The organism is Nitrosopumilus sp. S4 (assembly GCF_054515835.1).
In genome coordinates this window covers 401190-458142 of sequence record NZ_CM137258.1, presented here as the reverse complement: position 1 = coordinate 458142, position 56953 = coordinate 401190, and the positions used below count along the sequence as shown (strand labels likewise).

Here is a 56953-nt window from a genome sequence, read left to right as displayed (position 1 = left end):
GTGAAACATGCTAGTTTTTCCATAAAACATATGTCGAAGATCTGGTTCGCCATCAGAAGTTGAAAAAATTATTCCAGCTTCTTTTTCATTTAGAATTAAAATGGTTCCAATATCGCTAATCTCTTTGCGTTCAATTTTATTTTTCTTAATTAAATCATAGTATCCAAGCTTTTGCAAGTCTTCTTCTCTTCCTTCATGCTCCTTGAGATCCTTTGTTAAAATATGGCGATACTTTACATCGTTTTTTATTCTTTTTAGCAATACATCATCCATTCCAGGAGGGGATTCGTTTACAATATCACATATGAACTCTTTTGAGTTTTTGTAAATTTTCTTCCATTTATCCAGTACCAAAGTCACACCTTTGATATGTTCACAGTTTTCAAGAACACCTAATCTTCGAGTAAATTTTACAGGTAATTGTCCTATATCATGAGATAAGAAATATTTTTGATTAGTGGAAACAAACAACATCAAAGGCATTTGACTGAGCATCAATTGCCCAATAATAGTAATGTGAAAATGCTCATCTGTACCTTTTTTGACAAATCCAGAATTTGAGAGACGTTCAAGATTTCGATGGATTTCCTGCGATGTGACATTTAGTTTTTTAGCCATCTGAGAGACTCTATGAGGTTTAATGTTCAGATTTGAGAGAATTCGGAGTCTTTGTTCGCTTGCCAACTCCAAAAAATTTGAAGATACGATTTCGAATTTGTCCATAACAAAAAATATTATATGATTCCTCTTAAAATCTTTGCAATAATTTTGATAAATTTATTTTTTAGTATTTTTAAATCGCTTAGAGTACTCTTGAGCCAAGAGTACAGGAAAAGTAGTGAATTCGATCATTTCATAATATGATTTTATTTGTGCATCAGATAACCTTTGAAGATATTTTTTAACATTTTCTTCAGTCTTTAAATAATCATGGTTTGGATCTAGTAGATTTTTCATAATTTAACAACACGAATCATTAGTTTGGCCACATCTCCTTCCATGTTTTATAAAATGCTTTAAGGGTCACATGATAAGCATCTAACTTTGAAATGGAATCTTTTTGTAATTTTTCTTGTATTTTAAATCCCAAATCTTGAAGAGATTTTTCAGTAGGATCAGATAGTATTTTTTCATAATCTTCCTTAATAACAGGCATCAAATCAACATAATCAGTATCAATTTTTTTAATCCAAGAGTGGATAAATTGTTTCATTGTTTCTGGAGAGCTAGTTTTTGACTTTCTAATTACTTCAGAATAAAGTCTGGTCAATTCAATAGATGAATTATGAACTACAGTAATTGCAGTTTGTAAGGTCTTCAAATTATGAAAATAGTGGCTTTTAAGATCAGACCAGCTATCAGTAGAATTTTTTAACATGTTAATGATTAGTAACAGTATTACTTAGATTGTTGTAAGCTAATTTTTCTAATTTAAGCAAGGTATATGAAAAATGAATACACAATAGAAAACACATAGCTGAAAATAAAAATACTAGCTTAGAATAGCCTATTTGCAATAAATTTTTAGTTCTAACAATGCCAAATTTCACTCAAAGAAATGGGTAATGAAATAATAAAATCTGAAAAGTGGAATTCTGGATTTGGTTTCGTACTTGCTTGTGTAGGATCTGCAGTGGGAATAGGAAACATTTGGAGATTTCCATACATAGTTGGAGAAAATGGAGGAGGTGCTTTTTTGATTCCATTTTTAATTATTGTTGCAAGTTTTGGTTTTCTTTTAATGCTTTTAGAATTTGGAATTGGGCGTAGATACAAACTATCAATTGTATCAGCATTGGGAAATATTTCAAAAAAATTCAGATGGGGAGGGGTAGCGATCACACTAGTCTCATTTTCAATGCTAAGTTACTATCTTGTAATATTAGGTTGGATTCTTTCATTTTTTATTGCAAATTTAGGTCAATCTTTTCTAGAATTTGAAGAATTTACACAATCATACTATCCAATATTGTCATTTATTGCAATTTCACTAGTGGTATACATAATTGTTAATCGTGGAATTACATCAGGGATTGAAATTTTCAACAAAGTAGGGATTTTGTGCCTAATTGGAATAATCATACCATTAATGCTCTATGCCATTTCACTTCCTGGTGCAGACCAAGGAATAGCATATTTTTTGGAACCAGATCTGACTAAGATTAATGAGCCAGAGATTTGGTCAATAGCTCTTGGCCAAGCATTTTTCTCATTATCTCTAGGTTCTGGATCACTTTTGACATATGGAAGTTATTTACGTGGAAATCATTCTTTGATCAGATCATCGTCAATAATAATAGGTGCAAATACGGCAGTTTCCATAATTTCAGGATTGTTAATCTTTGCATTAGTGTTTTCTTTTGGAATGAATCCTCAGGGAGGAATTCCTTTAATCTTTGATGTACTACCAAATATTTTTTCAAATATTGATTTTGGTTTTTTGATTGGCGCAATTTTTTTCTTTTTGTTATTGATTGCAGGTTTAACATCTGCGGTTGGATTATTTCAAGTACCTAATGCATCTTTACAAGATGTATTTCAAATATCAAATAAAAAATCAAGTAAAATTATAATTATCGGTATAATCATAGTAGGACTACCATCGGCATTAAGCTATAGCAGTGTCAATTTGGAAATTTTTGATACAAAATTCTTAGATAGTATGGATTATATTTTCGGAACATATGGAATTACATTAGCTGAGTTAATTTTTGTTGTAATAGTTACATGGTTTGTAGACAAGAAAAAAATTCTTGAAAACATCAATGCGTCATCAAGATTCAGCATTCCACATCATGCAATTTCATTTATAAAATATGCCACACCAGTAGTAGTAATTTTAATTTTAATTACAACCACAATTTCAAATTAAATTTTTGTTAAAATGTTGATTTTTTAATTAAGGCCTGCTCTTTTTTTCATAACGGACAAGGGAATTCCACTTCCGTGTCTTCCCGATTTCTTTGAGGGGTTTGATTTTGGTAATTTTTTATCAATTTTTGTGTCTAATTGTTTTGAAGTCTCTTTCACTATCATAACAGGAATTCGTGAGTTTTGTAATACATAGTTAGAGATACTACCAAAAACTAATTCTTTTAAAACACCTTTGCCAGATGAGCCCATAATTATTAGATCGTGATGATATTTTTTTGCAGTCTTGATTATTTCTTCAGCCTCATCACCTTTAGCAATGATTTGTTTTGCAATGACATTTTTATTTTCACAGTATGTTTTAGCATAATTAATAGAGGATTCAGCAGTATCTTGCAATTCTTTGAAAATATCCTTAATCAAAAGAGATCTTCCAAAATTTATTTCAGGAATGACCTGCATTACGGTAACAGAGGAACCCAGGTGTTTAGCAAAATATATTGCGGCATCTAGGGCTCTAGTCGATTTTTTAGTCAGATCTACAGGCACAAGAATGCTAGATATGCCACTTCTCATGATTCGTTTTTCTTTTTTTGTACATACGCCGCATAAGGGAAAGATAAGACTAGAGCCGACATCTAATTCACCAATAAATTTTCCACAGATAGAACAGTCTATCTGTTCTTTATCATAAATATTCATTTTCTCACCATTGTCTTCATCATGAATGTAATATGAGACAAGGAAAGATAATTTTTTGTAAGCTTGATAATGAAAAATAAGCTATCGATATAGATTATTGCAATAATTCATCTAGTTTTCCTTTTTTTATCATGGTTAAAATGAACATTTCTATTTTTGTCATGTTACATCTAGGAAAATGTTTTTCCATTCCATTTTGATTTTTGACAACTATTGCATCATCAAAAACATGAATGGAAAGATGACTGTTATCGTACATGAGGGTTAGATATTACTGGTGGCGAGGAATAGAGGGGAAGCACGCTAATAATATCATCAAGCGGACGTATACTTGATACTACAAGTTGCATCACATCATCAGAAGTCATTTTATCAGTTTTTACGATGCAGTCAAACGATCCAAACACAGGAATTGCTTCATTCACTCCATCTAAATGGCGAAGTTTTTCTGCTACAACCTTATTTTTGTGAATCGTACAAGAAAGAAGCAGAAACGAATGGTCCATAATATAATATAACAAAAAATAGTTTTTATTATTTTGTAAGCTTGGTACTTTAAAATAAATAAATTATTTTATAATATTTTATATGATTTTTTAACTAATTTATCACATGGTAAAAAATAGAGATCTTGAAGATTATGAAAGAAAAAGATTGGAGAAATGGCGTTTTGGCAGGAAAAATTTTTCATGAACAAATATTACAACTGAAATTTTAACATGGTTGTTATTTTTTTATTAGTAATTTAGATTAATAATTACGAGTCTTAAATCAGAATTAAAAATTGTTCGTTATAGTATTATCATTACCATCACATCTACAATAACATGGATAGGAATTGAAGAAATTCTAGATAATTATAATATTGAAAAATTTTTTTATAATTAGTTTAAATTAATGAAAACTGCTATAAAGGATAACTACATTATCATTTGCCATGATGAATGCACCTTCCAGACAATCATCTGGAGATGAAAATTGTCCAATGTGTAAAAGACCCAAAAGCAAGCATACCAATGAAGAGCTTCTTGCATGTTCAAGGAAATTACAAGAATTCAATAAAAATACCACAGGTGGAGCAGGAATAGAGTAAAGAAAATTTATGAGATAAGTAACATAATGGAAAAAAATCTAATCATTACAATTTTAGGAAGTATAACAATAGGAATTGTGATGACATTGGTAATTAGATATTTTTCACTATCAAACTAATGTTTTGGAAAAACTAACACCATCTCTTCACTGAATTTATGATTAGGGATAATCATCTTAGTTCCATCTTCAGTTACTGCAATTGTTTTTGTCAAATGCAATCCAGTAATTTTTGCCTTTACATAATCAAACTCAATAGTGTCACCGACATTGATTTGAGAATTTAGAAATATACTAATTCCAGAAATTGTATTTTTTAATTGATTTTGAAGTGCTATTCCAAGTACCACTGCTGCAGCACCTATTGATGCAATTACCTCTAATGCAAAATTAAACAGTCCAAAGGAGGTACCCAAGTAAATTAACTCTCCAACAATGATTCCAATAGACACCATACCTAGAAGCTTATCAGATCCCTGGAGATCTTGCAGTTTTTTATTAATTATTTGTCGAGATATAAAATAAAAAACAACAGTGACTATTACAGATAGAACACCATAAAACAATTCCGACATGGACAGTTACAATAAATCCTGATTATAGAATTGGATTAAATCTCCTTTTATGAAAACGTCTGCACCTTTTTTAAAAGAGAGAGTTTCAGTTAAACCTCCCTGCAAAGTTAATGTTATCGAAGAACCATTTTCTTCTGACCTAAAATCTTGATTTTTGTCTTTTTGTTTCCAACGACCTTTCAGTTTGCAGGTGCTGAATACTTTATCTTGTTTAACACGAATATTCATTTGTTGTTTAATCATTAGAAATTCATCTCACATAGTATGATGGGGTTAAACTTAGAACATGAAATTTTAAAAAATATTTTATTTGTCATTATAGAATTATTTCGTTAAAAGTACTAATTAATTCACTTAATCAAGATAGCTTAATTTTATTATTTTAGCTTAATGTTTTAAGTGACAATAAAAATAGATTATTCCAAATCCTTAATGAGGTTTTGATTCAGTTTTGTGAACTTGAAATCTAATTTCTTAGCTTTTCGCATATACAGAATATCAATTACAACCGTGTTTGATAATGCGTGGTGAATCAAAACTTCGAACATTTTTCACATAATACAGGTTTGTTTACAACGTAAACTAATTTTGTATCTTTTTCAGATATGCCACACTTAAAACATTCAGCTACTCTTACCACATTAGTTTTTCAATTTAATCATTAAAAAATGCTCTGACAATTTAGTCCAATTTTTTGTATGTTTAATAACATAATTGATTTTTACTGGTTTTCATATTCTAATAATATAATGAATTTTTCTTTGTGTCTTTTAATTGCGGAGTAAAGAAGAAAGAAGACAGTTGAAACAAGAGTTATTTAAGGAAAACAGAAAATCACGATAAAATAAACACCACAATTAGATAGGAATTAGTATGCTTTCAAGTCCTTTATTATTGTGACTGAAGAGTTTGTGTTCAATGTTCTGGTATTGTTAGTAACTGCAGTTGCATTAGGAGAAATTTTTAAACGTATAAAATTGCCTGCAATGGTAGGTCATCTTTTAGCTGGAGTTATAATTGGACCGACTTTGCTTGGAATTGTCCATATAGATGATTCATTTTTAGTATTCATTGATCTTGCTGTTTTCTTTTTGATGTTTCTAGCTGGTTTAGAATTACATCCAGAAGAAATCAAAAAAGCAGGAAAACGAGGTATTGTTTTGTCATTACTTGCTTTCAGTATTCCTTTTCTATCCACATTTGCTTTGATGGATGCATTAGGTCAATCCACCATATCATCATTATTTGTTGCGTTGACTTTGGCAATTACTGCAGTGCCAGTAAGTGCGGTAGTATTGATGGAGTTCAAATTGTTGAATAGTAAACTCGGCACTACCGTAATGACTGCAGGCATCATTAACGATATTTTGTCATTAGTAATTCTTGCAATAATTTTGCAAATGGCAGTTAATGGAGTTGATGGTAACAATGAGGGGGAATTTTTAAACTGGGTAGAAGTCATTATGTCTACTGCCAAAATAGCTGCGTTTGTAGGGGGTATATTTTTTGTCGATTATCTTCTTAACAAATTCAGTCGTCAGGTACCTAGAAAACTCATTCCAGTTTTTTCAAAGTTGAAGACAAGAGAATCAGGTTTTGCCATATTATTAATTGTAACATTAACAATTTCTCTCTTGGCAGAAATAGCAGGACTTCATTTTATTATTGGAACATTCTTTGCAGGTCTGATAATATACAGAAAAATCATAGGAAAAGAACATTTTGAAACTATTAATGATGTATATGGTAAGATCACTTTTGGATTCTTTTCGCCAATATTTTTTGCGTTCATAGGAACTGAATTACATGCTCAATCTTTGTCTGATTCTGTTCCGTTATTTTTGATGTTACTGGCAGTGGCAATTGCTGGAAAGATAGGAGGGGGATTTCTAGGAGCAAAGATTGTTGGTTTTTCAACTCAAAAAAGCAAGGTAATCGGGTATCTTATGAATAGTAGAGGAATGGTGGAGCTTGTAATTGCAGTAGTAGGGTTAGAAGCAGGAATTATTGATGAGACGATCTTTTCAATAATTGTAGCTGTAGGATTTATCACTACGATTCTTGCACCAATCATGTCACGAATATCTATAAAACATTCAAAGGAAAAATTCACATGAAGTAAATGTAGCATTATTAAAAACAAATCTATTTTTTCAAATACATTTAGTTTCTTTTATAATGTAAAATTATTTTTTCATAGATTTAATTATCTAATAATCAATATTGAATATTTTGCATGCTCTATAACTCCATTAGTAGTACTTTCAACATGCATTTTTTCTGCATTATTGCCAACTTGAGATTTACTTATTATTATCAAATTCATTTTATGTTTTTTTGCAAATTCAATAATACAAGAGGATACTTGTATTCTAAAATAAAATCATGAGAGCATGTGAAAAGACTAACATGTTTATCTTCTTGTGCATAAGTAGGTAAATAATCACATATTATCAAAATTTTATTTCTTTGTCATGATTTCTTTTACTTTGTTATTGATAAGAGACATTGCAATTTTTGCACCATGTGGTTGTCCTTTAGCAAGGGATTTTACAATATTTTGTAGATAATTAAGATGAATATCTGGAGGTAATGGAGGCTCATAAGGGTCTACAAAAACATCAACAATTACAGGTCCTGGAAATTTCAGAGCTTGTACAATAGTCTTTTTCATTTCTTTGTATTTTTTTATTGTAAATCCTTTTCCACCACAAGCTTCTGCAAATTTTGCATAGTCTATTGGGGAAAAGTCAATTCCAAACTCCGGATTACCCGAAAATGCAATTTGTTCCCATCTGATCATTCCAAGTATGCTATTTTTTATCACAAAAACTTTGATTGGAAGTTTGTATTTTACTGCAGTAGAAAAGTCACCTGGCATCATTCCCAATCCCCCATCACCCACAAATGCAATTGATTGTCTATCTGGAAAAGCAATTTTTGCTGCAATAGAATAAGGTAATGCACATGCCATAGAGGATAATGTTCCTGACGCAGAAAATTCCATATTCTCTTGCATATCCAAATATCGTGCAGCCCAACTGGTATTGGTACCACTGTCTACTGAAATAATTGCATCAGAATCCAGATGTTCTGATAACATAGCAGTAAATGCCTGTGGTTTTATAGGATTGGATTTACTTGAGCTTCTTTTTTTAAGAACAGTTTTCCAATCATTCATTTCTTTTTGTAATTTAGACAAAAAGTCACTGTTTGATTTTTCTTTAATTTGTTTTAAAATCAAATTTATGATAGATTTGGAATCTCCAACCAATCCTATTTTAACAGGATATCTAAGCCCAATCTTTTCAGGATTAATATCAATCTGAATACCTATTGTTTTTTTTGGATCTGGTAAATATTCATGATATGGAAAAGAAGTTCCTATTAACAATATTAAGTCTGCATCATTCATAGCTTTACTAGCAGGCTCAGTTCCCAACATTCCTAACCCACCAAGACTAAACTCAGAATCATCAGGAAGAACTGCTTTTCCCAACAAGGCTTTTACAACAGGAGCCTGAAGTGTTTCTGCCAATCTCTTTATTTCTTTACGGGCATGTAATGTTCCTTGTCCTACAAGAATTACAATCTTATTTTTTGAATTTAACAGATCACATGCTTTAGAAATTTCTTGTATGGATGGAACAGATATAGATGTTTTGTAATCAGACGTATGATTTTTTGTTTTATGAGGACTAAAATTATTTTTGGTTTTAGTGTATTGCACATCAATTGGAATGGATATGTGGCTTACTCCTTTACGTGAAATTGCAGTTCTGCATGCAATATCTGTAACCATCTCTGCATGTTCTGGTTTATTGATTCTGTTGTTGTATTCAGATACATCTGAAAATAATTCTAAAACATTTACATCTTGTTGATAACTTGAACCTATTAAATCAGAATAAGTACTACCCGTAATTGCCAATACTGGAGTGTTGTCTGCTTTTGCATCGTAAAGACCAGTTAGCAAATTAGTAGCCCCAGGACCAGTAGTAGCAAGACAAACACCCAACTGTTTTGAATATTTTGAATAAGCACATGCCATAAAAGCTGCTGCTTGCTCATGCCTTGTTAAAATAAATCTCATATCATCATGTGTTCTAATTGCTTCCATAACTCCATTAATTCCATCACCAGGAATTCCAAAAATAACTTTGACACCCCAGTCACTTAATGAATCAATTAGTATTTCAGCCGTTGTTTTTGATATTTTATCTTCCCCCATATTTGATATTACGTGATTTTCTTACAAATAAAACAACTGCAGTTATGCCTATGATTGGTCCAATTATCACATACAAGTAATTCAAATCTAACAAGTCTTTTTTCTCCATCTGGAATTCCCCTATTGCTGAGCAATCTAAGGATTGTTCTTGAAAGAATGAGGTATTCTCAGAATAAGATAATACCATTCCTGTTTTCACCAAGTAGATGTCAAGATATTGTTCATTCATAGAATTTACAGTTATAGAGATCAAATTTGTTTGTCCACAAGGAATTAGCAGCACTTTACTTCCTACTTCTTCTACAGTATGTGTGATATAATCTCCATCATGTATTTCAGCAGTCCATTCAGCATCAGTATATACTAACAATTTTATTCTGTCGTCTAATTCTTTTGATTTTTCAAGTTCCTCGGCCAAACTTCCAATCAAAGATTCTGTTTGAGAAAAAGCACTTGGAATCATAAATAAAATTGGAATTAGCAACATTACAAATAATTTGATTTTCACATGTCTTAATGTTCCTCTGTAGGGTTTAGTCTTCTTATGAAATGAAGCTGAAAATAACATTAAAAGCTTAATGTCATTAATTAGTAATCATATCCAAATATTTGTAATTTCTCAGAAAATAATTTCATCTCTTTGTGCATTTTATCAAGTAATGGTAAATCCAAATTTATTGGGATTTAATAACTTGTTACATGCAATATTTGTATGAAAAGAATTCTGGTCCCTCATGACCAATCAACTGCATCTGATTTCGCCTTTGAAAAAGCAGTAGATCTTAGTGCAAAATTGCAATCGAATCTCTTTCTTTTAACAATCATCGGAGCTCAAAACAGTACTTCTGGAATGTCTTCAAACATGGCTCGAGTAAAGTTAGATGAGTTGGATACCAAAGCAAGATCATATCTAGAAAAATATGAGAAAAATCAAATTGCAATATTTAATTCTGAACATGTTAAAATTATAATTATAACAAATGATGATGGATATGATTATGTGAGCCCTATGATTAATCCCGATGATCAAATAAACTACATTGTTGAGACTGACGAAAATGGAAATATAGATATAAAAAAATCTCTACAAAGCTTAAGAACAGATTTTAACATATCTAGAATGCTTAATGACGGCGGTAGGCAAATGTCAAATGGCATGAAACAGTTAGGTTTGTTAGGAGGGGAAAGAATTTCATATGAACCTAGTCCGGGAGATAACTATGTCCCAAAAATTATTACCGATGATATGATTCTTGGCAGAGATGGGATGGGGATTGATGGTTCTGCTGTCAAAGATTCCATTACTGTGTTTTCCCAAAAGATCAACACATCAAGAAAAGAATCACTCAATCTTCACTTGTATCCGATGTGTAATTCTTGAACAATATCAATCAATTTTGCATTGTCGCATCCATCAAAGTAAGTGTAGAACGTACATTATCCATTTTTCGAATGTTCCAATTAATAACATTACGTAGATCATCTTTATTGTCATTTTCTACAGTTACGACTATATCATATGCACCAAATGTACCTTGAGCATCTTTAACTGAGTCAATACGAGTTAGATTTTCAATTACATCGCTTTTTTTACCTAATTTACTATTGATCAAAACATACGCAGTTACCATGATACTAGTTATGCTGTAGTTCATATAACTTATGATAAACAATCTAGCTTATTTTCTGATATTAAGCTTGCAAATACAACATGGTTTTGAGAATCTATATTTACAATCCCATTTCGGATTTTATCTGAGTACACCACTGCTTGACTCGTTCTTCAGTGCTTTCAGACTCGCTGTCTTCATCAACAGGTAATCCACAAAACTTTCCATCAATTACACTTTTTGAACCAGTGAAGGTGTATCCATCCGTACTTACATACCCAACCATTTTTGCACCAGCTTTTTGAAAATACCTGTGCAATTCCTCTATAGCATCAACAAAATTATCAGCATATCCCGTTGCATCGCCTAATCCACATATTGCAACTGGTTTGCCCTTAAGATCTAATTGACCGATTTTTTCTAATATTTCATCCCATGCAGTACCAGATCTGTTTTTTTCTTCACCAGTATTCCAAGTTGGAATAGCACAAACAATGCCATCTACCTTTAGAAATGGAGTTAGATCTCCGCCAAGTTCTGAAACGTCCTTAGGATCTGCAGCTGTATCTCCTAATTCGCTTTTTATTTGAGCACAAACTGACTCAGTTTTGCCAGTTTGTGTGCCAAAATAAATTCCAACTACCATACAATCTATTAGTTGTCATGATATTTAACTAAAATTCTTTTCAAGTTTTGAAAAAATATTTCTGAGATTGTAAATTTTTTATCATTGTAATTTAAAAATAAATAAATTTTAACAACATATTCTCATTCTAAGAAATAAGAATAAAATCCACCAAACCAATAACCGTAAAAAGACACATTTATTTTAGAAAATTCAATTGAGATATCAATATATTTTATTTATTGGTAGTATAGATAGAACTAACTTTACTTGGGTTTAAAAGGTAAAAATACGTATTAAATCATATGATGCAAAAATGTCAATTTAATTATTGCAATAAAAGTAATTTGATCACAGATACATTTAATGGAGAAATTTTTTGTGCAGATTGCGGTACAATTATTGAAGATAAATTAGCTAATCATAATGAAATCCCGCTTCATAGTCTAGAGGATTTTATGAGTAAGAGTCAAGTTGGCCCAAAACAATCACTTTCAATGCATGACAAAGGAATGTCATCTATTATTGGAAAAGATAAAGACTCTACGGGCAAATCATTAAGCTCATCTAATAAATCCAGATTCAATAGACTAAGAAGACTAGATAATCGAAGTAAAACAAAAAAATCATCACAAAGATCACTTGTAAAATCTTTGACTTTTCTAAACGGATTAAAAGAAAAGCTAGGCATTTCTGAGAACACGGTAGAAATTACATGTTCATTATTCAGAAAGGCACAAAAACATCAATTGACCAGGGGCAGGAGTTCTAACCATTTAATGGCGGCATCTTTGTATGTATCGTGCAGGCAAACTATGACCCCAAGGAGTCTGGAGGATATTTCCAAGACAGGCGACATTACAAAAAAATATCTGCAAAAATCAGTCAGGGTTTTAATTAATGAATTTAACCTGAAACTGCCTCAATACAGCATATCTTCATTTCTAACTAAATTATCCAATGAACTTGGAATTTCTGAAAAAACAAAACGTTATGCTTTGAAAATATTATCAGATAGTGAAAAATGCGGCTCTGCTACTGGAAAAAATCCAATAGGACAGGCTGCTGCATCACTATACCTTGCATCTGCATTAAATAATGAAAATCTCAACCAAAAAGAAATTGCTGAGATGTCTGGAATATCTTCTGTTACAATACGTCACAGAATAAAGAGCATTAGAAAAGGATTGAATCTATAACTAAGATAACTAAATAAAACTATGAAATCAACTAATCTACAAGAGCAAACATCAATAAAAAACCCCAACATAGTTGACATACTTTTAGGCAGAAAAGAATCCAATGACGCAGTTGATTCTGCTACACTAATAAGAAATGTTCAAGAAAGAATAAACAAATCATTAGAAACTGGATATGAATACACACGAATAGTTGACTCATCAGACAAGTATCTAAGAAAAAGGACATTCCAGCAGTTGAACATGGCAGTATTATATGTAGACCTTGTTGGTTCTACAAAAATGAGCATGGAGTTATCCCCAGAAAAACTATCTACTTTGATAAGTTCCTTTTCACAAGAAATGGCATATGTAATTAATATCCATAATGGGTATGTTCTCAAATTTGTAGGGGATGCTGTGATAGGGTATTTTGTTGAAGATAAGTCAAATTCGTTTAAAATCGTAGATAATGCTGTAGGATGTGCAGAATCCATGATAAAAGTAGTAAAACAAGGCATCAATCCAATACTAATGGAAAAAGGTGGTTTGTCTGAGATTAATGTAAAAATTGGGATAGATTTTGGCAAGACAGTTGTAGTTAGATATGGTGCAGATGAAAAAAGATCACATGTTGACTTGTTAGGGCCAACAATGAATATAGCATCAAAAATTCAAAATCTAGCAGAGCCAAATCAAATTCTTGTTGGTCATGAAATATACAAGAAACTACATCCCAAAATACAGAAATTTTTTATAAACATGACAAAAGCATTTACCGACACCTGGAAACATAAATCAAAAAATTCAGAAGAGACATACCAGATATATCGATACAAATATTGACATACATATTGCAAATTTTTGTCTTTTATAGAATGGGTGTGTAGTTAATACATGTCTTTTAGAAAATGTATTCATTGTGGGAGAGAGTATGAGAGTATACGTAATGACTCAACATGTTCATCTTCATGTGCACGAGAAATAGGCAAATAATCAGTTTATTAAACACAGATAAAGAATAATACAGTTACAATAACACCCTTATGATTATTTTAAAATCTATAAGCTTTGTTAATTAGAATATAATATTTAGCTTACAACACCATATAATTAACAAAATATGAAATAAGATATGTATTTTAAGAATATTTTAGTACCCTTTGATGGTTCAAAATTTTCAAAAAAAGCAATAAATGTTGCAACAGATCTTGCAAAAAAATACAAAAGTAAGCTTACAATTATAAATTGCATAGAGGAATTTTATGTAGGGCGATGGTATAGGGATAACAGAATTGAAGAAGAGTTATTTGCCAAAGAGTACAATACAATAAAAAATGAATTAAAAAAAATAAAACAAAATGCTCAAGAACAAGGAGTTCCAGTAAAAATTAAAATTATAAAAGCACTAGATGTCACGAAAAAAATTACTGATTATTCAAAAAAAAATAGAATAGATTTGATTTTAATGGGTTCACATGGACGCACAGGATGGAATAGATTATTTTTAGGCAGTAAATCCGAGAATATATTAAAAAGTGCCAGTTGTCCAGTTTTAATAATAAAATAATATATTATAATTTTTTTATGAAATAATCATAAGTACAAAACATTTTGATCACATGTAGATATAATGAGAGTTAAGCTGAACATAATAAATTCAGCTAGAATATTAACATAAAATAATATGCCATGATCAAACAAATTACATTATGACCACACAAAAACAAATTAGCGCATCACAAAAAAATATCAAAAGGGCGCAAAAAGTTTGGCAAAATATGACTACTAGGCAGAGAGCACAAAGACAACCTGAAGGGAATTCTAGAAAAGAACCAGGAATGGGAAGTAATGCAGAATATTATCACGTGTTAATTAGACCAAAATCAGAATTTATTACATTTCGTACTCATGATGTAGGGCGATCAGGACATACACAAAGAATTGCGGGAAAGCGTGCTAATGGAAAGTGGGCAACACATGCATGGCTGATAAGTAAAAAAGATGCGTATATTAAAAACAAAATTTTGAAATCAGATTTAACAAAAATAAATAAAATTTTAAAAGAGCTAAGAGGGCCAATTAAAAAAATAAGAGGAGATATTTTTAAGGCAAAACCAAGAAAAAATGTTCCTGAGAAAGACAAACCCACTAAAAAGCAACAAATAGCCAGAAAGAAAAATATCAAAAAGGCGCAAAAGGCTAAAAAAGAAAAACATCTATAAAATCAACAACACATGTGAAAAATATCATTAATGAACAGATTTTTCAAGCTTGATGAGAAAATTCAATTAAAGAGCTTAACTCATTTAATATACCATTGTCTTTCATCATATAATCATGAATCAAATTGATCAAGATATTGTAAAATGCGGCAATTGCGGAGAGGCAATGGGCGAGATAGATATGGGTTCAGATGTCAGTACACCAAGATGCAAAAAATGTGTTGCTAAAAATACAATAGAAGAAAAATCAACTATATAAAACAAAAAAAGATTAGCATTAATGAAATTAATCAAGTACTGTTTCAATCAATAGTTTTTTCACACCCTTATTTTGAAAAATCAGATGGTTATTCTTAATAGATATTTGGGAATTTTTTTTAAAAACATATTCATAGATATTTTTTCTTTCAGAATTATATAATTTAATTTTAGCTTTAGATATTGCAAGAAATGTCTTTAGATTTTCACTTGAGATTTTGCCTAATGATTGCCAATTTTCATCCATTTCATATCGATTGAATTTCTTTATAATTTGTTTTTTATAGAGAATAGGGATTTTAGATTTATTCATGTCTTTAATGTTAATTGGAAAGACAGTAATCAATACTAATTTTCTGATAATCTGTAAAATACCCAGTAAAGAATCCAAATGCAATGAATATTCCAGAAATCATCTTTGATGTACCTGTTAGTGAGGCAAGATCCGCGGTAATCATCTGCTCAGTTTCAGTCATATTTGTAACTAGTTGAGCAAAGCCCGATGGATCGGCTACCTTTTCACATCTCCCCATCAAAAATAATACCTCCCAAATCTTAAAAAAATACCAAAATCATTTAATTTAGATTTTGATGATGCAGATAAATAATTTGGAATGATGTTTGATTGGATATTAGGCATTAATGAAAAGGATCCGTTAGCACAAATAATAGATTCTAAGCTTTAAGTTAGAAAATAAGCTAGGTACATTAGTTTAGGTTATGTATTTTTTTTATTATCATTAGTTATGACATATCAAATAGGAAGAGAGAACCCTAAAAGAGCTAATAAAAAAATTAATTTAATTAATTATTTTAAATCAACAAAAAAATCAGTAATTGAGCCACTTATAAAAAAAACATCAACGTTTAACTCGGAAGGAACCATATCTGAAATATTATCCAAATTAAACGACAACAGAACTGAATGTTTTACTATAAAAAATAATTCATGTTATTTTATCAATAACAGAATGGCATTAAGCAAGAAGAAAAATAACAGATCTATGAAAATCCATCCTCTGATGCAACCAATTCCGTATTTAAGAAAAACAGATACAATTGCAAAAGCAGTAAAGATTTTTTTAAATTATAAAGTTAATTCAATACCTGTTTTAAATAATAAAAAAATATCCGGAGAGGTTAGAATTTTATCAATTTTAGAGAAAATGCTTGAGAATAATTTAACATCAATACCAGCAGATTATTTAAAGCACAGATATACAAAAATTGCATCAAATAAATCAATTAATTCAGTAAGAAGAATGTTAAAAGAAGAGCAGATGGATGTTTTGCCAGTTGAAAAAAAGGGCAAAATAAATCAAATTATTACATCCAACGATATTGTTTCAATTCTCAATACACCGCAAAGAATAGGGACATTAGGAACATTAGGAAAAACAAAAATCAGATCACTTGGAATGCAAATTGCAAATATAGGAACAAAAGAATTTCCAAAATGCGGTACAACCGAATCTCTAGAAGAAATAGTAAAAAAGATACTGGAAAAGGAACAAAATTATTGCGTGTTAACATCCCAATCAAATGAAGATTCTTGGATTACATCTCATGACATCATTGAATTATGTAATAGAAATACAAAAGAACAGATTCCAATATATTTTATAAAAGACAAAAATGAGAAAAACTTAAGGCCATTACTAACCAAACTTAACAAACCACTAGAAAGATTTTCAAAATCAATTGAAAAAATTATCGAGGCACGAATTTCTATAAACAATCAAAAAACAACAGGACTTGAAACACAGTATGAGCAAACATTATTGTTAATCACAAGTAGGAAGCATTATTCTTTTTCCATTAATACATGGTCTATTGAAGAGGGAATTTCAAAGTTTGCAGAAATGATTTTAGAAAAAATTTCTTCTAAAAAATCAAAATCAAGTAAATCAATTAGAAAAACATCAAAATATGAAATTTTAGCAAAAAAAGGAAGCAGAAGTTAATCATAGAAAACAGTTAAGCAAGTAAAGATCGAACATGGTTTTAAAAATAATAATTTTTAATTTTGATGACACATTAATTTCTTCAAATAAACATCACATAGAATCCTTTAAAAAAGCAACAAACAAGCATGGTTTGAACATAGACGAGGAAAAAATAACCAAGCTATTTGGTAAACCAGTAATTGAAATATTGAAACAAACTTTTCCAGACATACCAAAATTAAAATTAGAAAAAATCAAAGAAGAAAAAGAAAGAATTTATAGAAAAATAATCAGAGACAAGAATCCAAATATGTTAAAAGGGGCCAAAAATCTTTTGGGTTTTCTGAAAAAATCCAATTTTAAGACAGGAGTTTTATCTTCAGATTCCAAAAAAAACATAGAATTAGTACTTGAGAAAAATAGAATTTCAAACTGTTTTAACAAAATAATGGGATCAGAGGATGTCAAAAGTCACAAACCCCAACCAGACGGATTGTTAAAAATTGCAAAACAGTTGAAGAGTCAGACAAAAGAGTGTCTCTATGTAGGGGATTCAAAATATGACATGATAGCAGCATCTAAAGCAAACATGATAGGGATTGGTGTTGCTTCAGGACATTATACCAAAGGACAATTAAAATCACATGGTGCAGATATGGTTTTTAATGACTTAGATGAGATGCTTGCAAATATAAAATCAGGTAAAATCCCAAATCAATAAATTCTCAATTATAAACAACAAACAAAAAGAAATCAATAACATAAGAAAACACAATACAAATCAATATTGAATCATATCAAAAAACTTCTATAACATTACAGATTATTGGATATGTGTATCAATCAGGGAATGTATAGAAAGGGACAAGGTGTTTTTGTAAAAACAGCATCCACGGTACTATCATAATACATTCTTTCAGCATGAGTTAACTTCTTGGATCTACACATCACAATAAGATCAACCTTTTCATCTTTTGCATATTTAATAATAGTTTGTGATTCTAAATCACTTTTAATGATTTTAGACATTATGGTAATTCCAAGTTTTGTTGCTTCGTTAATTATTTGTGCATGATGTTTTTTAACGTTATTTTTTTCTTTTTCAATCTCTCGTTTGTCAAATTTTGTTTTAAAAAAACCAAATGTTGCTTTATCTCTAATACAGGTTAACAACAAAATTTTAGAATGATATCCTTCAATTAATGAAAAAACTTTTTTGATAACTTTCTCATTGTTTGGAGTAATATCATAAGGTACTAAAATTTTTTTTAATTGCATAGTTAATAATTAATTTAATTCTATTTAATGATTAAAACATACAAATAGACGGTAAATTTTTCACAAGAACACTAAAGTTATGAAAGCTAACAAATTTTCTTAATGGCTACAAAAAGAAAAATGCTAGATTTCATTATCAGAACTTCATAATGATTAATAAACAATTTGGATTATTTTCTTTGTTTCTATTTTTAAAATGATGAAAAACAAAGTTGAGAATCAGATTATTTTTGAATCATATAAAATAGAAAAATATGAAGAAGATACTCAGATAATACTAAGCTCTTCTTTTTCTAACAGTTCGTCTTGCTGCTCTACCATATGCTGCTTTTGTAACGGCTTGACCTTTTTTGGCAGGTTTCTTTGATAATTTTCTTGGACCTTTACCACTTAGGGTAACTGTTCGTCTTGCTGCTCTACCATATGCTGCTTTTGTAACGGCTTTACCTTTTTTGGCAGGTTTCTTTGATAATTTTCTTGGCTTTGGTTTATTTTTTGATGTTTTGACAGTTCTTGCAGCGGCACGCTTCCATGCAGGTTTTGCGCTAGTTGTTTTCTTTGCAGTTCTAGTTGCTTTCTTTGCAGTTCTAGTTGCTTTCTTTGCAGTTCTAGTTGCTTTCTTTGCAGTTCTAGTTGCTTTCTTTGCAGTTCTAGTTACAGCTTTCTTGACTTTTTTCTTTATTTTTTTAATTGCCAATAAAAGGTGTTATTTCAGATATGTTTTAAGTTAGGACTAATAAATAAAATTGATGATTTGTAAATAAAATGAACCCAGATCAATTCCGTTTTGTAATGTTTTTGAAATGTAATTAATTTTATAGAATCTCAACATGTATTAAAAATTAGTTGGCAATTTTTTATCAATAGTTTGGAATATTTAGTAGAAGAGAAATGTTTAAAATTTTAAATTTTTTTGATTGTTTGTCAATTGTAGATAAATAATACTTTAACACAGCAAAGGGTTCAATTCCACGCAAATTCAGTCACTATTTTAGGGATAGAAATGGAAACAGATTCTATCTTTTATACCGTTGGTAAAGATGAAAATTATGCTCCTGTAATACTGCATCTGTTTGGACCAAGTTCTAAATCAGGAATGTCTGCCAGAGTCAATGGAATTGTTCCCTTGTTTATCTGTATTATTCTCTGATAGTTCATTGGTCTTGGAACCGTAATACTAACTACATGTTTTACAAATTCATCTTTTGATAGTTGCAATACATCATGTTGTTTTGCCTTCTCTATTGTAGTTGAATATACTCCATTTTCAGGCTTTACAGTCACCCCATGATGGGTTGGAAATACCAGAGTTTCAGGCAATAAAGTCAATATCTTGTTGTGCAATGAATCGTAAAGATGATTTGCAAACTCTTCTGCCTGGTCTCGAAGATCTGGCCTTCCTATACTTTCAATAAACAAAATATCACCAGTAAAAACATATTTTTGATTAACCAGATAACAAAGACTTCCAGGAGTATGGCCTGGAGTATGAATTATTTTAATTTTTGAATCTCCAAATAATATTTCGTCTCCATCTTTTAGAAGATTTGTATCTCTATCCCATGTTTCATGTCCACTTTCAAACATTGTAGCACCTGTAATATCTGAGAGTTGTTGAGCTGATGAGATATGGTCAGCATGTTGATGTGTATCTAGTATCTTGACTATCTTTGCGTTTTGTTGCTGTGCAATCTCTTGATATTTTTTTGGTGGAAACAAAGGATCAATTACAACTGCTTCACCTTTTGATATGATCATGTGTGAAAGACAACCTTTTCCGACTTTTTCAATTTGAATTACATCTGGGTTTTGTGTTGCTTTTTTTGAATTAAGAACTTGACTCCATCCAGCAAGACCACCTTCAAGTACATGTGATTGTATGCCATTTCTTGCCAACGCAAATGTTGCAATCATAGCTCTGTTCCCATGAGGACAGATAGTTATGATTTCTTTGTCTTGGGGAATCTTTGAAATTTTTTCAGAAATAAATACATCTGGAAGTGGAATGTTCACACTACCAGGTATTTGAAAATCAGAAAACTCATCCTTGTCTCTGACATCTAGTAAGAATACATTATCATTAGATAGTTTATTCCATAATGTATCAGGTTTGATAGTACCTGGTGGATGACCTTTGACAAGTTCTTTATCCCATCCTTTCATCCCATCTTTTAGAAAATATGCATCTAATCCAAATGAACGCATCATTGAAGAAGTCTCTGATGACATTGCTCCATCTTCATCAATAAGAATAATTTTCACATTTTTTGGAATCTTCGGCATTATGGTTTCTTTTGACTTTGTATCACATACTGCATGAACTGAACCCTCAATATGTCCAGAACTATATGTTTCCAATAATCTTAGATCAAACAATAAGAAAGGTTCTTTTTTCTGAAGAGATGAATACAGTTCATCGGATGTAATGGAGTATTGCTTATCTAATTTCATATTCTATTTTACAGGATTCAACATATCTATTTTATTGGTATTTCTCAAATTATGGATTTGATGATTGAATGTGTTTTTCAATTTTTTCTAATAATTGTTGTTTTAATTCTGGATCATCAATAGCATGTTCAAGCAAGTCTTTCATTAGTAAATGATGTCTATTCATCTCGTCAATTACTTGTTGTTCCATTATAGGATCACTTATTCCTGACATCATCATATCATGCATTGATTGGTGTTGAGTCATACCTGTAGCATTGCCCATCATCATTCCAGAACCCATCATGGTATTTCCCATCATCATTCCAGAACCCATCATGTTCATCATATCTTGATTGTTCATCATTGAACTCATCATACCTTGATTGCCCATCATGTGATTCATCATCTGTTGTTGCATTTGAGGATCATTCATCATAGTATTCATCATAGGACCCATCATCTGATTCATGTGCTGAGGATTTGACATCATCATATCATGCATTTGTTGCATTAATTGAGGGTCATTCATCATAGTATTCATCCATTGGTTCATTTGTTGAGGATCATTCATCATAGTATTCATCCATTGGTTCATTTGTTGAGGATCATTCATCATTTGTTGCATTTGTTGGGAATTCATCATCATAGGGGTTGTTGGAATAGATGATTGTAAAGCAGCATATCCTATTCCTAATCCTGCAAAAAATACACCAACTGCGACACCAATCAAGATTCCCTGACTGACCATGTTATTCAGTAGAATGAATGATAAATAAACTGTCAATGGATTTTCATTATTGATTTTTAAGATATAGAAGGTAATTAGTTCAAACCCAAAAAGATTTGAACCGTTTTTGGGCATCAGAATAGGTTGGCATCAAACGAATTTCACAAAACTCACCCCCAGCACACACTAAAATTTCTTAATCAAATGCAATATTAGGCTCGTAACTAAGCAGACTAGGTAGTTTTTTTCATAAAACATGCTAATTTGGAGTATTAATCACAAAAGACATTAGGATATCGCTGTGAAAAATTTAGAAACCCATGGTTTTAAAGTCACAACAATAAATGAGGTAAATAGGATAAAATGGCAAAAATATTCAAAAATATAGCGGTTGCAATTATTACTCCAGCACACACAAAAAAATCATTTAACATAGGATTAGAGATGGCAAAGAAATTTGATTCAGAATTAACTGTAATTGAATGCATGCACAAGATCCAACCAAAATTGTATTTTTTTGAGACAAAATCTGACAAAAAAATAGCTCAAGCTCAAATTTCAAAACTAAAAAAAGAGTTAGAAATTTGGAAAAAAATTGCAACTGAGAAAGGGGTTAAAATTAAAACAAAGTTTGGATTAACTGATTCTGTTTCACATTGGGTAATTGATTATGTTAAAGAAAATAAAATTGATCTTCTAATTGTAGATTATCCTAAACTATCAATGGTGGAAATGTCGCTTTATGATGATATAATTAATACCATACATCACGAATCCCATTGCCATCTGTTAACTACAAAACAATAACAAACTTTGTATTGTCCAATACTTTGTTTAGACTACCAGTGAATAATTATAGAAATTTTTAAAATTGTGGCTTTAGTGATAAGAATCCCAGCAATATACTCAGCCCAATGAAAATTGTAATTGTAATAATCATGTGTCGTTGAGCTTTTTCTTTTTCGTAAAACTTTCTGGGTGTGACACCACCAATAAAAAATACAACCATCATTCCCAATACCAAACCAATAATGTTAGCTCCAGTAAGAGTCAATGCACTTGAAAAGATTTCAAAATCCCATAAAGCAATTCCTATTCCTGAGACAGCTGCAGGAGGTACTAATGCTGCTGCAATTGCAACACCAACTAATATTCCAGGAATATTTGAGGACATTGCTATTCCTCCAGCAAATCCAAGTGCAATTGCCACTGCTAGAAATACAGGAGAAACAACAGTTCTAGATAGTATTTCATCAGTTAATGGCAAATCTACGAATTGTATAGTAATTCCAGTTACTATTGCACCAGTTGCAATGACTGAAATAAGTAAGATTGATCCTGAAGCCAAGGCCTTGAGCATTTTATCAGTCTTGCCTACTGCAGTGTTAAATGAGAAAGCAGAGATTGGTCCAAGTAAAGGAGAGATAAGCATTGCACCAATAACCAAAGATGCATTGTTAGCAAATACTCCAGCAGTTGCAACTCCAGCTGCTATAACAATCATGAAAAGAAGATTTTTGTTAAACTTTACATTTGGCTCAATTAATGACTCGTATTCTTCTATGAGTTTTTTCTTTTTTACTTTGACTTGTTTTGTATCAAGTTCTTTGATATAATTTGAAAGGTAATCAGATAAGGTGGCTTCAATTGCAAGACTAGTCACGTATAATTCCTTTCGTCTAGTATCGATAATTTTGTTTAATTCATTTGTTAATGCATTGGCCAAAGAATCAGGACATATTCCAGTATAGCGAAGAAGCTTTTCATCTTCTGCCATGGTTAATTCAACGTGAAACGGAATTTTGTATTTTTTAAAAGTAAATACTACACTTTGGCTCTGTTGCTCATAGCAAATAATTTCAATTTTCCTCAATTCTAATCTTGATTAATGGTTTACTTTATGAGTATGATAAACATTTTCAAATATGAAATTCATCTAGTATCTTTATCAACAATGATTGAACATAATAGGCATGAAAGAAACAGTTGATTCGCTAGTCAATGACGTAAAACGCTATTCAGAAGGATTAGTAACTGCTCTAGAAAATAACCGTCATTCAGAGGCTTTTGGCTATGTTCAAGATATGAAAAATTATCTAAAAACTGTTGAAGAATATCTGGAAATGAAAAAAGATATCAAATCATAAACAGTGTGTTCATAATATTAAAACCAAAAATGATAATTACACATCATAATAATATACTTGAATACGAATTATATTCATGAAAAATATAATCTATTTTTTATTCATTATTTTGATATCATTTCCTGCTATGAATATAGCTTTAGCAGACGTATGGGAGATTCAAATTCCAACTGATGCATCCAAAATAGATTCAAAAGCACATTTCATCCCTCTAGAGATTTCCATTAGACCAAATGACATGGTAGTATGGGGAAATGGAGATGGTGCAATCCACACAATTACATCAGGTTCTTTGGAGACAGGTAGTGATGGTAAATTCGATAGTGGTTTTTTAAATCCTGGAAGACAATTTCTCAAAGGATTTGGTGAAGAATATGGAGAATACAAGTATTTTTGTACAATTCATCCGTGGATGACTGGAATTATCAATGTAGTTGATCTTCCTGAAGGTTTTCACGTATTTCATAATGTAGGCTCCAAAGTTGCAGATACATCATTTGATATCCAGTACAAAGTACAGAGAAATTTATCTGAAATCATAGTAGATCCAACAAGAAAAATGCTTGTTTTTAACTTTGTAGGAAAAATCGATAATGATGTATTTATTATTCATCTACCTCAAGAATTGATAAAAAATCCTCAAACAGTATGGGTAGGAAATGAACAAATAATGAATTTTATTTCAGAATCAACAAATGAAATTACAAAGATGTCTATTCCACTTGAGGGACATACATCTCAAGTTAAAATTGTTGGAAGTAGTGTAATTGGAGAAACTCCAAAAAAACCATATTTGTTAATTAATCAGGTTTTTACAACTACCGATAAGAAAGCATACAATCCTGGAGACACCATTACAATATCAGGAGAAATAAAAAATATCAATCAGCTAAACACCATAACTGCAAATATTATTTCACCAGCAGGAGTAACCATTTACTCTAAAGATATTGCGTTGATGGGATCAAGGTTCACTGTGGAGGTAAATACCGAGATTCTGAGGAATTTTGGAGAATATAAAATAGAGTATCAAGGAAAGGATATGAACGCAGCATCAATTCATTTCAATTATGAATTACAAAAAGAAAAGAATCTTTCACCTAAAAAACAAATGCACATGGTTGAGCATGCAAGTGATGTAGTATGTAATGAAGGATTAGAGTTGTTAAAGAAAAAATCTAACGGAAATGCTGTTTGTTTGAGTAAGGACACTGCAAAAATCCTTGTACAGAGGGGATGGGCAGGTTACTTTTAGAATTTTTAACTGAAAATCATTCAATATAATTCCAATGTACTTTAAATTATCAATCGACATACTTGAGCCATGGCAAAATTCAAAAAGATCCTAGTTCCACTTGATGGATCAGCAAATTCAATTAGAGGATTACATAGTGCAGTAGAAATTGCATCAGGATTAGATTCGGAAATTATCGGCTTTCATGTATTTCAGTTACCTCTTGTAAAAGGAGTAAAAATTACAAAAAAAATGAAAGAAGATATGAAGGAAAAAGCTCTTAGGTCAATCAGCCCTGCAATAGAGATTGCAAAAAAAGAAGGAGTTCAATTTACACATCATACAGGATGCGGTCATGTTGGTTCTGAAATTATAAAATTTGCACAAAAAGGTAAATTTGATATGATAATTATAGGTGCAAGAGGAAATGGTTTGTCAAAAGAATCTTTTCTTGGAAGTACTACCAATTACATATTAAATAAATCAACGATCCCAGTTCTCATTGTAAAATGAATGGCATCTAAATGGGAATTAAAATTAGCAAAAAATTGAAAAATGAGAAAATAAAACGATGAAATTTAATCTAAGAAAATTGGGCATGGGTTTAGGACCTTTACTTTTTTTCCTAATCTTATTTATGCCAACACCAGATGGAATGTCAGATTCTGCAAAGGCAGTTTTGGCAATTTCAGTATGGATGATTGTATGGTGGATTACAGAGGCAATTCCAGTATATGCAACAGCATTGTTACCAATTGGATTAATTCCATTACTTGGAGTAATTCCAGTAAAAGAAATTGCAGCAGAGTACATGCATCCAATAATTGTACTGTTACTGGGAATGTTCATGATAGCGCTTGCTATTGAAAAATCAGGATTACACAAAAAAATTGCATTTGAATTAATTTCATTATTTGGATATTCTCCAAAAAGAATAGTATGGGGATTTATGATTACAACAGCATTACTTTCAACAGTAGTGATGAGTACTACGGTAGTTTTGATATTACTGCCAATTGCAGGCATAATTTTAACTGCATTATCTAAAACAAATTTTTCAACAACAAAATTCAAAGTTATTTTCATGTTATCAATAGCATACTCATCATCGATTGGAAGCGTAGCAACTTTAATTGGAGCTCCGCCAAACCTACTTTACGCAGCAACAGTAATGGAAATGTTTTCACACAAAGTAACATTTGCAGAGTGGTCTATGCTTGGAGTACCACTTGCATTTTCAATGCTGATTCTTTGTGGTCTATACATGAATATGCATATTGGTAAAAACAAATTTGAAACAACATCTGAAATCAAAAAAACAATACTTGTAGAAAAATCCCAAATAGGAAAAATGACGGTGGAGCAAAAGACGGTTTTATGTGTTCTAATCGGAGTATTGGTTTTAATGTTTACAATACCTTTATGGCAACCCGAAGGATCTTTTATTACAAATTCAGTAATTGCAATTTTAGGAGGAATTTCTCTATTCATTCTTCCAAAAACACGTTCTGAAAGTTTGATGAATTGGGCAGGTATTGAAAAGCTTCCATATGGATTGTTATTTTTACTCGGAGGTGGATTTGCATTGTCTCTAGCATTTGTAGATTCAGGGTTAGCAAATTGGATTGCTCACTCATTCTCATTTGTTGGTAATTATCCATTTGAATTAGTAATTGTAATTTTGGTTGCAATGATCATGTTTCTGACAAATGTTAAATCAAATACTGCAACTGCAGCAATTTTTATTCCCATTGTAGGAACTATGGCGATTTTAAATGGATGGACTCCACTACCAGTTTTGTTTGCAATAACAGTTGCAACATCATTTGCATTTCTTTTACCCATGGGAACTCCACCAAATGCTCTGATTTACGAAAAAGCACAGATTTCAATTAAAGCAATGGTAAAACATGGAATAGTTCTCAATATGATGGCAATTGGATTGATTTCTGCATTTACAATATTGATTTCAACGAAAATTCTAGCTTGAGAAACAAATTAGGATTCAGGGTGTTTAGGTACATGAATTATGAATTTCAATACGCTTAAGTTGACACAGAATTCAGACACATATGAACTGTCATCAAAAAAGTGAAGCCCATGTTTGGAGGTATTCAAAGCACAACAAAATACGTAGATGTACAAAGTGTAAAACTCGAATTCCAATAACTCAAAAAGAATTTGAGTCAAAATGGGGCAAAAAAACTAGTAAATCGGTATAAGATTTTGTAATTTTTCAAAGTAATGGAATAACAAGACCAATTTAGAAAATTAGGCCAGTACAAATAGAGCTACAACTAGGATAAATTATGAGTTTATTTTGTGAAAAATGCAATAATCGTAGATTACCAAAATGGATAAAAACAGAAAATGTGACACTTTGGCTTTGTGATACATGTAGTAATTATGTAGATTCTGAGAATCAATTCATACGTGACGTTAATTAATTAGAAAATCCAATCATGTTTGAAAAATTTTTGTGTCTAAGAGATTTGAATTAGAAAAAATACAACAGTAAAATGAGGATTTTTAATTGTTTATGATAAAAAGAGAAAAATGAGAATAACTAAAAATTATTTCTAACGTTTAGCCTTTCTTGCAGTACGTTTTGCTTTAGTTGCAGTTTTTCTAGTCTTTCTTTTGGTTGTACTAGCTGCTTTCTTTGCAGTACGTTTTGCTTTAGTTGCAGTTTTTCTAGTCTTTCTTTTGGTTGTACTAGCTGCTTTCTTTGCAGTACGTTTTGCTTTAGTTGCAGTTTTTCTAGTCTTTCTTTTGGTTGTACTAGCTGCTTTCTTTGCAGTACGTTTTGCTTTAGTTGCAGTTTTTCTAGTCTTTCTTTTGGTTGTACTAGCTGCTTTCTTTGCAGTACGTTTTGCTTTTCTAACAACTTTTTTTAGAGTTTTTTTGGCTTTTGCCATAACAAATTTTAAAATTCATTGCGCTTTAAATCCAAAACAAAAGCACAAACTGAGCTTTAGTTAAATTTTTTTAGTTAAAAAAATCAAAATAAAATTTTGTTTAGTAATTTATCTGACATTTAGATCGTGATAAAAAATGAAAATCAGTAATAATTGAGAGTATTTTTTTCTTCAAACTATTTTAGTTATGAATAAAATCATGGATCAGACGAGCCAAATCAAGCAAGATGAAGAAATTACGAGAATTCAGGCACTAAAAGACCTAAAAATACTTGATACTCCTGTAGAGGAAAGATTTGAGCATCTTTTTACAACTAAAAATGATGGTACAGGATTTGGACTAGGCATTTGTAAATCTATAATCAATCAACATCAAGGCGAAATCACTGTACAAAACAATCCTACAACTTTTACGATTACATTACCAAAATAGATAATTTCTAAACTTGAGATAAAATTTCAAAAATCTAGTGTGGAGGATAATCCCCCACACTGGTGAATCGTTTGTTCTTTGATTTATGCCAGTGAAGCAACTGTATGAGTTAGGAGATCACCATACATACATGTACTATGGAATTTGATCTGGGTGGTCTTAAAGCAATTCTTGCAAATCTCCTGAATGGTTTTAGTGCAATGGAGGCACTTCAAATGTACTTGAAGTTCTCCACCACAGCTCCTACAAGAAGTATCTGGCAAGGAATATTCACCTCAAGGGAAATTTTTTCTGCCAATCCTCCATTTGCTAACTATGTCCTCAGGGTATGAAGAAATTTTGTCAAATGAAGATTTGACAGATTTTCTGATCTGAGAGAATGTAGTTTTTGTCATACAATCTACCTCCATTCTATTCGACTGACACTAGCTTGCCTTTTGGTTTTTCTTCGGCAAGGGAAAAAGTCAGTTCTAGAACTCCATTTGTGTACTTTGCTTTAGCAGAGTTTTCATCTACTTTGTATTTGAGAGGAATCTTTGTACTGTATTTTCGATCCCCATGCTCTGCTGAAATAGACACAATATTATCATCCACGTTTACTTTAATGTCAGATTTTTCAATTCCTGGCATTTCAGTAACGAGCTTTAATATTCGTGCTTTTTCATCTATTGTCTCATCAACAAATGGTTCACGTACGCCAGACTCGCTAATTGCAGAAACTGGTTTTGTATTTCCCCATTCCTTGACATGAGGTTTTCCATCAGGGCCTACGGTCATTTCATATCCGTAATAATAGGGACCAAAAGTTTGGACTTGTCCTCCTAATGGATAATCGAAGACGTCGCCGGAATTAAAAAAGCGATTCGACAATCTTCGAAATGTATTTTCGAATTGGTCATCAAACCACATTTGTTTATCACCAATTTAGTGTAATACACATTACAAAATATAAAGATTTTGCATAATATGTCTATTTTTTACTTTATGTCAAATACATGACAAAATTAAAATATAGATTCTCATAGTGGAATGTAATGCAAGTTCTCCATCAAGAATTTGAACAAAACCAAGCAAGACCAAAATTGGAAAGGCAGATCACATATTTTTGCAGACTCTGCAGAGAATATGGTGTTAAAACAAGAAAAGCACATTTACAAAATTTTCACAATGCAAACAGAGATACCGTAACGAAAAGAAGCAATCAGGATCTTGTAGATGTAATTTTCATTGAATCAAGATAACACTAGAATTAAAGAAATTTGAATTTTTTTAAAAAAAACAGAACTTCAAAAAACTATTACTTTTTTGAAGCCTTTTTTGCTGTTGTCTTTTTAGCTGCTGCTTTTTTCTTTGCTGCCATAATCATCGATAATTTCACTTAGATTTCTATAGGTGAAATTGAAAAAAATATACCAATTAGGTATAATTCAGATCACTATTTTGGAACACTGTGGATCAAAAAATGATCCAAAAATTACTCAAAATGTAGAATATTACCAAGAGATTAATTTCAAAGAGGAATAAGTAGAAAGATCTTTTAATGGATGGAGAAGAATTTTCCACATGATTGACTATGAAAAATATCTAAAGTGTCAAGATTGTAAAGACTCTGGGTTGTATTGTAAAAAACATAGAAATGAAGTAGAGGCAATTCTCCAAGAACAAGCCAATTCCTAAAATAACATAGATTTTAAAGATAAATTATCTAATGAATTCTAAGCGATATGAATCCATTATTTCAGCTAAGTACAAGAAGTTATGACAAAGAAATTCCAATCATAAAAAATGCGTTAATGGAGTTAGAGAAAGATTGTGATGTAAAAAATGGATATAAGATTGAAGAGCCATTTCAAAAATTTGGTTGGACTTTTTTTAATATTCAAATTAGTGAAGAGATGGCAGATACAATTGAAAAATCGGGAATGATGGAGGGTGCATTAGGATATAAAATTGGAGAGCAAATGACAAATTTTATTGGGCATTATTTGGAAACAAAAGGTAGTTCAGTAAGAATAAAAAAAATAGATTATTGAATTTTAAAAAAATTATTCAAGAAAAGAACGTAGCATCCAAGCCATTTTCTCATGCTGTTCCATTAAGCCTGTAAGAAAATCAGAAGTACCTGCATCACCTAATTGAGTACAAGTTTCAAGATCTTTTCTCAAACTTTGTATTACAGATTCATGATCATCTAAGAGATTTCTAAGCATTGTTTTTGCCTCGGGATAGGTATCTGCTTGCTCTTTGAGTCTAGCATTTCTAAGAAATTCCTCTAGCGTAGCAATGGATTTACCACCTAATGAACGACTTCTTTCTGCCACCTCATCAACAATTCCATCTATTTGTTCATATTGGGATTCAAAGAACTTGTGTAAATCATTGAATTGGATTCCTGTTACATTCCAATGGTAGTTTCTTGTCTTTGTATACAAAACATACTCATCAGAAAGTAAATTATTTAGAATTCCAACAATATTTTTTGAATTTTCAGATGAAATTCCTATATTTGGTTCCATGGGTATTGATAAATTGAAATTAAATAAAAAGGATCTGCATAGTTTTGTAAATTAATTAAACTATTTCAGGAAATCTTGTAGAGTTTTTTTGCATTCTTGTACATGAAATTATCTCTGAATTCTTTTTTGATATTGAGTTTTGCTACAAAGTTTAGATAAGAATCCATTGTACTAATTGGCCAATCAGTTCCATACAGAAGATACCTTGGTTCTCCTGCATAGTTAATTAATTCAGCTACCTTATCTTTCATCATTTTTTCAAAAAAGTGATCAAAAGAGCCAACAACAAGTCCAGATACATCTGCAAACACATTCTTGTTCTTGTAGATCACCTCTTGTGCATCTTGAATCCAGGGATTTCCTAAATGGCACATTACAATTTTTAGTTCAGGATTATCAACTGCTACATCGTCTAAATTAAGAGGTCTTGCAAATCTTAATTTTCCTTTCTCTGAATAAGTATCACCAGTGTGAAACATTACAGGAATATCAAATTCAATACATGTGTCATAGACTTTTTGGTATCGTTCGTCATAAGGATAGTAGTGTTCATAGCCAGAATAAATTTTCATGGCTTTAATTTGACCATCTTTAATCCATTTTCTATATTGTTTTAGATCTTCATCTGTGTGATTATCAATTGTAAATCCTGCTGCAACACCCAAATTGTCGTATTTTTTGATTCCTTCAATGATTTGTTTTGTTGAGGGTCGTTGTGCGTTTACCTTGTAAGATGATAAAATAATAGCATAATCCACATTGTTGCTGACCATTTCAGTTTGAAGCATTTCTAGTCTATCTTCAAGTAATGGAATATGCTCTGTTAACTCATATTGATTTACATGAACATGGCAGTCAATGATCATTTTTACTAAAATTGTGGATTTTTCCACTCAATAAAAGTTGCATAGTTTAATGATCGAGGATCCTTCATGTAATTTGGCAGAATTTTGATGAATTTGAAACCATTTCTTAACTGGAACGATAAGACCGGTTCTTTGACTTCGTGTCTTTTTACCTTTTGAACATATTCTAATGGGGTCATGTTTTTTGCATTTTCACCATAGTTGATTAATCTTCCACCTGAGATAATTCTACGTAATCCAAGTTTAATAGCCAAGTTTTTTCTTGCATCATACAATTTTGTTGCAACCCCTAGCCTTCTAAAATCAGGATGTGCTGAAACATCTGCGCCATAAAGAGAGTCACCTTTGGGATTATGATTCTTAAAGAGACTTCCACCGCATGCTTCTTTCCAAGTATGCTCTTTGTATTCAGGCTCCAAATTTATGATCAAACTACTACAAGATCCAATTATCTTATCTTTGTATGCTGCAACAAACTGTCCCTCTGGGAAAACACTAAGATGAGATTTAAGATGTTCTGGTTTCCAATAAACACCTTCAGCAGCCATTAATGGAAAAGAAGCTTTTTGCAATTCTACTACCTGGGGAATATCATCATAATGCAAATTACGAATTATCACTTTAGTTCTAGATATTTCAGTCAAATCAAAACACCGTGATCAAAAAGGCGTATACCAAATATGAATTATGTTCAATTAAAGAAAGGTTTTGCGTGACATTTACCTCGATTGCATATAAGAAAAAATACTAGATATTTAACATAACTAAATTGACTTTGGTATAATTTGTATCATTTTAGTTCTTTAAGAAGACTCTTTGTAAATCTAGGTGACCCATTCCTAAGCTCATTTAATTTCAAATAAAGGTGGAAGGTTTTTTGTTCTAAAAAACAAAACACAACATCAAGATATTCGTGCATTATTCATCATCCTTGTTAAAAATCCACGATAGACCCATCATATCCATTGCCATTAAACTGGTTGAAACAGGGTTTTTGGCCTCAAGTTCAACCAGAGAAAATGACTGGTTTGGTCTTTGGTCATATTTGTATTGAATTACAGTTGACACAATTTACATTAAATTGAGAATTATATCATAATGTGTTTTGATTTGTGGTATGCTAATTTCCTAGAAAAATTATGAAACTTTGATTATACCTTGACTAATCAAAAATTCAATCCCCTTTACAAAATCCCTTTCAGAAATTAATCCCTGGGCCCACCATCCGGCATTATTTTTAACCCACAATGGAATTTCTTCAGAATTATTTGAATTTACTTCATTGGTATTAACTATCAGCAATTTTTCTTTAATCAAGAATTGAATAGATTGAATAAATTCACTATCGGCAACAATCCCATCTGCCCACCATCCTGCACTGTTCTTAATCCAAGATGGGATAACAGCAGTGGATGGCTCAGATATTATTTCATCTGAAGAGAAGCTAAAATCAGATTTTGATGTAAAGAAGCTATCAAAGTTTTTGGAATTTTGTCCAGTCAAAATTAATTTAAATTGATATTTCCCATCACCAGGTATCAAAATAGATTCTTGAAGAATTCCATTTTGTGCCAATAGACCCAGATATTGATCGCCAGAACCAATGTTTGACCAAACATCTTTTCCAGATGAATCTGTAATGCTATATGCAAACAATGTATTTTTAGCTAGATTTTTTGAGTTATCAAAAAATGAAAATGTAAAAGGTATTTCTTGTCCAGATGCAAGTTTAGAGTCCCAGGTAACATTTGCAGAATATCCATTTTCAAAAGTAAAATCTAGTTGTTGAAGTTCTGTCTTTTGTCCAGATATAATTTCAATTTTCATGTCATTGTTATTCTTGGAGTTTAATTTGCTCTCAATATTCATCATTTCTTGATGGGGAATACTAATTCTGAGAATATTTTCATCATCTGAAGAGACATCATAGACAAGTGCGCTATCTGGAAGTTTTACCCCTTCAGCATAAACAGCAATATCATATCCCTGCTTGAAGATAGGAAAATTCTTTTGAATATGGATTACATTTGTACTTTTAGAAGAGTGTTCTTGATTATGTCCCATTACAAAGGGCATGTCATAGGAGAGTTTACTTGATTTTTCATCAAAACTAAAGTTATTGATTTTGCCATCATAAGATTTAATGACTATAGGGTATTCTTGTGCATTAGCTGTTTTTACAACAAATGTTTCTTTGAGTGGGACAGATAGAAAAGTTTCAAAAAGCAAGTCACTTGCAGTCATTGTTTTTGGATTTGTTGCACCAACAATTGAAACTTTGATAGTGTATTCTCCACTTTTATCAAAAACGGGACCTTGAATTACAGGTCTAGAATCACCTCGTGCATAATAACCGCCTGCAATAGCATGTTTTTCACCAAAATATTTTGTACACTTCCAAAGATTTTGATCTTTACATCCTACTGTAGGCCTTATTTCAAGATCAAGCTTCCCATCTTCATCATAAAAATACTCATTTGCAACTAGATTGTCTTCTTGATAAATTTGTACACGATAGGTAACACTTGGAATGTTAATGTTAGTGTCAGTGTTAAAGAATCTAATAGATAAATTCGCAGTGTTAGAGTCCTCAAAAATAAAATCCAAGGGTGATAAAATGGATGTAACTGCAACGTTGAGTCCTCCTAAATCAATTGGAGGAGCAGTTGAGCCAGAATGATGTTGAGCAAATGCAGGAGTAATAGAAGTAACAAAGATTACTAAAACCAGTCCTAAAATTATTTTCATAATCACAATTTTTTATTATCATTTGAGGATAAATATTATTGCAAAAAAAGCGAGAATTTTTTTAAAATATGAGTAAAATCATCTCAAAAGGCACTCCACAAAATGAAAATTAAATTTATGATTAATTATGTGGTACTGAATATACGTCCTAAACCTGTAATTTATTGGTGAACCGCAAGTCCCCAATTTTATGCGGTCACCAAATTTTGTTCATGTAGCCTTTAGGCACAATATTATCAATAATTTTTCAATTAGAATTAATCAAGAAACGATTTTTTGCCCTAACACAAAATCAACTTTATAATCCAATGTTGCACGTGGGTTTAATTTTAATTTCCACGGAATAAAAGAAGGAGTTTTGGTTTTTTGTGAAATGTTAAATCCCAATTCAAGCATTTTTGTGCGTAAAGTATGCTCGTCAAGTGGTTTTTTTACGGAATTTGTCCCTCTATCAAAATCATAAGGATCAGAGATTAACAAAGCACCATTTGAGATTTGTTTTGAAATATGTTTTAGAAATTCAGTTGGTTCAATTAATTCTAGAACATTGAGTGCAATAATCAAATCAAATTTAGTGAAACCAAATACCGGAGACAAGGAATCTGCTATGATGTAATCAAGATTATTTTTTTGAGATTTTTTTGCATATTGTAAAGCACTAAAGGACCTATCAATCCCCAGTACAAAATTACAAGAGTCAGCCAAATGCGAAGTGATTATTCCTATAGAGCAACCATACTCCAAGACCAAATTAGTTTTTGAATGAGGTTTGAGATTTTTCTTCATTACTGAATAAAATTTAGAGTTTTTACTATTTTGATAAATTTTAGACCATCTCTCTTCAAGTGCCGTTCTATCATCATTTTGTGATTTCTTTAGCAGTGAGGATCTCAGAAATGATTTTAATTTTTTATTGTGAATTGTCTGATAGAGTTTTCCTCCAAGGATTTTACGAGAAGAAAGATAATCAGAAAAATCATCCCATAAAATTGGGATTTTGTCAATTATAGGAAATTTCAATTTACATTTTTTGCATTCTAGAATTCCTTCGTCGATTTCGATATCATGACTTAGTACTTCAAGATCTAGATTTCCACCACATCTGGCACATCTGATAAATTCAAGAGTGGATTCTAGCATTAACAAATCAATAACAGATAATCTAATAATTTCTTTTATTCAGGAAATCAAGATAATGTTAAATGTAGTATTTTTTGATTTTATGCGACTTGGGAGAATTTGAAGAGTTTGCAGAGGCCTTGTTTGGTCAGCTATCAGTTGAAATCAATGAGGAAAAAGAGATCAGGCAGCTTGCAGTCACGGCAAAAGAGGACATCGGGGAGCAGGTAAAATTCAAAGAAATAGACGAAATAGCAAAGGAAATCTTTCCAGAATACAAAGACAAGGTAGAGAAATTTCTTGGGGTAAAGGTTCCAGAGAACATTCAACTAGAGTTTCCAGAGTTAGAGGATTTGAAAAGATTAAAGGGTGACAAGGTGTTTGCTGACAAAGAATCCAAAGAATTTGTAATAGAGTTATTTGATGCAGTTGCAAAAGAGGATCTTAAAAAAATTGCAGAATTAATGAAGAAAGATACTGCAAAGTATTTGGTTTACTCTACTTATGCAATTCAGTACATATCTAAAATTACTACAACATACGGGGATTATTTGGATTCAGTAATTTATCTAAACAAATTCATTTTGTCAAGATATCCCCAAATAATCCTCCACAAACATGGAGAGCCATACCAATCAAAATTCGATAATGTAAATTCAGGATACATTGGTGCTGTTAAAATGACAGTACTAGAAGAATTAATTCATTCAGCACAAGAGAACTTGCAACAAATTAACAAAAATGCTGCAACGCAAGTAAACAAAATCAATGAAGAATTGGCCACCATAATTTTATCACTGGATACACAAACTATCAACAAATTATCAGAGTATTGTCAGCTACAAGCAGTACCAGATGACTTTCCATTTGCAAAGAAAGCAAATCTGTTTTTCTTTTTGAATCCGGATCACTTCCTAATTGAGCAGATAGGACCAGATGTAATGACTTTTACACATGTAGAAATTGATCCTAAAATTGGTGAATCCATCCCACAGCTTTTAGATATCTACAAGCGGTGGCTTGTTCCAATTCAACAACACCATGCAGCATTTACTGCAATGGAAGGAATGGCAAGTTTTGCAATTGAGGAAATCCTAAAAGAGGATAAAGATTTTCAGAATTATCTAACAACCTTTATGGGAACAGATTTCTCATCATATCAGGTTAGAAAAAGTATGGGAAAAGATTTTACAAAAACACTATATGAAAAATTAGGCACAGATACTTTCAAGAAAATGATTGAAATTCCTCCAAACACTAGGGAACTCAAGGAACCTCAATTGTATCTAAAAAAACTGAGTTTGTGATAATTGAAAGAAGATTTTGATCCATTTGTAGCTGAATGGGTTTCATTTGTAAAGAATCCAAACTTCAACCTCGTTGAAAAGTGTTTGAAATTTGCTCAGATTATAGAATACCCAGATCTCAAAGTAGACGATTATATCAAAAAAATCAATGAGATCGGAATGTCTCTAAAAGAGTCACTAAGTGATGTAAAAAATCCAACGTACTTAATTTCAATGTTAAATGAGCATCTTTTTGAGAATTTAGGATTTAGTGGCGATGATAATGATTACTATAATCCCAAAAACAATTTTCTAAATGAGGTAATTGATAAAAAAGTAGGACTTCCAATTACCATTTCAATCCTATATGCAGAAATTGCAAAATTTATTGGACTAGAACTTAAAATCGTAGGATTTCCAAGCCATGTTCTTGTAAAATACAATGAGGAGATGATCTTAGATCCGTTTTATGATGGAAGACTATTAGACGTTGATGACTTGCAGGAAATTCTAGATACAAATTTTGGTGGTGAGCTTGAATTCCAACCAGAGTTTCTAGATGAGATTAGTTCAGAACAAATTCTAATTCGACTAACACGAAATTTAAAAAAGTCATATGTCCAATCGTTTGTTTATGATAAAGCACTTCGATGTGTAAATATGGTTTTAGCAATAGAGCCTGAATCACCAGAAGACATCAGGGATAAAGGAATTTTAGAAGAAAGACTATTGCATCCAGAAATTGCGTTAGAGTACCTCAACAAGTATTTAGAAATTAATCCAAATGCAGAAGATGTAGATTTTATTTTGGAATTAATTAGAAGTATAAAGACAAAAAATTAATCAATAATTGAATCTACGTCGGTTCCTTTTTTGATCATTGAGATTTCATGACGAGCTATTTTATTTCTCAATGCTCTTTTTAGAATATCGACTTCACTTCGGAGTAATGCAATCTCATCTTCAAGTTTTGCAACTCTCTCATAGATGGTTTCAGCTTCTGAACTCATATTTATCTATCAGGAAAAATTTGTCTTAAAAAGTTATGGGTAAATATTTTGATGGACGGGTTAGCTTTTTGAACTATAATTCAAACTCTTGGCGACATTTCTCGCATTTTCCTCTCTCTTGTCCTGGTGGACCAAGAAGGAATACCTTACCAATTGTTTTACAGACTGGGCACATTCCAGTTGTTGCATTTTTTGGGCCTGTGCGAATAATTTTTTGAGTTTTTCTGCGTCCCATTAAAGAAACCTACCGATTCGGTCTATTAAGTTTAATTTTTGATGGCGCGGGGAGGGGGATTTGAACCCCCGAGTCCTTGCGGACATGGGATTAGCAATCCCACGCCCTACCAGGCTAGGCGACCCCCGCATGAAGAAGCCTAGAATTAATCTGTAAATAAATTCACTCGTCAGCTGAAAGATTGTAGTTATTTACCAATTCATCAATTGGCATTCTTTTTCCACCTACAATTTTGAGATCGACTTGTATCTTTTTGTTTGAAATTGTGAGTATGTTGTATGTATTTTCAAATAATCCACGAACTCGCTCTGAGGTTGCAGTTCCAGCATTGACAACTGTTAGTGTTTTAAAATTCCAAGCCCAAGGTCGGTGCTTGTGTCCACATAAGACAACATCAACTTTAGAGTCCAGCACAGCTCGTAAGACATCACCAGCATCAACTACAGTTAGTTGATCAGAGCCAGTGTCAGGAATCGCAATCAGATGATGATGCATTGCAACAATTTTTACTTTGTCTTTGTATTTTTTCATGGTTCTCTCCAACCACAAGTTTTGCCTATGTCCAACCTCGCCCTCATTTCTATCAGGCCTTGCAGTTCCAACAGTAACTAAAACTACATCATCACCTAGCTCATTTACTGTTTCAAATGGAAAATATTTTTTAAATAAAAGATAACCAGTGTTTCTGTAATCATGATTACCACTGATGGTGATAATTTTTTTTGTTTTAAATTTCTCTAGCAATGATTTGCATTTTTTGTATTCTCCCATCAACCCTTCATTGGTAAGATCTCCTGTAATTACAATCACGTCAGGATTAAGTTCATTGACTTCATCAACTAGAATATCAAATTTTTCTTGTAAAAATTGGGAACCGACATGAAGATCAGAGATCTGAACTATTTGCATTATTGTTTAATGTAACAATCATCTTTTAAATCATATCTATAGATTGCAATGAATTCTAATAATCAAGGTAGGATTAAATAATAATCTCCTCAAGTTTATGCAGTTTTGAGTAAAAAAGCAGCAGTGATGAAAGGAGACGGAATTGGTCCTGAAGTTGTTGAATCAATGCTCAAAGTTCTAAAAGAGTGCAATATGCAATCAGAGGTTATTCTGTGCGAGGCAGGCTCTGAGCAGTGGGACAAAAATGGAAGAAAGGACAAATCATACATTCCTGATGAGACTATCAGGATTTTAGAAGAATCAGATGCTTGCTTTAAGGGACCAACCACAACTATTCCAGTTCCAGGTGCACCAAGAAGCGTTGCAGTTACATTGCGTCAAAAATTCGAGTTATATTCCAACATAAGACCAACTAAAACATTTGATAGATTAACACCAAATAGAAAGCTTGACTGTGTTTGTTTCAGAGAAGCAACAGAGGGGCTCTATACAGGAGTTGAGGCAAAAATTAACGATGATGCAGCTATTGCAATTAGAAAGATTACAAGACAAGGCTGTGATAGATTTCTAAATTCAGCTGTAAAGTGGGCAAATCAATACAACTTGAAGAAGATGGTTGCAATCACTAAAAGAAATATTCTAAAAGAGACTGACGGTATTTTTTGGAATTGCGCCCAAAAGGCAGTTGAAGGAACAGGAATTGAATTATCTGAAATTTACATTGACAACATGGCTCAGCAGATGGTAGTAAATCCTGAACAGTTCAATGGGTCAGTACTAGTTAGCACTAATTTATTTATGGATATTATCTCTGAGCTTGCTTCAGGTCTAGTGGGTTCTATTGGATTAATTTATTCTGCAAATATGGGAGATAATTTTGCAATGTTTGAGGCAGCACATGGAAGTGCACCGCAATTTGCAGGACAAAACAAGGTAAACCCAACTGCAACTGTTCTATCAGGTGCATGGATGGCAGAGTATCTTGGAGAAAAAGACATCAGAGATGCAATCTTTGATGCAACATACCAAGTAATTAACGAAGGAAAGGCAGTAACCTGGGATATTGGAGGTAATGCATCAACTACTCAGATGACTGATGCAATTATCGAATACGCAAAAAACAATCTAAAGAAATAATCAATTTCTAGCTTCAACTAAAATCAGTTCTTCAAAGAATAGTTTCTTTTTTGCTATAATTCTAGTACTCAAGCCCAATTTTTGTGCGTAATTGATGAGTTTTTCATAGTTTGAAAGAGAAGATGTAACAAAAACAAATTTCCCATGCTCTTTGAGATTATTAATTGCCGAATCAAAGATTTTTTTTGGAATCTCAAATCCTTCTGCCCCACCGTCGGTTGCAACATCTAAGATCTCATCTGTTGCAAGGTAAGGTAAATTGCACACAATAAAATCGAATTTTATTTTTAGTGCATCTGATCCGTTACAACAAATCAGATTTTGTGTTTTGTATGAGGATTGATGTGTCAATACATCAAAGTTAATGTCAGTTCCAACAACAAATGAGAAATTATCAGTCAAAATAGAGGTTAGATATCCAGACCCGCTACCAATATCTAAAGCAAAATCTCCTTTTTCATTTTCAATATTGTTTGCAATGAAAAAAGTATCCTCAGATGGAGGATATTCCTCATTTTTCAAGTATTTGCTTTGCAAGATTAATTATTTCATCTCCAGACAGATCATCTACTCGTTTATCGATTAATGTTTCCTTGTCAAATTGTTTTAGAATATTTTTGATGGTTTTACGTCTATATGAGAAAATTTTGTTAATAGTTTGAATTAACTCCTTTGGAAGAGTGTTTTTTTGTTTAATTTTTAAAATTACTGAATCAATTTTTGGGGGAGGTGAAAAATTGTTTTTTCCCACTTTTGAGATAGTATTTATTTCAAAAGCATGCTGGGCAATTACGCTAATTGCTTTTCTTTGTTTGGTGGATTTTGCAAGAATCTTTTCAGCAAATTCTTTTTGAACCATTATTACTCCATGTGAAAAGGATTTTTGTGAAAGCCATTCTATTGCATCTTTGCTTCTAGAATAAGGAAGATTTGAGACAAAGATTGTAAATGAATCTTTTTTTTTAAATCCATCTCCAGATTTTAAAATCAAATTATCATGATTTGAAAACTTTGACTGGGCATTTTTAGTTAATTTCTCATCAGCATCAACTGAGATGACCTGCCCTGCCTTCTCACAAAGAAGTGGAGTTAGTATTCCTAGTCCTGTTCCCAATTCAAAAACAACGTCATTTTTTGATATTTTAGCCTCAGAAACGATGGATTGAGCAATTGATTGTGAGTTTAGAAAGTGTTGTCCGAGTAGTTTTCGCTTTATCATCTCTTTACAAAGAGATTCATTCTACTCTCACCAGTGATTTCATCCATGATTCTCTCGGAGATGTGTTTGATTGGTTCTTTGAATCCAACTCTGTCTTGCAAATCCTGATAACTCTCAAACTGTTTCTTCTCTCTCTCCTCCAGCATTGTTTTCATGTAGGTTTTTCCAATTCCAGGAATTAGTTCAAGTGCATGAATTCGTGGAGTCAGAGGTCTTGCATTGTTAAGATATGAAACAAATTTTGATTCATTGCTAGTTACAATGTTTTCTACCACATTTGGCAATTCACTTTGAGCAGATGATGATATTTTATCATAATCCATCTTACCTAAAACAGATAGAACTTTGGTTCGTCCTTCTTTTCCGATGTATATCTTCTCACCAATTTCAAATGTAGAATTTGGAACACCAAGAACTTCTAATAGTGTTAAACGATCTTCACCAATGGCAGTAACAATGATGCCTTCTCTTCCTCTAACTGTTGATGATTTCCCTCTTGGATTAAAATCTAGAACATATGCATATTCCTCATACTTTCTAGGTGGGGATTGTGCCCGATGCAAAATAAAATGCTCCTGAAAAGTTACGAGTGCTCCTTGATTATCTTGAGCATTTTTTCTAGTGTCTCAGCAAGAATTAGTTTTTTCCAACCAAATGTAAAAGAACGCAATTCAGCTAAGCTTGTTGGTCTAATGTTTACAATCTCAACAGCTTCATCTTCTGTCAATTCACATTCTTTGATAAGTTGTTTTTTCATGTCTTTGGCATCTTTTGGTTCTATAGATACAAATTTTGAAACATAATCAAATGTCCAACGTTGAATTTGGTCCATCTCTTCAGGATCAACTTTTCCTAAAATTTCTTTAACTTCTGATAGAGAAATAGCTTGTTTCTTTTTTATTTCTTCCATATCTATACACCGAATGGTTTTATGTGATCCAATCTAGTGATTAAGGTTTTCGATTTATCACCTAATTTTACATCAAGGGTAATAGCACGTCTTCCAACTTTAGTAACGACACCTACTTTACCGTGATATCGTCTGTGTGGTAATCCCTTGTGCTGTCTTGGATCAATGATGACAAGTGCTTGCTGACCCTCATGATATTCACGAAGTAAGAATGAGACTCCTCTTGGGGCGTCTTTTTTCATAACAGATCGGGATTTGTGTTTAAATCCGTGTGAACGACCATGGGATTTCTTAGTTGCCATAAGTGTGAAATCTCTGAAAGCCCTATTTTAAGACTTAGAACAGATTTTTGCAAAAATTAGCCAATTATGTCGGTTCGTAGTTGTCCACAAGCAGCAGAGATCTCAGTTCCTTTCTCTACTCTCACAGTACAATTTACACCAGCATCGGACAAAATTCTCTCAAATTCGAGTACTCTTGCCTTTGATGGCCTCTTAAAATCCCCTGCCGTAGGATTAATTGGAATCAGATTAACATGAGAGCCATTTCCTTTCAAAAGTTTTGCAAGTTCTTTTGCAATTTCTGGAGAGTCATTAACTCCCTCCATCAAGGCATATTCAAAAGTCACACGTCTTCCAGTTTTTTTGAAATAACGTCTTCCTGCCTCAATAATATCTTCAACAGAATTTGGTCCTGCAGTAGGAACAAGTTCTTTTCGTAATTTGTTGTTTGGAGAATGAAGTGATATGGCAAGACCAATCTGTAAATTTTCTTCAGCTAGTTTATCGATTCCAGATACAATACCGATAGTAGAAACTGTGATGTGTCGTTGACCTAGTCCAAAACCTCTATCATGTGTTAAAATTCGTATGGCTCTAATCATTTCATCATAGTTTGCCATTGGCTCACCCATTCCCATAAACACCAAATTGGTTACATGTTCTCCACGTTTCTCTAAAATTTCTGCAAAATGAATCACTTGAGATACAATATGTTCAGCTTTGAGATTTGTTTCAAATCCCATCTGTCCGGTTGCACAAAATACACATCCCATTGCACATCCAATTTGAGTTGAAACACAAATCGTTGATCTTGGATGACCACCAATTTTAGTTGAAGGGTATTGCATCAAAACTGTTTCCACATTATTGTCATTTGATAAATTGAGCAATAGCTTTGTTGTCTCCCCATCTTCACTTACAATTCTATGGGTCTCTTTAGCAGAACCAATAGTGTACCCAGCTTCTGTTAGTTCATCTCGTAGTTTTTTTGGCAGTTGTGGTATGTCGTTGATGTCTTTTGGGAATTTGTAATATAACGGAAGTAATATTTGATCAGCTCGATATCTAGGATAACCCATATCCATTACTAGCTTTTCCATCTCTTCAGGAAGAAATCTATAAAGATCTGTCATGAAGTACTAACTTCTCAAATCATATTATAATTTAATCAATGAAGGAAAAAATTAAAGAAAATAGAAAATAGAGAGGTTTACTCTTCTATTGGTTCAGAATCATCAGATTCTGCACTTGTAGATTCTACAGATTTTTCGTTATCACTTTTTGCAGGAGTGACTTCTGTAGTTTCAACTACTGGTGTTTCTACTGTAGCCTCTACTTCTGGAGTTTCAACTACTGGTGTTTCTACTGTAGCCTCTACTTCTTTGGTCTTTTTGGTAGTTGTCTTTTTAGTAGTCTTTTTGGTCTTTTTCTCTGCATCTTCAGGGTCTATGACTCCTGCTTCACCTAGTGCAAAGATGACTTCTTCCTCAGGATGATGAGGACTATCCACCATTCTGGCAATTCGTTTTTTGCCTGATTTCTTAAAGTAAATTCTGTAGGTACTTGTATGTGCAACTACATTTCCACCAATTGGACGTGTTGGATCTCCAAAGAAAACATCAGGGGAAGCCATTACTTGGTTGGTTGCAATTGCAGCACAGTTGTATGTCTCTGCAATTCGAGATAGCAGATGAACAAAGTGATTTAGTTTTTGTTGTCTTGTAGATAGTGTACCTCTTCCAAGATATTCAGAGCGGAACAATCCAACTGCTGAATCTGCAACAATTAGTTTTACATTGTGCTCTTCAATTATTGGACCAGCTTCTTCTAGGATCAGTACTTGGTGTGCACTGTTGTATGCACGTGCTACTATGATATTATCAAGTACTTTTTCTGGATCCATCTCATGAGCTTGTGCAATGGATACAATTCTTTCAGGTCGAAAAGTGTTTTCAGTATCAATATACAAAACGCTGCCTTCAAGACCGCCTTCTTCTTTGCTTTTTTGAACCATCACAGACATTGTATGAGCAAATTGTGTCTTACCACAACCAAATTCACCATACACTTCTGTTAATGCTTGAGTCTCAACTCCACCATCAAATAACGTATCAAGACAGTTTGTACCTGTTGTAATTTTACCTATACTTTGTCTGTGCTTGTAAATTTCACTTGCACTAACAAAATCTTTAGCAATTAATCCACCTTCAACTAAATGTTGGCGGGCTTTATTGACAATTTTGTCAGCAGTATCCTTTTCCATTCCAGTGATTTCTGCAATTTCTACAGGACCCCTGACGATGAGATCCATGACGTTGTGGATACCTGCATCGGATAATTTTCTTGTAGTTACAGGACCTACGCCCTCTAAACTATCTAATCTTAAATCTTCTACCATACCGTATGGTACGGTACCAGTACTTTATAAGAGTATTGTTTTAGAAAATGATCGCAATTTGATAAAATTCTAGTAATGATTGACTAACGTCTCTTTCTTCTTTGGCCTGGTTTGTTTTGTCCTGGGAATCTACCAAGAACAAATCGTTTTTTGAAGTTGCTCTTATTTCTAAGACTAGAGCTTGTACCTACAATCTTTCTTCCTTCAACCTTTGGAGTTTGTCCTCTTACTTTACCTGCTTTGGTAAGTGAACCGTGTGTTGCCATGTTATAATATCACCATTTAGTGAATTTATGTATTTGTATGACTACCAGTACTTTGCTTTAACAGTCTCAATAACTTGCTCGTGTTCCTTACTCTTTCTGCGTGCATATCTTTCCATTGCACCTAATGGAACACCACCAAGAGATCTTGCTATCGCATTAAAGAAGTATCTCTGAGGTCCTTTAGAACCAGTCTTAGTCATGAATTTTTGAATACCATATTTGAAATTGTGCTGCCATGTCTTGTATAAAACGCCTAGTTGAGCAGGAGTCATTTCATTTCCAATATTGAAGAAATCAGATTTTTCTAGCAATCCAATTGGGACAAATGTTAGTGCTGTTGCAGTAAACATTGAATCAGGTTGTTCATGCTCTAATTCACTAATTAGACGAATAGTCTCCCATGAATCTTCAGGAGTTTCATCATTGTCAAGACCCATAATCAAAGTGAATGCAGGAATCCAATAATCCTGATTCAGAGTTTTGACACCTTCTTTTACAACCCAGTGCCATTCATCTGGTGAGTATGGTGCAAGTTTTCTATCAGCATATTTGCCAATTAATCTAAGGCTTCCAGTTTCAAATCCAGCTTGGACACCAATCATGTTATCAGGGCCAGCCTTCATGATTCTAGAAAGATTTGGAATTAACTTCTCATCTGCAATAGCTCCTGCCAAAGTTCCATGTGTAGGATTTGTGTGTTCAACACCCGTAGACATTATTGCGGTGAATAATTCTTCTAGTGCTTCTCTGTTTGGCTCCATACCTTTTGCAGTACGGGGATCCATTCCATAAACAAAGATATCATCACTGTGAATCCAAGCAGACTTGGAACCACCTTTCTTCATGTTAATTTCGATTTCTCTTTTTACTTTTTCTGGAGGATAATATCTCAATGATCTTAATGTAACGTCACAAAATTTACATCCTCTACCACAACCTCGCATTACTTCAACCATTCCATGCATACTTGGTTCTACGATGTCAGGAATCTCTTCTAGTTCTGGTCTATCCCAGAAATTTACAAATCTTCCATGTAGTTTCTTTCCGTTTCTTTCAAATTCTTTGATGTTAACTTTAAAGTCACTACGTTTTCTGAAAGGATCCATATTTTCAAAATCACCATTAATCAAATAGTTGAAGAATCGACCTGCATGTCCATCAATTTCCGGAGCTATACCTCCAAGTTCTCCTTCTAAAATTGCATAAATTCCAAATTCTTCAATTTTTTCTGGATCATAGTTGTATTGCCAAGTTCCTGAAGCACCAGAAATTACTTTTGCTTTGCTTCCAGTTTTTGCTTTTGCAGCTTTGATTCGATGATGTAGTTCGGTGTTATAATATTCGTCATAGGACATTTGTTTTCTACCATAAGTGAATGTCATTGTTACAGGACCCATTCCAAGTGGATCCATTTCATAGGTTCCAATAACTTCCGTTTGAGGTCCAATGAACTGCTCAATATGATCCGGATGAGCAACTACAACATCCTGTCTACTAAAACCGTCTCGAAGTAAACCAGCCTCTAATTTTCTCAAGCCGTATGGTGCATAATTTGCAACACCGTTTGTATGAGGAATATAATTACAAATAAAATCAAACAAAATTTTTGGAGTTACTTGTTTTCCAAGAATCTTGTACCAAAAACTACTCTTATCTCGATTTGGGTCTATTGCTGGAGCACATCCAAAAAATGTGGCCAATGACAAACCACGGTATGGCGACATTAGCGTTCTATCAGCAGTTAACACTATCTTTGGAGTTCCCATACCCTTCAACGAAATAATTTTATGATTTATTTTAAACCTTGCTAGTCAAACTTAATAATTTTCTAAAATTCCAGCCTTATTCCTGTGAAAATAACCAAATTCTTTATTTTTTGATAAATGCTCTCCATCAAAGACAGTTCCGTCTCTGCAAACAAGATCTTCACCAACACAACAACTACCACAAATTCCAACTCCACACTTCATCATTCTTTCAAGACTTGCCTGGACAAATAATCCTCGAGAATGAGCTGATTTTACTGTCTTGTACATCATTACTTCAGGTCCACAAGTATAGACGCCATCAAATCTTGTTTCACTAACAAGTTTTTCAACCAAATCAGTAACAAAGCCTTTTTCACCATAACTTCCATCATCAGTTGAAACAATTACTTTGTGAGAATTTTTCTCTAATAGTGTATTTGCCAACTTTTCAAAGAATACTTCATCTTTTGTTTTTGCACCAATTAGAACAGTAACATCATCAGTTGGTTTAACAAATGTAAGTAATCGCATCATTGGAACAAGTCCGGTTCCACCACCAACTAACAATAGTTTACCTTCTTTAAGATCAAAAGAATTTCCATAAGGACCACGAATTCCAATTTGTTCTCCTTTTTTGATATTAAATAATCCAGTAGAAGCTGGTCCATGTTTTCTAACAGTAAATGCAGCTTTTCCCGATTCTTTAGAAATCATTACACTCATCGGCAACTCATTAATGCCAGGAATCCAAACCATTGCAAATTGCCCGGGTAAAACATTTGACATTATGTCATCAGAGAAAACTAAAGTTCTAACAGTGGGTGTTTCATCAATAACTTGCTCAACAGTTACAATTGTAGGATGATTATGATTTCTTTGCAAGTCCCACCATATCCTTTATTGTAGAAAATTCTTTTCTTTTCATATATTGAATTATTCCATTGTTAATTTCATCAAAAACTTGAATCCAATTATCACCTATTGCACTTCCCAGTTGAATTCCAGAAGCACCAGCTAAGAAAAATTCTATTGCATCTTCCCATGTAGATATTCCACCACAACCAATTATTGGAATATCATATTTTGAAGAAATTTCATAAACACATCTTAATGCAATCGGTTTAATTGGTGTTCCAGATAACCCTCCAAACTTGTTACTCAAAATTGGTCTTTGTGTTTCAGTATCAATTGCCATTGCTCTAACAGTGTTAATAGCAGTAACAGCATCAATCCCAGACTCTATTGCAGTACCCACAGTTTCAAGATAGTGAGTGGTACCTAAACCAACTTTTGCAATAACTGGAACATTGGTGGTATTTTTTACGGTAGTCACAATTTTTTTTACCAATTCAGGATCATCTCCAACTTCTAAGCCAACTTTGGCAACATGCGGACATGATAAATTCAATTCATATGCAGTAACCTTACAATTTTCAAACTGCTTAACCATCATCTCAAAGTCCTCAGGGATTGATCCAACCAAACTTACAATAATTGGAACGTCTTTGTTTGGTTCTATCATTTTTGCAAAATTAGGTGCTCCAGGATTTGAAAGTCCAACGGCATTAATCCAACCACCTCCCTTTACACTAAAGATTGTAGGATTTGGATAACCCTCCCATGGTTCTGTGCTCAAAGATTTTGTAACAACTGCTCCAGCACCTGAGCGATAAAGTCGATTAAAAACATCCAAAGAAATGCCTAAAATTCCTGAAGCTAACATAACTGGTCTCTTTAGATGAATTTGACCTATGGAAGTTTCAAGACTAGGTTCCACTTTGATTAATGGACTTAGTTTGGGATATAATAGTTGATTTGCTGTTCTGGTACCTTTTTTAAAGGTGATTTAGATTGTACTAGTCATGTATTCTGTAATTTTAACAGAATTGGGAATCTCAGTTTTCAATGATGGAAAGCTGGACAAGGCATTCCCATTTTCGAATTCAGTTAAAGAGTATATTGCAGTGAAAAATAAAGAGTCAAAACTTAATGAGCTTGTAAATTATCTTGCTTCTATTCAGAGAGGAGTTTCAGTCAGTGATGAATCATTATTGGCCATTTTGAAAAAATATTCAATTGATTCACATTTAATGGATTCAAGTGAACTTGAAACTGTTCAAGCAACAAAACCACAGATAATAGTTGATTCAGGTTTTGCTTCAAATCTTCAAGATACATTAGGAAAACTAAGAGAGTTTGCATTAGGAATTTCTTCTTCTAAAGTAACAGAAGTATCAGAAAGTCCAGATCTACACATCATCCAGGCAATTAATTCACTTGATGAAATTGACAAAATTGCAAATGGTCTAAGTTCAAGACTTAGAGAATGGTATGGATTACATTTTCCAGAATTAGATAATGTAATTGATAGTATCAATGGTTATGCTCAAATTGTAATGGCAGGAAAAAGAGAATCATTAACAAAACAAGTTTTTGAAGAGGCAGGTTTTCCTGAATCTAAAGTAGAAATGTTATCATTAATTTCTACTAAAAGTCGAGGGGGGGATATATCAGATGTCAATTTAGCAATTGTCCAATCCATTGCAAAACAAATTCTAGACTTTCATGATTTACGTAAAAAACTTGAAGAGCATGTAGAATCTGAGATGAATACAATTGCACCAAATCTTTCTGCAATTCTTGGTTCTGCAGTAGGTGCAAGAATTTTAGGAAGAGCAGGTAGTCTCAAAAGATTGGCATCACTTCCAGCAAGTACAATACAAGTTTTAGGAGCTGAAAAAGCATTGTTTAGATCATTAAAAACTGGGTCTCAACCACCAAAACACGGATTATTATTCCAACACGCTATGGTTCATTCTGCACCAAGATGGCAAAGAGGAAAAATTGCACGTGCAGTTGCAGCAAAAGCTGTAATTGCTGCCAGAGTAGATGTTTACGGAGAAGGACTAAACCAAACATTACTAGAAAAACTCAATGTCAGAGTTGATGAAATAGGCAAGAAATATGAAAATCCTACTGAAAAAGACATGAGATCACCTCAAACCTTCAGAAGAGAAGGTGGAAACTTTGGCGATAGAAGAAGAGAAGGTGGAGAAAGAAGAAGAGAAGGTGGAAACTTTGGCGATAGAAGAAGAGAAGGTGGAAACTTTGGCGATAGAAGAAGAGAAGGTGGAAACTTTGGCGATAGAAGAAGAGAAGGTGGAGAAAGAAGAAGAGAAGGTGGAAACTTTGGCGATAGAAGAAGAGAAGGTGGAGAAAGAAGAAGAGAAGGTGGATCTGGCAAAGAAAGATCTGGTTCAAATAAAAAGAGAAAGAAGTTTGGAAGAAGATAATCAATCATTTTTTTGGATTAAATCAGATGGCGAAAGAAAACTAGCTACTGAAAATATTGTTCCTGGAAATCAAGTATACAAAGAAAAACTAATTTCCAAAAAGGGAATTGAGTACAGATTATGGGATCCCTTTAGGAGTAAATTAGCAGCAGCAATAATGAATGAACTAGATTATTTTCCATTTGAAAATAAAAGTAAAGTTTTGTATTTGGGAGCATCAACAGGAACCACTGTCAGTCATATTTCAGACATTGTAGGTCCAAGTGGAATAGTTTTTGCAGTTGAGCATGCAAGTAGAGTTGCAAGAGATTTTTTGGACAGAGTTGCATCGTATAGAAAAAATATTATGCCAATTCTTCAAGATGCAAGAAAGCCAAAAGAATATTTTTCAGTGTTTGGAAAAGTAGATGTTGTGTATGTAGATATTGCACAACCAGACCAAACCCAAATTGCATTAGATAATTGTGAAATGTTTCTAAAAAAGGAAGGATATTTTTTTCTAGTAATCAAAACAAGAAGCATAGATGTAACAAAATCACCAAAGAGAATAGTAGAAGAAGAAACAGAAAAAATAAGAAATAAATTTCATATTTTACAATCAATTGACTTGCATCCATATGATAAGGATCATGCAATGATTGTAGCAAAAGCAAAAAATTAGTTTTTTGAAATAATATTCTGTACTGGTTTCCAACTTTTACGCACAAAACTAGGCATTTCTTTATTGGTTTGATAGTATTTTCTAACAAATTTCACAGTAACAGAATCTGATGGATATCCACTTCCTAAATCATGACTTTTACGCAATCTGGCAATTGCCTTATCTCTAGCTACCTTTGCTAAAATGGATGCAGCAGATACTATTACAAATCTACTATCTGCATGATGATATGATTTAATTTTATGATTATTTGAGAGAGTAGAAATTTCCTTACCAAATCTTTTTGGATTTACATCACACGAATCAACATAAGATGTATCAGCATTTAGTTTTGATACAACTTTTGCCATATATTTTGCCTCTAATCCATTTAGACAGTGGTGTTTAACGTTAGCATCAATAATTTTTGGAGAAATTTTTGTAATATAGTAATCATCAACTAGTTTAATGATCTCTTTGTAAAGTATTTCACGTGATTTAGGAGACAATTTTTTAGAGTCTTTAACACCCAAAGAAGATAATTTTCGTAGTTTTCTTTTATCCAAGGAAATTCCTGCAATTACTAGTGGGCCCAACATTGAGCCTCTTCCAGCATCATCAATTCCACAAATTTGCACGAACTTTGTCTAAAAACACAAGTATTAAACCGTTATACGTTTAGAAAAAAATGAAATTAGTTTGGAATTTCCTGATGAATCATTTCAAGAAATAATTGAAGGTAAGACAAAATTACTAGTACCAAAAAAATCATTAACAGATAAGGTTCCACCAAAAAAACCAGCATTCTTTAATCCAAAAGCAAGACTCAATAGAGATTTTTCCATAATTGCATATGCAGCTTTTCTTAATAATTTTCAAGCTCCAAAAATTTTCTTAGAAGGACTATCTGGGATTGGTGCAAGAGGGTTGCGTGTTGCAAATGAATTGCATGTAGATAAATTAGTAATCAATGATCTAAATCCAACTGCTCTAAAAATGGCTGAGTATTCAGCCAACCTAAACAAATTAGAAAACGTAGAATTTTCTGAAAAAGAGGTCTGCAGATTTTTAAGCCAATATTCAAAAAAGGGAGAACGAGGCTCAATTGTAGATATAGACCCATTTGGCTCCCCTGCAGCATTTTTTGACTGTGGAATTAGGGCCACTATGCATGGAGGGATTCTCTCGACTGCTGCCACAGATTTGCAAGTTCTCAATGGGCTATTCAATGAGGCTTGTAAGAGAAAGTACGGAGGAGTTCCTGTTAGAGCAGAATATGGGAATGAGATTGCAATAAGACTGATTTTAGGTTGCCTAAGAGTGGTTGCAGCAAGATTGGGAGTTACAATAATTCCATTATTTGTAGAAAGTGATATGCATTACTATAGAACATTTGTTAAAATTTTAAACAGACCAGATCAACAAAATAATTTGGGATACATAATTCATTGCAAGAATTGTGGACACAGAAAGATTTCATCAGAAACTCAGCAAACATGTGAATTATGTAATTTAAAAATAAATTTAGCCGGACCTTTATGGATTGGAAAAATTTTTGAAAAAGATTTTATTCAAAAAATGTTATTAGAAATTTCTAATTTAGAAGTGGATAAAAATTGTGAAAAAATACTGAACAAATGTCTTGCAGAGTCAGAAATGCCTGGAACATATTTTACAATTGATGAGATTGCATCAAAAATGAAAGCATCGCCACCAAAACTAGAAAATACAATATTGAATTTACAAAAAAATAATTTTCAATCCAGTGTTACGTCATTTAGTCCAACAGGGTTCAGAACAAATGCAAACATAGAAGAGATTATTAAAATTTTTCAGTCTATCCAATAAAACCCAGACAAACATAATACAATTCACTACTTTGTTTTCTACTTGCTTTAGGCTTGGTAAGGTTTATTCTTGAAAATTTTTTCTTGACATAGTCTTTGAATTCCATTGAGAATTCACCATCAAAAACTTTGAAGATCGCATTTCCCTTATGAGCTAAAACTTTATCCATAATTTTGGTACAATCATAATTTAATGAAATTTGTTTAGCATGATCTACAGTCCAATTCCCACTTACTTGCGGAGATAAATCGCAGATAACAGCATTGACTTTACGCCCAAAATAAGACAATACCTCATCAACTACAATCTCATCTTCTATATTTTCACGAATGATATGGGCTCCAGGTATCTCTTCTACATAGGACAAATCAACGCCCATTACTTTTCCTTGATTTCCTGCTAATTTTACAGCCATCTGAGTCCACCCACCAGGTGCACATCCTAAATCAAGAACATAAAATCCAGGACCAATTACCCTATAGGATTGATTTAGTTCTTTTAGTTTGTAAGCTGCTCTACTACGATAACCTTGTTCATGGGCTAATTTTCTATAATGATCTTTTCTTGCATCTTGAAGTTTCATTTGGACTTCGCAGGTTTCTTCATTTCAGCAATTACCCAATCTTCAATGAACTGACAATTTCTTGGACTTATTTCACCTTCTAGTGAACATTTTTGTTCAACAGGACAAACCAGACAAGGAGCATTTTCAATTGATTGAGTACTGATTGGTGTTTTTTTGATTATTAGTTTGTAAGTCCAACGGCCTTTCTCAAGAATTTTTTCTCGAGTAATAGTACCCATTCTTTCTAGTTTTAATGCTAATCTAGAACCATCACGACTTGTAAGTTTAAGTTTTTTCCATAATTCACTTTGAAACATTCCACCTGATTCACGTTCTGCTAGAATATCATAAACTCTGTTAGTGAGTCTTTCCATGTCAACCTTTTCGATTTGAAAATTTTCTATCTCTTCATCAGAGAGTTGTTCTTCTAATTCTTCTTCAAGTGTTTTTTCAGCTTCCTTTTTAGCTTCTTCTAATTCCTTTTTAGTTAATTTTTTTACTTTTACTGGCTTTTCTTCTGTTTTCTTTGCTGCTTTTGCTGCAGGTTTTTTGGCTGCAGGTTTCTTTGCTGCTTTTGCTGCAGGTTTTTTGGCTGCAGGTTTCTTTGCTGCTTTTGCTGCAGGTTTTTTGGCTGCAGGTTTCTTTGCTGCTTTTGCTGCAGGTTTTTTTGATTTAGAAGAGGTTTTTTTCTTTTTTAATTGATCAATTTCACTTTTTATTTTTTCAGCTTCTTCAATTAGAGAATTTTTTTTCTTTGCCATTAAATCACCTTATTTTTTAACCTCAATTTCTTATTAACCATGCAATATCTCATTCCTATTTAACACTAAATGTCCCACTAATTGAGATATTCTTGAGTTGTTTTGAAACCATATCCACTACAATTTCATAATTGCCTGGAATATCTATAGCCTTGGAAAATTTGTCATCGATAGGTAAAATTTGATTTCCTTGAACAAAGCATTGCTCAAAAAATCCACCTTGAGTGATTACATCACTTTTTCCAGCAGAATAAATAGTCACATAAAGATCCCCACAATCAAATGAAGAATCGTTAATTTTGATTTGAATTTCAACAGGTTCAGATGTAGAATACTGTTTTGAAAGCCCAATTATTTCAATGGATGAACTATGAGATGAAATACCATCAGAATGAGACATTGGCCACATGTTTAACTCCCTATCAGGTTTATCTAGAATATCAGCCATAACCGCAGAGCCAAAAATTACTGAAAAGATAACAGGTAACAAAAATACAACAAAAACTCTTCCTGATGCCATTTGTTTTAAGAACTGTAATTCCCTTATATCTATTTAGTAGATTTTGAAAACTTGAGATGAATTTGACGAATGAGTTAAATCGTAGCCGACTAAATATCGCTAGATGCGACTTAGAAAATTCAGAGTTAGAGCATATCGTTGCATTCATGATTCTGGAGAAATAACAGTAGGCGATTTAGCTGCTTTTGTAGGTAGAAATGAGAGTGGAAAAACTACAATTCTTCAAGCACTGACTCTATTGAACAGAGATGAAATTGTTTCAGAGTTAGATTTGTGTGATGAAATGAATGAGGAGCTCAAAGATGAGATAAGATTAGCAGAGGGAGAGTTTGAGTTAAATCAACATGAGATCGGATTGATAAAAGAAAAATTTCCTAATTTACCTGAAATTAAAAAAATCAAATTAATTCGAACAAATAGAAATCCAAAAGTGCAGTATGAGTTTGAAGACATCAAACTTAGTGACAGTTCTAATGAAGGAATCAATTCATGGGAGAATTTTTCTAAAGAGATTTTAGAGTTTTTGAGTACAATTCCAAATCATCTAAGAATACAAATCGACACTAAATTTTTTGAAGGATCAGTACCAAAGAATCAAGAAGCATTTGATAGTGGTATGGCAGAATTTAGTAATCAATTTCATGTTATTGCCATTCAAGAGCCCAAAGTAATTGAAGAATGGGAAAAAATCTACGAAAAACCAGAAAACCAATATCCAAACCTCCTCAGTGGTGAAAGTGAAAAAACAGCACTGCAGAATTTTATTTGGTCAGATTTGCATCCAAGATTTGTATATTTTTCAGATTACAAAAAAATCTATGGGAATATCAATCTTAATGAATATCTCAGAGAAGAAAGGGGTGAAAGAGCAGATTCAATTGAGTATATTGAAGAATTTGACAAAGCCGAGACAGTAAGGAATCTTTTCTATCTAGCAGAATTAGATATGAAAGAGTTAGATGCAGTCAAAGAAAGCCCATCAAAGTGCATCAAATTACTAAATGCTGCAAGTAATAGATTAACAAGTAAATTAAATCCTGCATGGAAAGGTGATCCAATCCATGTTGACCTAAGATACAATCCTGGAAATATTATGAGTGTTGTAATTTCAGATGTTCACAAAGATGGAACAATTACAAACACAGGACTATTAAATAGAAGAGCAGAAGGATTCAAGTGGACATTTTCTTTTATTGTAAACTTTGCAGCTGAGACACAAAGAGCAGAACTAAAAGAAGCTATATTACTACTTGATGAACCTGCAAGAAATCTTCATCCAACACAACAAATGGGCATTTCAGATTTGTTGAAAAATTTAGCAGGATCAAATCAAGTTTTGTATGCAACTCACTCACCATTTATGATATTTGATTACACACCTGGAAATTTGCTTGTTGTGGAATTAGATAAGAGAAAACACCTTAGTAGAATATTTTATGATTATTGGAATGCAGATGATAAAACACTAACACCGATTTTGTATGGATTATCAAGAGGACAAGTGGAATCAATTGTAGACAGAGAGATTGGAACAAATTCACGACCAGTGATCATAGTAGAGACAATGTCAGATGCAATGTATCTTAATGCTTTTGATAAATTCCTCCAAGATCCCAATATCTCAATGAATCCGTTGAATGTAGTAGCAGCATATAACAAAAATTCAGTTTTGCCATTGGCTATATTTTATAGAAATCACGGCTACAAGACCTTTATTTTATTAGATAATTCTGATGAATCAAAACAAATCTCAGCACAATTAGCATCAAATGAATTTTCATCAATTCAGACTATTTTCTTTGAAAGAGAAGGAAAAAAATTAGAATCAATTGAAGACTATATTGTTCTAGAAGATTATCTTTATCCTGTAAATCAAACATATGAAATCAAGTTAAGACGAGAGGGTTTTTCAAATTTGACTCCACTAGAAGTGTCTTCAAAAGAGGGAAAGGGAATTTTGGAGAAATTAAAGAAAATATGGCAAGAACATAGAGACGATGATTGGGGACAATTCAACAATGAAGAGATCACCAGGTATATTTGTGAAAAAATTGCATTAGAGGAGACAAGCTTTCTATCAGATAAAACTAAAGACCAATTTAGATCATTGTACAGGTTAATTGCTGAAAGAATTAGACAATATCAAAATGTTGTCACCAAGCCTGACTTGGATAAATTTCAAAGGGCACGTGCTT

General features: G+C 32.4%; 67 protein-coding genes and 1 tRNA gene (2 of these 68 only partly in view). 26 read left to right on the top strand and 42 right to left on the bottom strand.

Annotated elements, in window-relative coordinates:
- Both ACX119_RS02505 and ACX119_RS02500 read right to left on the bottom strand, forming a co-directional pair.
- Positions 1-723, bottom strand: partial view of a helix-turn-helix transcriptional regulator gene (locus ACX119_RS02505; RefSeq protein ID WP_459351571.1) — the 5' portion only. The gene continues 96 nt to the left of window position 1, outside the view; 723 of the gene's 819 nt are visible here — the first part of the coding sequence; it begins with the start codon at positions 721-723; the stop codon falls past the left edge of the window.
- Positions 724-976: 253 nt separating this feature from the next.
- Positions 977-1378 carry a hypothetical protein gene (locus tag ACX119_RS02500; RefSeq protein WP_459351570.1) on the bottom strand — a complete coding sequence of 134 codons (402 nt, stop codon included), beginning with the start codon at positions 1376-1378 and terminating at the stop codon, positions 977-979.
- A 180-nt stretch (positions 1379-1558) separates the two neighbouring features.
- On the opposite strand from ACX119_RS02500, the gene ACX119_RS02495 reads away from it, so the two are divergent.
- On the top strand, positions 1559-2872 hold the full coding sequence (locus tag ACX119_RS02495) for a sodium-dependent transporter (protein WP_459351569.1): 1314 nt from the start codon (positions 1559-1561) through the stop codon (positions 2870-2872).
- Between the two features lie 23 nt (positions 2873-2895).
- Here ACX119_RS02495 and ACX119_RS02490 read toward each other — a convergent pair whose 3' ends face one another.
- Positions 2896-3573 (bottom strand): universal stress protein, encoded by a 678-nt coding sequence (locus ACX119_RS02490; protein ID WP_459351568.1) that lies wholly within the window; start codon positions 3571-3573, stop codon positions 2896-2898.
- Positions 3574-4510: 937 nt separating this feature from the next.
- Here ACX119_RS02490 and ACX119_RS02485 point away from each other — a divergent pair.
- Positions 4511-4666 carry a hypothetical protein gene (locus tag ACX119_RS02485; protein ID WP_459351567.1) on the top strand — a complete coding sequence of 52 codons (156 nt, stop codon included), beginning with the start codon at positions 4511-4513 and terminating at the stop codon, positions 4664-4666.
- A 115-nt stretch (positions 4667-4781) separates the two neighbouring features.
- Here ACX119_RS02485 and ACX119_RS02480 read toward each other — a convergent pair whose 3' ends face one another.
- Positions 4782-5081 (bottom strand): mechanosensitive ion channel domain-containing protein, encoded by a 300-nt coding sequence (locus ACX119_RS02480; protein WP_459351566.1) that lies wholly within the window; start codon positions 5079-5081, stop codon positions 4782-4784.
- A 165-nt stretch (positions 5082-5246) separates the two neighbouring features.
- A complete protein-coding gene (locus ACX119_RS02475; protein WP_459351565.1) occupies positions 5247-5483 on the bottom strand; it encodes a hypothetical protein in 237 nt (78 codons plus the stop codon).
- A 653-nt stretch (positions 5484-6136) separates the two neighbouring features.
- Between ACX119_RS02475 and ACX119_RS02470 the strand changes: the two genes are divergently transcribed.
- Positions 6137-7357, top strand: a complete 1221-nt coding sequence (locus ACX119_RS02470; RefSeq protein ID WP_459351564.1) for a cation:proton antiporter — start codon at positions 6137-6139, stop codon at positions 7355-7357.
- A gap of 344 nt (positions 7358-7701) precedes the next feature.
- Here ACX119_RS02470 and ACX119_RS02465 read toward each other — a convergent pair whose 3' ends face one another.
- Both ACX119_RS02465 and ACX119_RS02460 read right to left on the bottom strand, forming a co-directional pair.
- Positions 7702-9471: a thiamine pyrophosphate-dependent enzyme gene (locus ACX119_RS02465; RefSeq protein WP_459351563.1), complete on the bottom strand. Its 1770-nt coding sequence runs from the start codon at positions 9469-9471 to the stop codon at positions 7702-7704.
- Positions 9458-9979: a hypothetical protein gene (locus ACX119_RS02460; protein ID WP_459351562.1), complete on the bottom strand. Its 522-nt coding sequence runs from the start codon at positions 9977-9979 to the stop codon at positions 9458-9460. Before ACX119_RS02460 ends, ACX119_RS02465 begins: the two co-directional genes overlap by 14 nt.
- 204 nt (positions 9980-10183) lie before the next feature.
- Between ACX119_RS02460 and ACX119_RS02455 the strand changes: the two genes are divergently transcribed.
- On the top strand, positions 10184-10852 hold the full coding sequence (locus ACX119_RS02455) for a universal stress protein (RefSeq protein ID WP_459351561.1): 669 nt from the start codon (positions 10184-10186) through the stop codon (positions 10850-10852).
- A 10-nt stretch (positions 10853-10862) separates the two neighbouring features.
- Here the strand turns inward: ACX119_RS02455 and ACX119_RS02450 are convergent, their stop codons facing one another.
- Positions 10863-11102, bottom strand: coding sequence for an Lrp/AsnC ligand binding domain-containing protein (locus tag ACX119_RS02450; RefSeq protein ID WP_459351560.1), 240 nt, complete (start codon positions 11100-11102; stop codon positions 10863-10865).
- Between the two features lie 100 nt (positions 11103-11202).
- A complete protein-coding gene (gene fldA, locus ACX119_RS02445; RefSeq protein WP_459351559.1) occupies positions 11203-11727 on the bottom strand; it encodes a flavodoxin FldA in 525 nt (174 codons plus the stop codon).
- A 284-nt stretch (positions 11728-12011) separates the two neighbouring features.
- On the opposite strand from fldA, the gene ACX119_RS02440 reads away from it, so the two are divergent.
- The 5 genes from ACX119_RS02440 (at position 12012) to ACX119_RS02420 (ending at position 15368) form a co-directional block, all read left to right on the top strand.
- Positions 12012-12905: a transcription initiation factor IIB gene (locus ACX119_RS02440; RefSeq protein WP_459351558.1), complete on the top strand. Its 894-nt coding sequence runs from the start codon at positions 12012-12014 to the stop codon at positions 12903-12905.
- Between the two features lie 21 nt (positions 12906-12926).
- Complete coding sequence (locus tag ACX119_RS02435; RefSeq protein WP_459351557.1) at positions 12927-13730, top strand: adenylate/guanylate cyclase domain-containing protein; 804 nt, start codon at positions 12927-12929, stop codon at positions 13728-13730.
- A gap of 289 nt (positions 13731-14019) precedes the next feature.
- Positions 14020-14454, top strand: a complete 435-nt coding sequence (locus ACX119_RS02430; RefSeq protein ID WP_459351556.1) for a universal stress protein — start codon at positions 14020-14022, stop codon at positions 14452-14454.
- A 142-nt stretch (positions 14455-14596) separates the two neighbouring features.
- Positions 14597-15109, top strand: a complete 513-nt coding sequence (locus ACX119_RS02425) for a hypothetical protein (protein ID WP_459351555.1) — start codon at positions 14597-14599, stop codon at positions 15107-15109.
- Between the two features lie 115 nt (positions 15110-15224).
- A complete protein-coding gene (locus ACX119_RS02420) occupies positions 15225-15368 on the top strand; it encodes a hypothetical protein (RefSeq protein WP_459351554.1) in 144 nt (47 codons plus the stop codon).
- Positions 15369-15690: 322 nt separating this feature from the next.
- Here ACX119_RS02420 and ACX119_RS02415 read toward each other — a convergent pair whose 3' ends face one another.
- Complete coding sequence (locus ACX119_RS02415) at positions 15691-15903, bottom strand: hypothetical protein (RefSeq protein WP_459351553.1); 213 nt, start codon at positions 15901-15903, stop codon at positions 15691-15693.
- Positions 15904-16113: 210 nt separating this feature from the next.
- Here ACX119_RS02415 and ACX119_RS02410 point away from each other — a divergent pair, with 210 nt between their 5' ends.
- Positions 16114-17331 carry a CBS domain-containing protein gene (locus tag ACX119_RS02410; RefSeq protein ID WP_459351552.1) on the top strand — a complete coding sequence of 406 codons (1218 nt, stop codon included), beginning with the start codon at positions 16114-16116 and terminating at the stop codon, positions 17329-17331.
- Positions 17332-17365: 34 nt separating this feature from the next.
- Complete coding sequence (locus ACX119_RS02405; RefSeq protein WP_459351551.1) at positions 17366-18034, top strand: HAD family hydrolase; 669 nt, start codon at positions 17366-17368, stop codon at positions 18032-18034.
- A gap of 122 nt (positions 18035-18156) precedes the next feature.
- Here the strand turns inward: ACX119_RS02405 and ACX119_RS02400 are convergent, their stop codons facing one another.
- From ACX119_RS02400 to ACX119_RS02385, 4 genes are all read right to left on the bottom strand, one after another.
- Entirely contained in the window at positions 18157-18591 is a 435-nt protein-coding gene (locus ACX119_RS02400) for a universal stress protein (protein WP_459351550.1), read from the bottom strand.
- Positions 18592-18868: 277 nt separating this feature from the next.
- On the bottom strand, positions 18869-19288 hold the full coding sequence (locus ACX119_RS02395; protein ID WP_459351549.1) for a hypothetical protein: 420 nt from the start codon (positions 19286-19288) through the stop codon (positions 18869-18871).
- A gap of 350 nt (positions 19289-19638) precedes the next feature.
- On the bottom strand, positions 19639-21042 hold the full coding sequence (locus tag ACX119_RS02390) for a rhodanese-like domain-containing protein (RefSeq protein WP_459351548.1): 1404 nt from the start codon (positions 21040-21042) through the stop codon (positions 19639-19641).
- Between the two features lie 49 nt (positions 21043-21091).
- On the bottom strand, positions 21092-21772 hold the full coding sequence (locus tag ACX119_RS02385) for a hypothetical protein (RefSeq protein WP_459351547.1): 681 nt from the start codon (positions 21770-21772) through the stop codon (positions 21092-21094).
- Between the two features lie 342 nt (positions 21773-22114).
- Between ACX119_RS02385 and ACX119_RS02380 the strand changes: the two genes are divergently transcribed.
- Positions 22115-22558 (top strand): universal stress protein, encoded by a 444-nt coding sequence (locus ACX119_RS02380; protein ID WP_459351546.1) that lies wholly within the window; start codon positions 22115-22117, stop codon positions 22556-22558.
- Between the two features lie 58 nt (positions 22559-22616).
- Here ACX119_RS02380 and ACX119_RS02375 read toward each other — a convergent pair whose 3' ends face one another.
- A complete protein-coding gene (locus ACX119_RS02375; protein WP_459351545.1) occupies positions 22617-23528 on the bottom strand; it encodes a TIGR00341 family protein in 912 nt (303 codons plus the stop codon).
- Between the two features lie 196 nt (positions 23529-23724).
- Here ACX119_RS02375 and ACX119_RS02370 point away from each other — a divergent pair, with 196 nt between their 5' ends.
- The 4 genes from ACX119_RS02370 to ACX119_RS02355 all read left to right on the top strand — a co-directional run bounded on the left by ACX119_RS02370 (position 23725) and on the right by ACX119_RS02355 (position 27122).
- Positions 23725-23898, top strand: coding sequence for a hypothetical protein (locus tag ACX119_RS02370; protein ID WP_459351544.1), 174 nt, complete (start codon positions 23725-23727; stop codon positions 23896-23898).
- A 127-nt stretch (positions 23899-24025) separates the two neighbouring features.
- Positions 24026-25153: a hypothetical protein gene (locus ACX119_RS02365; RefSeq protein WP_459351543.1), complete on the top strand. Its 1128-nt coding sequence runs from the start codon at positions 24026-24028 to the stop codon at positions 25151-25153.
- 69 nt (positions 25154-25222) lie between these two features.
- Entirely contained in the window at positions 25223-25645 is a 423-nt protein-coding gene (locus ACX119_RS02360; protein ID WP_459351542.1) for a universal stress protein, read from the top strand.
- Between the two features lie 58 nt (positions 25646-25703).
- Positions 25704-27122: an SLC13 family permease gene (locus ACX119_RS02355; RefSeq protein ID WP_459351541.1), complete on the top strand. Its 1419-nt coding sequence runs from the start codon at positions 25704-25706 to the stop codon at positions 27120-27122.
- 589 nt (positions 27123-27711) lie between these two features.
- On the opposite strand, the gene ACX119_RS02350 is transcribed toward ACX119_RS02355, so the two are convergent.
- Positions 27712-28050 (bottom strand): hypothetical protein, encoded by a 339-nt coding sequence (locus tag ACX119_RS02350; protein WP_459351540.1) that lies wholly within the window; start codon positions 28048-28050, stop codon positions 27712-27714.
- A 199-nt stretch (positions 28051-28249) separates the two neighbouring features.
- Here ACX119_RS02350 and ACX119_RS02345 point away from each other — a divergent pair, with 199 nt between their 5' ends.
- Positions 28250-28483, top strand: coding sequence for an ATP-binding protein (locus tag ACX119_RS02345; protein WP_459351539.1), 234 nt, complete (start codon positions 28250-28252; stop codon positions 28481-28483).
- A 411-nt stretch (positions 28484-28894) separates the two neighbouring features.
- Here ACX119_RS02345 and hsp20 read toward each other — a convergent pair whose 3' ends face one another.
- A complete protein-coding gene (gene hsp20, locus ACX119_RS02340) occupies positions 28895-29392 on the bottom strand; it encodes an archaeal heat shock protein Hsp20 (protein WP_459351538.1) in 498 nt (165 codons plus the stop codon).
- Positions 29393-29517: 125 nt separating this feature from the next.
- Between hsp20 and ACX119_RS02335 the strand changes: the two genes are divergently transcribed.
- Entirely contained in the window at positions 29518-29724 is a 207-nt protein-coding gene (locus ACX119_RS02335; RefSeq protein ID WP_459351537.1) for a hypothetical protein, read from the top strand.
- A 483-nt stretch (positions 29725-30207) separates the two neighbouring features.
- Entirely contained in the window at positions 30208-30516 is a 309-nt protein-coding gene (locus ACX119_RS02330; protein ID WP_459351536.1) for a hypothetical protein, read from the top strand.
- Between the two features lie 12 nt (positions 30517-30528).
- On the opposite strand, the gene ACX119_RS02325 is transcribed toward ACX119_RS02330, so the two are convergent.
- The 6 genes from ACX119_RS02325 to ACX119_RS02300 form a co-directional block, all read right to left on the bottom strand.
- On the bottom strand, positions 30529-30999 hold the full coding sequence (locus ACX119_RS02325; protein ID WP_459351535.1) for a Dps family protein: 471 nt from the start codon (positions 30997-30999) through the stop codon (positions 30529-30531).
- A 65-nt stretch (positions 31000-31064) separates the two neighbouring features.
- Entirely contained in the window at positions 31065-31865 is an 801-nt protein-coding gene (locus ACX119_RS02320; protein WP_459351984.1) for an amidohydrolase family protein, read from the bottom strand.
- Positions 31866-31870: 5 nt separating this feature from the next.
- The gene (locus ACX119_RS02315; protein WP_459351534.1) at positions 31871-32509 is read right to left on the bottom strand and encodes a GNAT family N-acetyltransferase; all 639 of its coding nucleotides are present in this window, start codon (positions 32507-32509) and stop codon (positions 31871-31873) included.
- A 274-nt stretch (positions 32510-32783) separates the two neighbouring features.
- Positions 32784-32933, bottom strand: coding sequence for a hypothetical protein (locus ACX119_RS02310; RefSeq protein ID WP_459351533.1), 150 nt, complete (start codon positions 32931-32933; stop codon positions 32784-32786).
- Between the two features lie 69 nt (positions 32934-33002).
- A complete protein-coding gene (locus tag ACX119_RS02305; protein ID WP_459351532.1) occupies positions 33003-34613 on the bottom strand; it encodes a hypothetical protein in 1611 nt (536 codons plus the stop codon).
- Positions 34614-34874: 261 nt separating this feature from the next.
- Entirely contained in the window at positions 34875-35753 is an 879-nt protein-coding gene (locus tag ACX119_RS02300; protein WP_459351531.1) for a methyltransferase domain-containing protein, read from the bottom strand.
- 89 nt (positions 35754-35842) lie between these two features.
- Here ACX119_RS02300 and ACX119_RS02295 point away from each other — a divergent pair, with 89 nt between their 5' ends.
- Complete coding sequence (locus ACX119_RS02295) at positions 35843-37039, top strand: hypothetical protein (protein ID WP_459351530.1); 1197 nt, start codon at positions 35843-35845, stop codon at positions 37037-37039.
- Between the two features lie 3 nt (positions 37040-37042).
- The gene (locus tag ACX119_RS02290) at positions 37043-37861 is read left to right on the top strand and encodes a SirB1 family protein (RefSeq protein WP_459351529.1); all 819 of its coding nucleotides are present in this window, start codon (positions 37043-37045) and stop codon (positions 37859-37861) included.
- Here the strand turns inward: ACX119_RS02290 and ACX119_RS02285 are convergent.
- The 4 genes from ACX119_RS02285 to ACX119_RS02270 all read right to left on the bottom strand — a co-directional run bounded on the left by ACX119_RS02285 (position 37858) and on the right by ACX119_RS02270 (position 39172).
- Positions 37858-38028, bottom strand: a complete 171-nt coding sequence (locus ACX119_RS02285) for a hypothetical protein (RefSeq protein WP_008299658.1) — start codon at positions 38026-38028, stop codon at positions 37858-37860. The two genes, ACX119_RS02290 and ACX119_RS02285, sit on opposite strands and share 4 nt — an antisense overlap.
- Before the next feature lie 73 nt (positions 38029-38101).
- Positions 38102-38263: a hypothetical protein gene (locus ACX119_RS02280; RefSeq protein WP_179371275.1), complete on the bottom strand. Its 162-nt coding sequence runs from the start codon at positions 38261-38263 to the stop codon at positions 38102-38104.
- A 42-nt stretch (positions 38264-38305) separates the two neighbouring features.
- Positions 38306-38392, bottom strand: a tRNA-Ser gene (locus ACX119_RS02275).
- 33 nt (positions 38393-38425) lie between these two features.
- Positions 38426-39172: a metallophosphoesterase family protein gene (locus ACX119_RS02270; RefSeq protein WP_459351528.1), complete on the bottom strand. Its 747-nt coding sequence runs from the start codon at positions 39170-39172 to the stop codon at positions 38426-38428.
- A gap of 105 nt (positions 39173-39277) precedes the next feature.
- On the opposite strand from ACX119_RS02270, the gene ACX119_RS02265 reads away from it, so the two are divergent.
- A complete protein-coding gene (locus tag ACX119_RS02265; RefSeq protein WP_459351527.1) occupies positions 39278-40309 on the top strand; it encodes an isocitrate/isopropylmalate dehydrogenase family protein in 1032 nt (343 codons plus the stop codon).
- Here the strand turns inward: ACX119_RS02265 and ACX119_RS02260 are convergent, their stop codons facing one another.
- The 11 genes from ACX119_RS02260 to ACX119_RS02210 form a co-directional block, all read right to left on the bottom strand.
- Positions 40310-40846 (bottom strand): HemK2/MTQ2 family protein methyltransferase, encoded by a 537-nt coding sequence (locus ACX119_RS02260; RefSeq protein ID WP_459351526.1) that lies wholly within the window; start codon positions 40844-40846, stop codon positions 40310-40312. It lies immediately after the preceding gene.
- Entirely contained in the window at positions 40821-41528 is a 708-nt protein-coding gene (locus tag ACX119_RS02255; protein ID WP_459351525.1) for a ribosomal RNA small subunit methyltransferase A, read from the bottom strand. Before ACX119_RS02255 ends, ACX119_RS02260 begins: the two co-directional genes overlap by 26 nt.
- Positions 41525-42091, bottom strand: a complete 567-nt coding sequence (locus tag ACX119_RS02250; RefSeq protein WP_459351524.1) for a DUF655 domain-containing protein — start codon at positions 42089-42091, stop codon at positions 41525-41527. Before ACX119_RS02250 ends, ACX119_RS02255 begins: the two co-directional genes overlap by 4 nt.
- A 20-nt stretch (positions 42092-42111) precedes the next feature.
- Entirely contained in the window at positions 42112-42438 is a 327-nt protein-coding gene (locus ACX119_RS02245; RefSeq protein ID WP_459351523.1) for an RNA polymerase Rpb4, read from the bottom strand.
- Between the two features lie 2 nt (positions 42439-42440).
- Positions 42441-42740 (bottom strand): 50S ribosomal protein L21, encoded by a 300-nt coding sequence (locus ACX119_RS02240; protein ID WP_459351522.1) that lies wholly within the window; start codon positions 42738-42740, stop codon positions 42441-42443.
- Between the two features lie 56 nt (positions 42741-42796).
- Positions 42797-43852, bottom strand: a complete 1056-nt coding sequence (gene rlmN / locus ACX119_RS02235; protein WP_459351521.1) for a 23S rRNA (adenine(2503)-C(2))-methyltransferase RlmN — start codon at positions 43850-43852, stop codon at positions 42797-42799.
- A gap of 77 nt (positions 43853-43929) precedes the next feature.
- A complete protein-coding gene (radA, locus tag ACX119_RS02230) occupies positions 43930-45117 on the bottom strand; it encodes a DNA repair and recombination protein RadA (protein ID WP_459351520.1) in 1188 nt (395 codons plus the stop codon).
- 83 nt (positions 45118-45200) lie between these two features.
- Complete coding sequence (locus ACX119_RS02225; RefSeq protein WP_048115322.1) at positions 45201-45383, bottom strand: 30S ribosomal protein S30e; 183 nt, start codon at positions 45381-45383, stop codon at positions 45201-45203.
- Between the two features lie 41 nt (positions 45384-45424).
- Positions 45425-47149, bottom strand: coding sequence for a B12-binding domain-containing radical SAM protein (locus tag ACX119_RS02220; RefSeq protein WP_459351983.1), 1725 nt, complete (start codon positions 47147-47149; stop codon positions 45425-45427).
- Positions 47150-47200: 51 nt separating this feature from the next.
- On the bottom strand, positions 47201-48013 hold the full coding sequence (locus ACX119_RS02215) for a dihydroorotate dehydrogenase electron transfer subunit (RefSeq protein ID WP_459351519.1): 813 nt from the start codon (positions 48011-48013) through the stop codon (positions 47201-47203).
- On the bottom strand, positions 47997-48908 hold the full coding sequence (locus ACX119_RS02210) for a dihydroorotate dehydrogenase (RefSeq protein WP_459351518.1): 912 nt from the start codon (positions 48906-48908) through the stop codon (positions 47997-47999). The genes ACX119_RS02215 and ACX119_RS02210 overlap by 17 nt, the downstream gene beginning before the upstream one ends.
- 85 nt (positions 48909-48993) lie before the next feature.
- Between ACX119_RS02210 and ACX119_RS02205 the strand changes: the two genes are divergently transcribed.
- Positions 48994-50424 (top strand): NOP5/NOP56 family protein, encoded by a 1431-nt coding sequence (locus ACX119_RS02205; RefSeq protein ID WP_459351517.1) that lies wholly within the window; start codon positions 48994-48996, stop codon positions 50422-50424.
- Positions 50321-51085, top strand: a complete 765-nt coding sequence (locus ACX119_RS02200) for a fibrillarin-like rRNA/tRNA 2'-O-methyltransferase (RefSeq protein WP_459351516.1) — start codon at positions 50321-50323, stop codon at positions 51083-51085. Before ACX119_RS02205 ends, ACX119_RS02200 begins: the two co-directional genes overlap by 104 nt.
- Here ACX119_RS02200 and rnhB read toward each other — a convergent pair.
- Positions 51082-51702, bottom strand: a complete 621-nt coding sequence (gene rnhB, locus ACX119_RS02195; RefSeq protein ID WP_459351515.1) for a ribonuclease HII — start codon at positions 51700-51702, stop codon at positions 51082-51084. The two genes, ACX119_RS02200 and rnhB, sit on opposite strands and share 4 nt — an antisense overlap.
- Before the next feature lie 61 nt (positions 51703-51763).
- On the opposite strand from rnhB, the gene ACX119_RS02190 reads away from it, so the two are divergent.
- Complete coding sequence (locus ACX119_RS02190; RefSeq protein WP_459351514.1) at positions 51764-52912, top strand: tRNA (guanine-N1)-methyltransferase; 1149 nt, start codon at positions 51764-51766, stop codon at positions 52910-52912.
- Here ACX119_RS02190 and ACX119_RS02185 read toward each other — a convergent pair.
- The 3 genes from ACX119_RS02185 to ACX119_RS02175 are packed head-to-tail and all read right to left on the bottom strand — an operon-like array spanning position 52902 to position 54758.
- Complete coding sequence (locus ACX119_RS02185; protein ID WP_459351513.1) at positions 52902-53495, bottom strand: RlmE family RNA methyltransferase; 594 nt, start codon at positions 53493-53495, stop codon at positions 52902-52904. The two genes, ACX119_RS02190 and ACX119_RS02185, sit on opposite strands and share 11 nt — an antisense overlap.
- Entirely contained in the window at positions 53492-54238 is a 747-nt protein-coding gene (locus ACX119_RS02180) for a helix-turn-helix transcriptional regulator (protein WP_459351512.1), read from the bottom strand. Before ACX119_RS02180 ends, ACX119_RS02185 begins: the two co-directional genes overlap by 4 nt.
- Positions 54239-54293: 55 nt before the next feature.
- Positions 54294-54758: a hypothetical protein gene (locus tag ACX119_RS02175; protein WP_459351511.1), complete on the bottom strand. Its 465-nt coding sequence runs from the start codon at positions 54756-54758 to the stop codon at positions 54294-54296.
- A gap of 103 nt (positions 54759-54861) precedes the next feature.
- On the opposite strand from ACX119_RS02175, the gene ACX119_RS02170 reads away from it, so the two are divergent.
- Positions 54862-56953 carry the 5' portion of an AAA family ATPase gene (locus ACX119_RS02170; RefSeq protein ID WP_459351510.1) on the top strand. 2 nt of this gene lie beyond the right edge of the window, so the window shows 2092 of its 2094 coding nt (coding positions 1-2092); it begins with the start codon at positions 54862-54864; only part of the stop codon is in view: it crosses the right edge, with 1 base visible at position 56953.

Bases quoted from the DNA above. Each gene is read 5' to 3' on its own strand.
- ACX119_RS02500 (WP_459351570.1), bottom strand. From the start codon at position 1,378: ATGTTAAAAAATTCTACTGATAGCTGGTCTGATCTTAAAAGCCACTAT.
- ACX119_RS02495 (WP_459351569.1), top strand. From the start codon at position 1,559: ATGGGTAATGAAATAATAAAATCTGAAAAGTGGAATTCTGGATTTGGT.
- ACX119_RS02490 (WP_459351568.1), bottom strand. From the start codon at position 3,573: ATGAATATTTATGATAAAGAACAGATAGACTGTTCTATCTGTGGAAAA.
- ACX119_RS02485 (WP_459351567.1), top strand. From the start codon at position 4,511: ATGATGAATGCACCTTCCAGACAATCATCTGGAGATGAAAATTGTCCA.
- ACX119_RS02475 (WP_459351565.1), bottom strand. From the start codon at position 5,483: ATGATTAAACAACAAATGAATATTCGTGTTAAACAAGATAAAGTATTC.
- ACX119_RS02465 (WP_459351563.1), bottom strand. From the start codon at position 9,471: ATGGGGGAAGATAAAATATCAAAAACAACGGCTGAAATACTAATTGAT.
- ACX119_RS02455 (WP_459351561.1), top strand. From the start codon at position 10,184: ATGAAAAGAATTCTGGTCCCTCATGACCAATCAACTGCATCTGATTTC.
- ACX119_RS02450 (WP_459351560.1), bottom strand. From the start codon at position 11,102: ATGGTAACTGCGTATGTTTTGATCAATAGTAAATTAGGTAAAAAAAGC.
- fldA (WP_459351559.1), bottom strand. From the start codon at position 11,727: ATGGTAGTTGGAATTTATTTTGGCACACAAACTGGCAAAACTGAGTCA.
- ACX119_RS02440 (WP_459351558.1), top strand. From the start codon at position 12,012: ATGATGCAAAAATGTCAATTTAATTATTGCAATAAAAGTAATTTGATC.
- ACX119_RS02435 (WP_459351557.1), top strand. From the start codon at position 12,927: ATGAAATCAACTAATCTACAAGAGCAAACATCAATAAAAAACCCCAAC.
- ACX119_RS02430 (WP_459351556.1), top strand. From the start codon at position 14,020: ATGTATTTTAAGAATATTTTAGTACCCTTTGATGGTTCAAAATTTTCA.
- ACX119_RS02425 (WP_459351555.1), top strand. From the start codon at position 14,597: ATGACCACACAAAAACAAATTAGCGCATCACAAAAAAATATCAAAAGG.
- ACX119_RS02420 (WP_459351554.1), top strand. From the start codon at position 15,225: ATGAATCAAATTGATCAAGATATTGTAAAATGCGGCAATTGCGGAGAG.
- ACX119_RS02410 (WP_459351552.1), top strand. From the start codon at position 16,114: ATGACATATCAAATAGGAAGAGAGAACCCTAAAAGAGCTAATAAAAAA.
- ACX119_RS02405 (WP_459351551.1), top strand. From the start codon at position 17,366: ATGGTTTTAAAAATAATAATTTTTAATTTTGATGACACATTAATTTCT.
- ACX119_RS02400 (WP_459351550.1), bottom strand. From the start codon at position 18,591: ATGCAATTAAAAAAAATTTTAGTACCTTATGATATTACTCCAAACAAT.
- ACX119_RS02390 (WP_459351548.1), bottom strand. From the start codon at position 21,042: ATGAAATTAGATAAGCAATACTCCATTACATCCGATGAACTGTATTCA.
- ACX119_RS02385 (WP_459351547.1), bottom strand. From the start codon at position 21,772: ATGGTCAGTCAGGGAATCTTGATTGGTGTCGCAGTTGGTGTATTTTTT.
- ACX119_RS02380 (WP_459351546.1), top strand. From the start codon at position 22,115: ATGGCAAAAATATTCAAAAATATAGCGGTTGCAATTATTACTCCAGCA.
- ACX119_RS02375 (WP_459351545.1), bottom strand. From the start codon at position 23,528: ATGGCAGAAGATGAAAAGCTTCTTCGCTATACTGGAATATGTCCTGAT.
- ACX119_RS02370 (WP_459351544.1), top strand. From the start codon at position 23,725: ATGAAAGAAACAGTTGATTCGCTAGTCAATGACGTAAAACGCTATTCA.
- ACX119_RS02365 (WP_459351543.1), top strand. From the start codon at position 24,026: ATGAATATAGCTTTAGCAGACGTATGGGAGATTCAAATTCCAACTGAT.
- ACX119_RS02360 (WP_459351542.1), top strand. From the start codon at position 25,223: ATGGCAAAATTCAAAAAGATCCTAGTTCCACTTGATGGATCAGCAAAT.
- ACX119_RS02355 (WP_459351541.1), top strand. From the start codon at position 25,704: ATGAAATTTAATCTAAGAAAATTGGGCATGGGTTTAGGACCTTTACTT.
- ACX119_RS02350 (WP_459351540.1), bottom strand. From the start codon at position 28,050: ATGGCAAAAGCCAAAAAAACTCTAAAAAAAGTTGTTAGAAAAGCAAAA.
- ACX119_RS02345 (WP_459351539.1), top strand. From the start codon at position 28,250: ATGGATCAGACGAGCCAAATCAAGCAAGATGAAGAAATTACGAGAATT.
- hsp20 (WP_459351538.1), bottom strand. From the start codon at position 29,392: ATGTGGTTTGATGACCAATTCGAAAATACATTTCGAAGATTGTCGAAT.
- ACX119_RS02335 (WP_459351537.1), top strand. From the start codon at position 29,518: ATGCAAGTTCTCCATCAAGAATTTGAACAAAACCAAGCAAGACCAAAA.
- ACX119_RS02330 (WP_459351536.1), top strand. From the start codon at position 30,208: ATGAATCCATTATTTCAGCTAAGTACAAGAAGTTATGACAAAGAAATT.
- ACX119_RS02325 (WP_459351535.1), bottom strand. From the start codon at position 30,999: ATGGAACCAAATATAGGAATTTCATCTGAAAATTCAAAAAATATTGTT.
- ACX119_RS02320 (WP_459351984.1), bottom strand. From the start codon at position 31,865: ATGATCATTGACTGCCATGTTCATGTAAATCAATATGAGTTAACAGAG.
- ACX119_RS02305 (WP_459351532.1), bottom strand. From the start codon at position 34,613: ATGAAAATAATTTTAGGACTGGTTTTAGTAATCTTTGTTACTTCTATT.
- ACX119_RS02300 (WP_459351531.1), bottom strand. From the start codon at position 35,753: ATGCTAGAATCCACTCTTGAATTTATCAGATGTGCCAGATGTGGTGGA.
- ACX119_RS02285 (WP_008299658.1), bottom strand. From the start codon at position 38,028: ATGAGTTCAGAAGCTGAAACCATCTATGAGAGAGTTGCAAAACTTGAA.
- ACX119_RS02280 (WP_179371275.1), bottom strand. From the start codon at position 38,263: ATGGGACGCAGAAAAACTCAAAAAATTATTCGCACAGGCCCAAAAAAT.
- ACX119_RS02270 (WP_459351528.1), bottom strand. From the start codon at position 39,172: ATGCAAATAGTTCAGATCTCTGATCTTCATGTCGGTTCCCAATTTTTA.
- ACX119_RS02255 (WP_459351525.1), bottom strand. From the start codon at position 41,528: ATGATAAAGCGAAAACTACTCGGACAACACTTTCTAAACTCACAATCA.
- ACX119_RS02245 (WP_459351523.1), bottom strand. From the start codon at position 42,438: ATGGAAGAAATAAAAAAGAAACAAGCTATTTCTCTATCAGAAGTTAAA.
- ACX119_RS02240 (WP_459351522.1), bottom strand. From the start codon at position 42,740: ATGGCAACTAAGAAATCCCATGGTCGTTCACACGGATTTAAACACAAA.
- rlmN (WP_459351521.1), bottom strand. From the start codon at position 43,852: ATGACAGATCTTTATAGATTTCTTCCTGAAGAGATGGAAAAGCTAGTA.
- radA (WP_459351520.1), bottom strand. From the start codon at position 45,117: ATGGTAGAAGATTTAAGATTAGATAGTTTAGAGGGCGTAGGTCCTGTA.
- ACX119_RS02225 (WP_048115322.1), bottom strand. From the start codon at position 45,383: ATGGCAACACACGGTTCACTTACCAAAGCAGGTAAAGTAAGAGGACAA.
- ACX119_RS02220 (WP_459351983.1), bottom strand. From the start codon at position 47,149: ATGGGAACTCCAAAGATAGTGTTAACTGCTGATAGAACGCTAATGTCG.
- ACX119_RS02205 (WP_459351517.1), top strand. From the start codon at position 48,994: ATGTATTCTGTAATTTTAACAGAATTGGGAATCTCAGTTTTCAATGAT.
- ACX119_RS02185 (WP_459351513.1), bottom strand. From the start codon at position 53,495: ATGAAACTTCAAGATGCAAGAAAAGATCATTATAGAAAATTAGCCCAT.
- ACX119_RS02180 (WP_459351512.1), bottom strand. From the start codon at position 54,238: ATGGCAAAGAAAAAAAATTCTCTAATTGAAGAAGCTGAAAAAATAAAA.
- ACX119_RS02175 (WP_459351511.1), bottom strand. From the start codon at position 54,758: ATGGCATCAGGAAGAGTTTTTGTTGTATTTTTGTTACCTGTTATCTTT.